At 63.5% G+C, this 56,260-nt stretch carries 55 protein-coding genes (2 of these 55 running past the window's edge); 41 read left to right on the forward strand and 14 right to left on the reverse strand.

Annotated features, from left to right (window positions below; genetic code table 11):
• A protein-coding gene (locus tag ABHM97_RS17870) for a hypothetical protein (protein WP_349471718.1) crosses the window boundary here: on the forward strand, positions 1-97 show its 3' portion. It extends 392 nt beyond the left edge of the window; only the last 97 of its 489 coding nucleotides appear in the window; the start codon falls outside the window, past its left edge; the stop codon is at positions 95-97.
• Here ABHM97_RS17870 and ABHM97_RS17875 read toward each other — a convergent pair.
• Positions 73-1,308 (reverse strand): heparan-alpha-glucosaminide N-acetyltransferase domain-containing protein, encoded by a 1,236-nt coding sequence (locus ABHM97_RS17875; protein WP_349471719.1) that lies wholly within the window; start codon positions 1,306-1,308, stop codon positions 73-75. The two genes, ABHM97_RS17870 and ABHM97_RS17875, sit on opposite strands and share 25 nt — an antisense overlap.
• Before the next feature lie 100 nt (positions 1,309-1,408).
• On the opposite strand from ABHM97_RS17875, the gene ABHM97_RS17880 reads away from it, so the two are divergent.
• The 8 genes from ABHM97_RS17880 (at position 1,409) to ABHM97_RS17915 (ending at position 9,865) form a co-directional block, all read left to right on the forward strand.
• On the forward strand, positions 1,409-1,744 hold the full coding sequence (locus ABHM97_RS17880) for a hypothetical protein (RefSeq protein WP_235521822.1): 336 nt from the start codon (positions 1,409-1,411) through the stop codon (positions 1,742-1,744).
• A gap of 95 nt (positions 1,745-1,839) precedes the next feature.
• Entirely contained in the window at positions 1,840-2,547 is a 708-nt protein-coding gene (locus ABHM97_RS17885; protein ID WP_349471720.1) for a carbon-nitrogen hydrolase family protein, read from the forward strand.
• An 18-nt stretch (positions 2,548-2,565) separates the two neighbouring features.
• Complete coding sequence (gene dapA, locus ABHM97_RS17890; protein ID WP_235521825.1) at positions 2,566-3,498, forward strand: 4-hydroxy-tetrahydrodipicolinate synthase; 933 nt, start codon at positions 2,566-2,568, stop codon at positions 3,496-3,498.
• A gap of 6 nt (positions 3,499-3,504) precedes the next feature.
• Positions 3,505-5,196 (forward strand): ribonuclease J, encoded by a 1,692-nt coding sequence (locus ABHM97_RS17895; RefSeq protein WP_235521826.1) that lies wholly within the window; start codon positions 3,505-3,507, stop codon positions 5,194-5,196.
• Positions 5,197-5,277: 81 nt separating this feature from the next.
• Positions 5,278-8,142 (forward strand): FtsK/SpoIIIE family DNA translocase, encoded by a 2,865-nt coding sequence (locus ABHM97_RS17900; RefSeq protein ID WP_235521827.1) that lies wholly within the window; start codon positions 5,278-5,280, stop codon positions 8,140-8,142.
• Between the two features lie 39 nt (positions 8,143-8,181).
• A complete protein-coding gene (gene pgsA, locus ABHM97_RS17905; protein WP_235521828.1) occupies positions 8,182-8,784 on the forward strand; it encodes a CDP-diacylglycerol--glycerol-3-phosphate 3-phosphatidyltransferase in 603 nt (200 codons plus the stop codon).
• Positions 8,781-9,293 (forward strand): CinA family protein, encoded by a 513-nt coding sequence (locus tag ABHM97_RS17910; protein WP_284987787.1) that lies wholly within the window; start codon positions 8,781-8,783, stop codon positions 9,291-9,293. The genes pgsA and ABHM97_RS17910 overlap by 4 nt, the downstream gene beginning before the upstream one ends.
• 137 nt (positions 9,294-9,430) lie before the next feature.
• Positions 9,431-9,865, forward strand: a complete 435-nt coding sequence (locus tag ABHM97_RS17915) for a helix-turn-helix domain-containing protein (RefSeq protein WP_211711854.1) — start codon at positions 9,431-9,433, stop codon at positions 9,863-9,865.
• A 115-nt stretch (positions 9,866-9,980) separates the two neighbouring features.
• Here the strand turns inward: ABHM97_RS17915 and ABHM97_RS17920 are convergent, their stop codons facing one another.
• On the reverse strand, positions 9,981-10,514 hold the full coding sequence (locus ABHM97_RS17920) for a MarR family winged helix-turn-helix transcriptional regulator (RefSeq protein WP_235521830.1): 534 nt from the start codon (positions 10,512-10,514) through the stop codon (positions 9,981-9,983).
• A 41-nt stretch (positions 10,515-10,555) separates the two neighbouring features.
• On the opposite strand from ABHM97_RS17920, the gene ABHM97_RS17925 reads away from it, so the two are divergent.
• The 6 genes from ABHM97_RS17925 (at position 10,556) to dapF (ending at position 16,065) form a co-directional block, all read left to right on the forward strand.
• Positions 10,556-10,780: a DUF3046 domain-containing protein gene (locus ABHM97_RS17925; RefSeq protein ID WP_502921308.1), complete on the forward strand. Its 225-nt coding sequence runs from the start codon at positions 10,556-10,558 to the stop codon at positions 10,778-10,780.
• A 246-nt stretch (positions 10,781-11,026) separates the two neighbouring features.
• Positions 11,027-12,067: a recombinase RecA gene (gene recA / locus ABHM97_RS17930; protein WP_235521831.1), complete on the forward strand. Its 1,041-nt coding sequence runs from the start codon at positions 11,027-11,029 to the stop codon at positions 12,065-12,067.
• Positions 12,068-12,125: 58 nt separating this feature from the next.
• A complete protein-coding gene (locus ABHM97_RS17935) occupies positions 12,126-12,599 on the forward strand; it encodes a regulatory protein RecX (RefSeq protein ID WP_374111551.1) in 474 nt (157 codons plus the stop codon).
• Entirely contained in the window at positions 12,599-14,128 is a 1,530-nt protein-coding gene (gene miaB / locus ABHM97_RS17940) for a tRNA (N6-isopentenyl adenosine(37)-C2)-methylthiotransferase MiaB (RefSeq protein ID WP_349471721.1), read from the forward strand. The genes ABHM97_RS17935 and miaB overlap by 1 nt, the downstream gene beginning before the upstream one ends.
• Before the next feature lie 15 nt (positions 14,129-14,143).
• On the forward strand, positions 14,144-15,055 hold the full coding sequence (miaA, locus tag ABHM97_RS17945; RefSeq protein ID WP_349471722.1) for a tRNA (adenosine(37)-N6)-dimethylallyltransferase MiaA: 912 nt from the start codon (positions 14,144-14,146) through the stop codon (positions 15,053-15,055).
• Between the two features lie 41 nt (positions 15,056-15,096).
• A complete protein-coding gene (dapF, locus tag ABHM97_RS17950; protein ID WP_235521835.1) occupies positions 15,097-16,065 on the forward strand; it encodes a diaminopimelate epimerase in 969 nt (322 codons plus the stop codon).
• Here dapF and ABHM97_RS17955 read toward each other — a convergent pair.
• Entirely contained in the window at positions 16,046-16,660 is a 615-nt protein-coding gene (locus ABHM97_RS17955) for a class I SAM-dependent methyltransferase (RefSeq protein WP_349471723.1), read from the reverse strand. The two genes, dapF and ABHM97_RS17955, sit on opposite strands and share 20 nt — an antisense overlap.
• A gap of 495 nt (positions 16,661-17,155) precedes the next feature.
• On the opposite strand from ABHM97_RS17955, the gene hflX reads away from it, so the two are divergent.
• A complete protein-coding gene (hflX, locus tag ABHM97_RS17960) occupies positions 17,156-18,718 on the forward strand; it encodes a GTPase HflX (RefSeq protein ID WP_349471724.1) in 1,563 nt (520 codons plus the stop codon).
• Positions 18,711-20,801, forward strand: coding sequence for an ATP-dependent DNA helicase (locus tag ABHM97_RS17965; protein ID WP_349471725.1), 2,091 nt, complete (start codon positions 18,711-18,713; stop codon positions 20,799-20,801). The genes hflX and ABHM97_RS17965 overlap by 8 nt, the downstream gene beginning before the upstream one ends.
• A 3-nt stretch (positions 20,802-20,804) precedes the next feature.
• On the opposite strand, the gene lexA is transcribed toward ABHM97_RS17965, so the two are convergent.
• Positions 20,805-21,548 carry a transcriptional repressor LexA gene (lexA, locus tag ABHM97_RS17970; protein WP_257371102.1) on the reverse strand — a complete coding sequence of 248 codons (744 nt, stop codon included), beginning with the start codon at positions 21,546-21,548 and terminating at the stop codon, positions 20,805-20,807.
• A 349-nt stretch (positions 21,549-21,897) separates the two neighbouring features.
• Between lexA and ABHM97_RS17975 the strand changes: the two genes are divergently transcribed.
• From ABHM97_RS17975 to ABHM97_RS18010, 8 genes are all read left to right on the forward strand, one after another.
• Positions 21,898-22,257, forward strand: coding sequence for a LysM peptidoglycan-binding domain-containing protein (locus ABHM97_RS17975; RefSeq protein WP_284987795.1), 360 nt, complete (start codon positions 21,898-21,900; stop codon positions 22,255-22,257).
• Between the two features lie 79 nt (positions 22,258-22,336).
• A complete protein-coding gene (locus ABHM97_RS17980; RefSeq protein WP_235521841.1) occupies positions 22,337-23,455 on the forward strand; it encodes a histidinol-phosphate transaminase in 1,119 nt (372 codons plus the stop codon).
• Between the two features lie 46 nt (positions 23,456-23,501).
• Positions 23,502-24,128: an imidazoleglycerol-phosphate dehydratase HisB gene (gene hisB / locus ABHM97_RS17985; RefSeq protein WP_235521842.1), complete on the forward strand. Its 627-nt coding sequence runs from the start codon at positions 23,502-23,504 to the stop codon at positions 24,126-24,128.
• Complete coding sequence (gene hisH / locus ABHM97_RS17990; protein WP_235521843.1) at positions 24,125-24,874, forward strand: imidazole glycerol phosphate synthase subunit HisH; 750 nt, start codon at positions 24,125-24,127, stop codon at positions 24,872-24,874. Before hisB ends, hisH begins: the two co-directional genes overlap by 4 nt.
• Positions 24,875-25,033, forward strand: a complete 159-nt coding sequence (locus tag ABHM97_RS17995; RefSeq protein WP_235521844.1) for a CG2302 family histidine operon protein — start codon at positions 24,875-24,877, stop codon at positions 25,031-25,033.
• Positions 25,034-25,062: 29 nt separating this feature from the next.
• Entirely contained in the window at positions 25,063-25,806 is a 744-nt protein-coding gene (gene priA, locus ABHM97_RS18000; RefSeq protein WP_235521845.1) for a bifunctional 1-(5-phosphoribosyl)-5-((5-phosphoribosylamino)methylideneamino)imidazole-4-carboxamide isomerase/phosphoribosylanthranilate isomerase PriA, read from the forward strand.
• Complete coding sequence (locus ABHM97_RS18005; protein WP_349471726.1) at positions 25,806-26,717, forward strand: SseB family protein; 912 nt, start codon at positions 25,806-25,808, stop codon at positions 26,715-26,717. The genes priA and ABHM97_RS18005 overlap by 1 nt, the downstream gene beginning before the upstream one ends.
• 51 nt (positions 26,718-26,768) lie before the next feature.
• Positions 26,769-28,073, forward strand: a complete 1,305-nt coding sequence (locus tag ABHM97_RS18010; protein WP_235521847.1) for an MFS transporter — start codon at positions 26,769-26,771, stop codon at positions 28,071-28,073.
• A gap of 73 nt (positions 28,074-28,146) precedes the next feature.
• Here the strand turns inward: ABHM97_RS18010 and ABHM97_RS18015 are convergent, their stop codons facing one another.
• Entirely contained in the window at positions 28,147-28,545 is a 399-nt protein-coding gene (locus tag ABHM97_RS18015) for a DUF1844 domain-containing protein (RefSeq protein WP_235521848.1), read from the reverse strand.
• 381 nt (positions 28,546-28,926) lie between these two features.
• On the opposite strand from ABHM97_RS18015, the gene infC reads away from it, so the two are divergent.
• The 5 genes from infC to ABHM97_RS18040 all read left to right on the forward strand — a co-directional run bounded on the left by infC (position 28,927) and on the right by ABHM97_RS18040 (position 33,000).
• A complete protein-coding gene (gene infC, locus ABHM97_RS18020) occupies positions 28,927-29,928 on the forward strand; it encodes a translation initiation factor IF-3 (protein WP_502921309.1) in 1,002 nt (333 codons plus the stop codon).
• Positions 29,929-30,046: 118 nt separating this feature from the next.
• A complete protein-coding gene (rpmI, locus tag ABHM97_RS18025; protein WP_059387794.1) occupies positions 30,047-30,241 on the forward strand; it encodes a 50S ribosomal protein L35 in 195 nt (64 codons plus the stop codon).
• 119 nt (positions 30,242-30,360) lie between these two features.
• Positions 30,361-31,035 (forward strand): 50S ribosomal protein L20, sunset domain variant, encoded by a 675-nt coding sequence (rplT, locus tag ABHM97_RS18030; protein ID WP_349471727.1) that lies wholly within the window; start codon positions 30,361-30,363, stop codon positions 31,033-31,035.
• Between the two features lie 25 nt (positions 31,036-31,060).
• On the forward strand, positions 31,061-31,972 hold the full coding sequence (locus ABHM97_RS18035; RefSeq protein WP_349471728.1) for a TrmH family RNA methyltransferase: 912 nt from the start codon (positions 31,061-31,063) through the stop codon (positions 31,970-31,972).
• A gap of 101 nt (positions 31,973-32,073) precedes the next feature.
• Positions 32,074-33,000: a cation diffusion facilitator family transporter gene (locus ABHM97_RS18040; RefSeq protein WP_235521851.1), complete on the forward strand. Its 927-nt coding sequence runs from the start codon at positions 32,074-32,076 to the stop codon at positions 32,998-33,000.
• A gap of 97 nt (positions 33,001-33,097) precedes the next feature.
• Here ABHM97_RS18040 and ABHM97_RS18045 read toward each other — a convergent pair whose 3' ends face one another.
• The gene (locus tag ABHM97_RS18045; protein WP_349471729.1) at positions 33,098-34,306 is read right to left on the reverse strand and encodes an MFS transporter; all 1,209 of its coding nucleotides are present in this window, start codon (positions 34,304-34,306) and stop codon (positions 33,098-33,100) included.
• 134 nt (positions 34,307-34,440) lie between these two features.
• Here ABHM97_RS18045 and ABHM97_RS18050 point away from each other — a divergent pair, with 134 nt between their 5' ends.
• The gene (locus tag ABHM97_RS18050) at positions 34,441-34,875 is read left to right on the forward strand and encodes a (deoxy)nucleoside triphosphate pyrophosphohydrolase (RefSeq protein ID WP_235521853.1); all 435 of its coding nucleotides are present in this window, start codon (positions 34,441-34,443) and stop codon (positions 34,873-34,875) included.
• A gap of 37 nt (positions 34,876-34,912) precedes the next feature.
• Here the strand turns inward: ABHM97_RS18050 and ABHM97_RS18055 are convergent, their stop codons facing one another.
• The gene (locus ABHM97_RS18055) at positions 34,913-36,007 is read right to left on the reverse strand and encodes an Rv2578c family radical SAM protein (RefSeq protein ID WP_349471730.1); all 1,095 of its coding nucleotides are present in this window, start codon (positions 36,005-36,007) and stop codon (positions 34,913-34,915) included.
• Positions 36,008-36,096: 89 nt separating this feature from the next.
• Here ABHM97_RS18055 and pcp point away from each other — a divergent pair, with 89 nt between their 5' ends.
• Positions 36,097-36,738, forward strand: a complete 642-nt coding sequence (gene pcp / locus ABHM97_RS18060) for a pyroglutamyl-peptidase I (protein ID WP_349471731.1) — start codon at positions 36,097-36,099, stop codon at positions 36,736-36,738.
• 14 nt (positions 36,739-36,752) lie between these two features.
• Here the strand turns inward: pcp and ABHM97_RS18065 are convergent, their stop codons facing one another.
• Both ABHM97_RS18065 and ABHM97_RS18070 read right to left on the reverse strand, forming a co-directional pair.
• Positions 36,753-37,382, reverse strand: a complete 630-nt coding sequence (locus ABHM97_RS18065; protein ID WP_349471732.1) for an SIMPL domain-containing protein — start codon at positions 37,380-37,382, stop codon at positions 36,753-36,755.
• 2 nt (positions 37,383-37,384) lie between these two features.
• Complete coding sequence (locus ABHM97_RS18070; RefSeq protein WP_257371086.1) at positions 37,385-37,831, reverse strand: hypothetical protein; 447 nt, start codon at positions 37,829-37,831, stop codon at positions 37,385-37,387.
• Between the two features lie 178 nt (positions 37,832-38,009).
• Between ABHM97_RS18070 and pheS the strand changes: the two genes are divergently transcribed.
• The 3 genes from pheS to ABHM97_RS18085 all read left to right on the forward strand — a co-directional run bounded on the left by pheS (position 38,010) and on the right by ABHM97_RS18085 (position 42,670).
• Positions 38,010-39,071 carry a phenylalanine--tRNA ligase subunit alpha gene (gene pheS, locus ABHM97_RS18075; protein WP_235521858.1) on the forward strand — a complete coding sequence of 354 codons (1,062 nt, stop codon included), beginning with the start codon at positions 38,010-38,012 and terminating at the stop codon, positions 39,069-39,071.
• A 2-nt stretch (positions 39,072-39,073) separates the two neighbouring features.
• On the forward strand, positions 39,074-41,617 hold the full coding sequence (gene pheT, locus ABHM97_RS18080; protein ID WP_349471733.1) for a phenylalanine--tRNA ligase subunit beta: 2,544 nt from the start codon (positions 39,074-39,076) through the stop codon (positions 41,615-41,617).
• Positions 41,618-41,803: 186 nt separating this feature from the next.
• The gene (locus tag ABHM97_RS18085; protein WP_349471734.1) at positions 41,804-42,670 is read left to right on the forward strand and encodes a trypsin-like serine peptidase; all 867 of its coding nucleotides are present in this window, start codon (positions 41,804-41,806) and stop codon (positions 42,668-42,670) included.
• Between the two features lie 4 nt (positions 42,671-42,674).
• Here the strand turns inward: ABHM97_RS18085 and ABHM97_RS18090 are convergent, their stop codons facing one another.
• A complete protein-coding gene (locus ABHM97_RS18090; RefSeq protein WP_349471735.1) occupies positions 42,675-43,661 on the reverse strand; it encodes a nitrilase family protein in 987 nt (328 codons plus the stop codon).
• A gap of 162 nt (positions 43,662-43,823) precedes the next feature.
• Between ABHM97_RS18090 and ABHM97_RS18095 the strand changes: the two genes are divergently transcribed.
• Entirely contained in the window at positions 43,824-44,705 is an 882-nt protein-coding gene (locus ABHM97_RS18095; protein ID WP_349471736.1) for a LysR family transcriptional regulator, read from the forward strand.
• Complete coding sequence (locus ABHM97_RS18100) at positions 44,702-45,352, forward strand: 4'-phosphopantetheinyl transferase family protein (protein WP_349471737.1); 651 nt, start codon at positions 44,702-44,704, stop codon at positions 45,350-45,352. Before ABHM97_RS18095 ends, ABHM97_RS18100 begins: the two co-directional genes overlap by 4 nt.
• On the opposite strand, the gene ABHM97_RS18105 is transcribed toward ABHM97_RS18100, so the two are convergent.
• From ABHM97_RS18105 to ABHM97_RS18120, 4 genes are all read right to left on the reverse strand, one after another.
• Positions 45,349-46,692 carry a M1 family metallopeptidase gene (locus ABHM97_RS18105; protein ID WP_349471738.1) on the reverse strand — a complete coding sequence of 448 codons (1,344 nt, stop codon included), beginning with the start codon at positions 46,690-46,692 and terminating at the stop codon, positions 45,349-45,351. The genes ABHM97_RS18100 and ABHM97_RS18105 overlap by 4 nt on opposite strands.
• 12 nt (positions 46,693-46,704) lie before the next feature.
• A complete protein-coding gene (locus ABHM97_RS18110; protein ID WP_349471739.1) occupies positions 46,705-50,661 on the reverse strand; it encodes a Pls/PosA family non-ribosomal peptide synthetase in 3,957 nt (1,318 codons plus the stop codon).
• A 118-nt stretch (positions 50,662-50,779) separates the two neighbouring features.
• Positions 50,780-51,745, reverse strand: a complete 966-nt coding sequence (locus tag ABHM97_RS18115) for a quinone oxidoreductase family protein (protein WP_257371078.1) — start codon at positions 51,743-51,745, stop codon at positions 50,780-50,782.
• Positions 51,746-51,830: 85 nt separating this feature from the next.
• Positions 51,831-52,919 carry a fatty acid desaturase family protein gene (locus ABHM97_RS18120; protein ID WP_235521867.1) on the reverse strand — a complete coding sequence of 363 codons (1,089 nt, stop codon included), beginning with the start codon at positions 52,917-52,919 and terminating at the stop codon, positions 51,831-51,833.
• A gap of 168 nt (positions 52,920-53,087) precedes the next feature.
• On the opposite strand from ABHM97_RS18120, the gene argC reads away from it, so the two are divergent.
• The 4 genes in view from argC to ABHM97_RS18140 are tightly spaced (at most 10 nt apart) and all read left to right on the forward strand, a layout consistent with a single transcriptional unit that may run on beyond the window.
• On the forward strand, positions 53,088-54,119 hold the full coding sequence (gene argC / locus ABHM97_RS18125) for an N-acetyl-gamma-glutamyl-phosphate reductase (RefSeq protein WP_235521868.1): 1,032 nt from the start codon (positions 53,088-53,090) through the stop codon (positions 54,117-54,119).
• The gene (gene argJ / locus ABHM97_RS18130; RefSeq protein ID WP_349471740.1) at positions 54,116-55,282 is read left to right on the forward strand and encodes a bifunctional glutamate N-acetyltransferase/amino-acid acetyltransferase ArgJ; all 1,167 of its coding nucleotides are present in this window, start codon (positions 54,116-54,118) and stop codon (positions 55,280-55,282) included. Before argC ends, argJ begins: the two co-directional genes overlap by 4 nt.
• A gap of 10 nt (positions 55,283-55,292) precedes the next feature.
• Positions 55,293-56,237 (forward strand): acetylglutamate kinase, encoded by a 945-nt coding sequence (argB, locus tag ABHM97_RS18135; protein ID WP_235521870.1) that lies wholly within the window; start codon positions 55,293-55,295, stop codon positions 56,235-56,237.
• On the forward strand, positions 56,234-56,260 hold the beginning of the coding sequence (locus ABHM97_RS18140) for an acetylornithine transaminase (protein ID WP_349471741.1). It continues 1,314 nt past the right edge of the window; 27 of the gene's 1,341 nt are visible here — the first part of the coding sequence; it begins with the start codon at positions 56,234-56,236; its stop codon lies beyond the right edge, outside the window. The genes argB and ABHM97_RS18140 overlap by 4 nt, the downstream gene beginning before the upstream one ends.

Here is a 56,260-nt window from a genome sequence, read left to right on the forward strand (position 1 = left end):
CGCCTACGACGCCTCCGGTGACCGCAAGCGGGCCCGCGCTTCCATGCGGGACGCGGTAAAACTCTTCCGTTCTCAGCCGACTGCCGCCGGACGGTAGCTGCCCAGCCTGGACGCTTGGTGGGCCACCCACTCAAGTGGCCCCCGCCGTCGGAGCAGGGCGAAACAGACGCCGATGATGATCGCGTTGATCGCCTGGGTCCAGTACATCCCTTCCGGGGTCCAGCCGGCCGGCAGTGGCCTGTCGGTGAACCCGGAGACCACCCATACATGCGCTGAGTAGAGGCTCAGTGTCATGGCTCCCGGACCGCTGAGCAGGACCAGGAAGTTGACCTTTGCCCGCTCAGCCACTGTGCCCAGCAGCAGGAACAATCCTACGACGGCGGCAGCCGTGCCCCCGGTGTGCAGCAGGTCCAAGGTGGTGCCCGCGTGCGGGGAGGCGGTGGCCAGCCACCACCATGAATCCACTTGCTGAAGGCCCGCCAGGTTGACCTGCAGCATGCTCTCCAAGGGGTACCCGCGGGTGCCGGGGAGCGCCTCCAAGGCGGACCTTCCACCCCACGATTCCATGGCCAGGAAGCCCACCGCTTTCGCAAGGACGGCTACAGCGCTTCCGCCGGCCAACAGCAGGACCTGTACCTTCGCCGTCGTGAGCGCCAGGCGGCCTATGGCAAGCCCCAGCAGCAGGTACGAAAGCCACTGGAACACGGGGTAGTAGCCGGTAAAGAAGAGATCGGCCAGAAGCCGTCCCGGTGTCTCCAGGTCCTCAACCTTTGGGTTGTGGCCCAACTGGAGGGGAGGGGTCGTGTCGAGCAGCAGGGGGCGGACCAGGTACGCCAGGACCGGCGAGGCCAGGATCCAGCCCAACGCCAGGAAGCAGAGGGCTTTCAGGCGCAGGCCCAGGAACGGCAGGACGCAGAGGAACAAGACAGCGTAGTGGACCAGGATCACCGCGATGTTGACATCAAGCCCACCCAGGACGAATCCGACGACGGCAATCACCAAGGCGCGCATGGCCACTCCGCCTCTCGCCGACCACACCCCAGCGCCGCTGGGCGGCTGCTGCTTGCCCGTGCTGAGGGCCAATCCGACGCCGGCCAGCACTGCGAAAAGGGCCGAGGACCGACCCGAAAAGACCAATCCCACGAAGGTCGGTTCCCACTGGGGGGAAGGACCGTACGTCGGGATCAGATGGGTGGACATCATTCCCAGCAATGCCGCACCCCGGGCGGCATCGATCCCCTGGAGCCGGGCGGACGCCGGGCTGGCCCCGTGGGCCTCCTGTCGTGGCGCCGTCCCGTGCGAAGTCATGCAGCGATCGTCTCATAGGCTGCTGGGCGGCAACCCGGCACGGAGCAGCTGGCGAAGAGCGGCCCTTGTCTTCGAATATATGTTCGAATAGCATTACGGCATGAACGATGTTCCAAAGCCGCAGGACCGCCTGTGTGGACCCATGAAGGCAATGAGCCCCGGTGTGGTCGACTTCCTGTTCAGGCAGCTTGTCACCGGCGAACCACCGGAGGACACCCAGTGGCGGAGCGAAGGGACGGTCCTGGCCGAGCAGATGCCGGGAGCTGAGCTCGCCCGCCGGCTGGCGGATACGGATCTTGATTCGCTCACGCCCATTGAACTCTTCGAGTACGTGCGGGCCTCCCAGAGGCTGGTGGCCTGGGCGGAGCAACTCAAGGAGCGGGCTGTGGCGCAGTATTGTTCGGAGCAGCCGGCCCGGACGCCCGGATCCGCCTGACGTTGCCGGTCCGCCTAGGCTGCCGGTGCGGCTGTTCGCCGGAATAGGATGGCCCGGTGACCCAAGCGCACCCCCAATCACCGTCCCCATCGACCATGCCGCGACCCGCCGGGCCTGCGCCAGCGTCAGCAACGCTGCTGGCCGCCGTCGTTCAGTACGAAGCGCTGGGAACGGGCAGTGGGGGAGCGGCTGTCGCCCGGAACGTCGCCGCCCACGTGGAGCTTATCGAAAAGGCCCACGCTGACGGCGCACGGCTGGTGCTGTTTCCAGAGCTCTCCTTGACGGGCTATGAGTTGGACTCATTCGATGCCCCGGAGCATGCGGGTGAGCCTTCGGCCTGGCTGACTGACGGCGATACAAGGCTCCAGCCGCTTCGGGACGCCTGTGCCCATACCGGGACCACGGCAGTGATCGGTGCAGGCTGGCGGGAAGCTGACGGCACTCCACGGTTGGCATCACTCATCATCGGGCCGGATGACTCCCTGCGACCGGCCTTCAAGACCCATCTGCATGGCGCGGAGCATGAGCTGTTCGTCGCCGGGAACGGCCCCGAAATCCTGGAAGTAGACGGGTGGCGGGTGGCTCTTGCCGTATGCGCCGACGCCGCCCAACCGTCCCACGCCGCGGTTGCCGCAGAGTCAGGGGCCGACGTCTACGCAGTGTCAGCCCTGTACGTATCCGGCGAGGAATTGCGCCTGGGACTGCACCTGGCCTCCCGGTCCGCTCCAGCTTGGATGGCTACAGGTCCGGCCCTGGTGCATGAGGACCATCACGCGGAACCCATTCTTGTAACAAGCCGCTGACAGGGTAACGTTTTTCTTATGTCTGACTTGCGCGCCCACAATCCCGCCCTTGGTACCCTGCTGACCGCCATGGTCACCCCGTTCACCGAGGACGGCAAGGTTGACTACGACCAAGCCGCAGCATTGGCAGAGAAGCTTGTCCAGGATGGTTGCGACGGCCTCGTCGTCACCGGCACCACTGGCGAGACCTCCACCCTCACCGACGATGAAAACCTTGGCATGTTCCGTGCCGTCAAAGAAGCCGTCGGTGGCAAGGCAGCCATTATTGCCGGGACCGGCACCAACGACACCGCCCACTCCGTGCACCTTTCACAGCGTGCAGCAGAGGTAGGCGTTGACGGCCTGCTGATCGTCACCCCCTACTACAACAAGCCCAGCCAGGCTGGCGTCCGCGCCCACTTCGAGACGATTGCCTCCTCCACGGACCTGCCCGTCATGCTCTATGACATCCCGGGCCGCTCCTCCATCGCGATCGCCCCGGAGACCATGATCGGCCTGGCGAAGCACCAGAACATCGTGGCCGTGAAGGACGCAAAGGCCGATTTTGCTGCCGCGACACGCGTCATGGCTGAAACCGACCTCGTCTTCTACTCCGGCGACGACGGCCTGACCCTTCAGTGGATGGCGCTCGGCGCCGTCGGGCTGGTGGGTGTCACCACGCATGTGGCCACGCGCCGCTTCCGCGAATTGATTGACGCCGTCAACGCCAACGACCTTGCCACGGCAAGGGCCATCAACTTTGAACTGGAACCCGTGGTTCGTGGAACCATGACGCGGGTCCAAGGCGCAGTAGCCGCCAAGCAGATTCTCAAGTGGCAGGGAGTCCTGCCCAACTCGGTTGTCCGTTTGCCCCTCGTGGAGCCGGACGCGGCCGAGATCGACATCATCCGCGGGGATTTGGCGGAAGCCGGAATGGACTTCGACGTCCAGGACGGTTCCGCCGGAAAGTAGCAAAATATGACCCAAACCGCCCTTCCCGGACTGGTTACTCCGCCGAAATTGCCCAAGGGCACGCTGCGGATTGTTCCGCTCGGTGGACTGGGAGAGATCGGCCGCAACATGGCCGTCTTCGAAATCGACGGCAAGCTGCTGGTCGTTGACTGCGGCGTGCTCTTCCCCGAGGAGACCCAGCCCGGCGTCGATTTGATCCTGCCCGATTTCTCCTACATTGAGGACCGGCTCCAGGACGTCGTGGGTGTCGTGCTGACCCACGGACACGAGGACCACATTGGTGCCGTTCCCTATCTGCTGCGCCTCAAAGCAGACATTCCGCTGATCGGTTCCCAGCTGACGCTTGCCCTGGTGGAAGCGAAGCTCCAGGAACACCGGATCAAGCCGTACACCCTCACCGTCACCGAGGGCCAGGTGGAGCAGTTCGGTCCCTTCGAGTGTGAATTCGTAGCCGTCAACCACTCCATCCCGGATGCCCTTGCAGTCTTCATCCGCACCGAGGGCGGCACCGTCCTCCACACGGGTGACTTCAAGATGGACCAGTTGCCGCTGGACGGCCGAATCACGGACCTCAGGCACTTCGCGCGCCTGGGCGAAGAAGGCGTGGACCTGTTCATGGCCGATTCCACCAACGCGGACGTTCCTGGGTTCACGACGGCCGAGAAGGAAATCGGCCCCACCCTTGACCGTCTGTTCGGTCAGGCCAAGAAGCGCATCATCGTGGCTTCTTTCTCTTCGCATGTCCACCGCGTCCAGCAGGTTCTCGACGCTGCGGCCAAACACGGCCGCAAGGTGGCTTTCGTGGGCCGGTCCATGGTCCGGAACATGGCGATTGCCGCCAAGCTTGGGTACCTCGATGTCCCGAACGACATCCTGGTGGACATCAAGAACATCGATAACATGCCCGATGACCGCGTGGTCCTGATGTCCACAGGTTCGCAGGGCGAGCCCATGGCAGCCCTTTCCCGCATGGCCAACGGTGACCACCGGGTGGTCGTCGGCAAGGGTGACACTGTCATTCTCGCGTCCAGCCTCATTCCGGGCAACGAGAATGCCGTCTTCCGCATCATCAACGGTCTCCTCAAGCTCGGGGCCGACGTCATCCATAAGGGCACGGCAAAGGTCCACGTCTCGGGGCACGCCGCCGCCGGCGAACTGCTGTACTGCTACAACATCCTCGAGCCGCTCAATGCCATGCCGGTGCACGGCGAGACCCGCCACTTGATCGCCAACGGCAACATTGCCCTGGAGTCGGGGGTGCCTTCAGAAGGCATCATCCTGAGCGATAACGGAACCGTCATCGACCTCAAGGACCACAAGGCTGACGTTGTTGGCCAGGTGGAGGTCGGGTTTGTCTACGTTGACGGCTCCAGCGTCGGCGAAATCACCGATGCCGATTTGAAGGACCGACGCATCCTGGGCGATGAGGGATTCATTTCCATCATCACGGTGATCAACCGCACCACGGGCAAGATTGTTTCGGGTCCGGAGATCCATGCCCGCGGCGTTGCCGAGGATGATTCCGTCTTTGACGAGATCATTCCCAAGATCAATGCCGCGCTGGAAGATGCCGTGTTGAACAACGCCGATCACACCAACCACCAGTTGCAGCAAGTGGTGCGGAGGATTATCGGCACCTGGGTCAACCGCAAGCTTCGCCGCCGGCCCATGATCATCCCGGTGGTCCTGGAAGCCTAAGCTGCCACAGCCAGCAACATGCATGCCCAAGGGGGCCTGAAATCCGCGGATTTCAGGCCCCCTTGGGGTAGCGTGGCACTTATGGCGACCCGTACTACCTCCACGCCACGAGGCAGCTCCAGCAGTAAATCCGGCGGCACAGGCCGAGGCGCGGCTGCCCCCAAAAGCGGTGCAACGGCGGCGAAAAGCGGCCGGGGCAGCACTGCGCGCACCAAGCAAGCTGCCGCCGTCGAGCCCCAGGCTCCGCTCCCGCTGCGCCTGCTGGCAGGCGCGTGGCAGGGCATTGGGCACGTGGTGGGTGCCGGTGTCCGGCGTATCGGCCACGACGTCAGCGACCTCGATCCCGAGGACCGTCGCGACGGTGCCGCGTTGTTCAATCTGGTGTTGGGCGTAGCGATTGCCACCTTCGCCTGGTGGGGCCTCACAGGCTGGCTGCCTGACATCGTCTACAGCGTTGTGAACGGAACGTTCGGCTGGATGTCCCTGGTCCTGCCGTTCATGCTGTTCATCTGCGCCTTCCGGCTGTTCCGGAAGCCGCAGGATGGCCGCGGCAACAACCGTGTAGGTATCGGCTTCATGATCATGACCGTCGCAGGATCGGCGCTGGCCCACGTCATTGGTGGCTTGCCTTCCGTGGCGGACGGCTTCGACGGCCTGCGCAGGGCGGGCGGCATGCTGGGCTTCCTGGCCGCCGCTCCCTTCGCCGCCATCCATCCAGCTATCCCTGTGCTCCTTTACAGCCTGCTGGCTTTCGTCTCGGTGCTGATCGTGACGGCGACGCCGTTCGGTGCCATCCCGTCCCGTATCCGCGGGGCCTACAACCACCTCATGGGCGTCGACCTGATGGACGGTTCCGGCAAGGACGACCACGACCGCAGCTATCTGTACGAGAATGAAGCACCCAAGCCGCGGAAGAAGAAGCGGGTGCGCCTCTTCGGCAAGGACGAGGAAACCGACGCCGGCCTGGAAGGTTACGTCGGGGACGAGGCCTTTGAGCACGCCATAGTGGACGACGACGAAACTCCGGGTCCGTCCGAACCTCGCGTACCGCCGGGCGTGCGGCGTCCGACCCAGGCCGAGATCGCTGTCGGGAAAATCAAGGCCGCCCAGGGACTCGCGGGCGCAACGCCGGGTATCGATAACCCCACCGAAGCCATTCCCGTCCTGACCCCGGAGATGACGGCGCCTGCACCTGCAATCGCCCAGGTGCCTGCGAAACCGGCAGGGGCGCCGCTTCCGCAAACACCCATTCCCCAGCGCACGGAGCAGTTGTCCTTGGCTGGCGATGTTACTTACACGCTTCCGGCTTCGGACTACTTGACCCCGGGTTCCATCCCGAAGGAGCGCACGGAAGCCAACGACGCCGTCGTCGCTGCCCTGACTGACACCCTCACTCAGTTCAACGTCGATGCGTCGGTGACAGGCTTCAGCCGCGGTCCGACCGTGACGCGCTATGAAATCGAGCTGTCTCCGGGAACCAAAGTGGAGCGGGTCACCGCCCTGTCAAAGAACATTTCCTATGCCGTGGCGTCCAGCGACGTGCGGATCCTGAGCCCGATTCCCGGCAAGTCGGCCATCGGCATCGAAATTCCCAACACGGACCGCGAAACCGTCTCCCTGGGTGATGTGCTGCGGAGCCAGAACGCGCGGCGCACGGACCACCCCATGGTCATGGGCGTCGGCAAGGACGTCGAAGGCGGCTACGTGGTGGCCAACCTGGCCAAGATGCCGCACTTGCTCGTTGCCGGTGCCACCGGTGCCGGTAAGTCCAGCTTCGTGAACTCGATGATCACCTCCATCCTCATGCGGGCCACACCGGATGAAGTGCGCATGGTCATGGTTGACCCCAAGCGCGTGGAACTCACGGCCTATGAGGGCGTCCCGCACCTGATCACGCCCATCATCACCAATCCCAAGAAGGCTGCCGAAGCGTTGCAGTGGGTCGTCCGGGAGATGGACGCACGCTACGACGACCTCGCCAACTACGGCTACAAGCACATTGACGATTTCAACAAGGCTGTGCGGGCCGGCAAAGTGGTGCCCCCGGTCGACTCCAAGCGGGTCATCAAGCCGTACCCGTACCTGTTGGTGATCGTCGATGAGCTCGCCGACCTCATGATGGTGGCCCCACGTGATGTTGAAGACTCTATCGTCAGGATCACCCAGCTGGCCCGTGCTGCCGGTATCCACCTCGTGTTGGCTACGCAGCGCCCGTCGGTGGATGTCGTCACGGGCCTGATCAAGGCAAACGTCCCATCCCGCATGGCGTTCGCAACGTCCTCCGTGACGGACTCCCGCGTGGTCCTGGACCAGCCGGGTGCGGAGAAGCTCATTGGCCAAGGTGATGCGCTGTTCCTGCCGATGGGTGCTTCCAAGGCGATGCGCGTCCAGGGTGCTTGGGTGACCGAATCCGAGATCCATAAGGTAGTGGAGCACGTCAAGGGCCAGTTGCAGGCCGTCTACCGTGACGACGTTGCCGCCGAGGCCCCGAAGAAGCAGATTGACGACGACATCGGAGACGACCTCGACGTGCTGCTGCAGGCCACAGAGCTTGTGGTCACTACGCAGTTCGGTTCAACTTCCATGCTGCAGCGCAAGCTTCGTGTGGGCTTCGCCAAGGCCGGTCGCCTGATGGACCTTTTGGAGTCCCGCGGCGTCGTAGGCCCTTCCGAGGGTTCAAAGGCCCGCGATGTCCTGGTCAAGCCCGACGACCTCGCCGCCGTCCTGGCAGCGATGAAGGGGCAGGAGTCACCGGCTGCGCCCGATGCCCACACTGCGGCCCTGAGCGACAACGCGAACTCGAACATCGCCGTCGGCGGTTATGCGGAAGACCTGGTCCAGGCGGACCTGGACAACCGGACGCAGGCCATTGAGTACTACGACGGGGCTGACGGTCCCGATGACGAAGAAGGCGGCGAAGACGCCTGGTCCCTCACGGGACGGTAACGCTCCGGACGACGGTGCCTGAGACGGTAGCCTAGAGGGGTGACTACAGCCGAGGGTGATAATGCAACGTCCAGCAGCTCCGACATCTGGAACCTGCCCAACATCCTCACGATGCTCCGCATTGTCCTGGTGCCGTTCTTCGTCTGGTTCCTTGTGGCCGACAACGGCAACAACGGGATTTGGCGCTGGGCCGCGGTGGTTGCTTTCGCAGTCGCCATCTACACGGACAAGCTCGACGGCGACATCGCCAGGGCGCGGGGCCTCATTACCAACTTCGGCAAGATTGCCGACCCCATAGCCGACAAGCTCCTCATCGGTTCCGCGCTGGTGCTGCTGTCCATACTGGGGGAGCTGCCCTGGTGGGTCACCATCCTGATCCTTGTCAGGGAATGGGGCATCACCGCCCTGCGATTCGTTGTGATCCGCTACGGAGTGATGCCGGCTTCCCGGGGTGGCAAACTCAAGACGGTCATCCAGACGGTGGCCATCTTCCTGTACGTCCTGCCGCTGAAGGCGATCGCGCCGTGGCTGGGAGACGTTGCTTTCTGGGTCATGATGGTGGCCCTGGCCATCACGCTGTGGACCGGCGTCGAATACGTTGTCCAGGCCATGCGGCTTCGGGCAGCCGGACGCCGCGCGTGAGTACTCACGCCTCAGGGTCCGGCGGCGCCCAAACCGCGACGGCGGCAGTTGCGGCGGCAATCGAACGGCACCTGACGGTGGCCACGGCCGAGTCGCTTACGGCCGGTTTGGTAGCTGCCACCCTCGCCAACACACCCGGAGCATCCGGGATGCTCCAGGGCGGCGTGGTGGCCTACCAGAATTCAGTCAAAGCAGATGTCCTGGGGGTACCGGCCCACTTGCTTGCTGCCGTTGGGTCCGTCGACGGCGGTGTCGCCGAGGCAATGGCCGACGGCGCGCGGCGCGCCTGCGGGTCGGACGTCGGGATTTCCACCACCGGAGTAGCCGGACCGGAGCCCCATGACGGCAAAGCAGTGGGAACAGTCTTTATCGGTGTGGCAACGCCAACATCGGTTTCCGCGTTCGAGTACCGGTTTTCGGGGGATCGGCAGGCCATCCGGGAGCAGGCCTGCGAGGCCGCAATGGTGCGTCTCCTTGCCGCGCTAAGTGACGTTGGTTACCGTTCGTAAAGTAGCCGGGAACAAAAACAGATTGCCAATAGTTGTGTCATTGTGTCGCTTCGGAAGAGCCGGGGCGCCTAGGATGTAGAAACCAACCCGGTCCGCCAGCCAGCGAACCGGATGAACGAGGGAGCAAGGCGATACAGATGGTAAAGCAGCCCGTATCCGTGAACGGCGTTGTCCGCTGGAAGGATGTGGGCTTGGCTGATCAGACACAGAGCGAACAGAAGGAGCGCAAAATGGTTGTACTACGCCACGAGATCGGTGATGTACTGCGCGATGTCCGCCAGCGTCAGGGCCGTACCCTCCGCGAGGTTTCGCACAGCGCCCGTGTCTCACTCGGTTACTTGAGTGAAGTTGAACGCGGCCAGAAGGAGGCTTCCTCCGAGCTCCTGTCCTCAATCTGCACAGCCCTGGATGTTCCGTTGTCCCACATGCTCCGCGAAGTCAGCGACCGCGTAGCCGTTGCTGAAGGCGTGTCCGTGCCGGACACCGTTCCGCAGGAATTTTCACAGCGTTACGGTCGCGACCTGGACCTCACGGACGACTTCCCGCAGGGAATGCTCTCCGGAGCCCGGTAACCGTTACACAGGAATGAAGGAAGGGCCCCAGCCGTCGGCTGGGGCCCTTCCTTGCTGTATTCGGTGATTGTGGGCACTTTGTTCCTTGATGGGGGGGCGCCGGCCCGTGCGCAACCTAGGCTGGGTCGGCCGGAGTGTTTTCCTTAAGAGTGACATCCCTCAATACGCCATCGCCGTAGATGGCGTTGAGTCGGCCCATGTAGTCCGCCAGCGTCTGGACGTCCTCCAGCGGCCACTCACCGAGCCGTTCCCGGAACACCTGCCGGCGGGCGTCCTGGACCTGGTGCATCTTCTCTTCGCCCTTCTCCGTCAGTCGGATGGACTGGGCGCGGCCGTCCTGCGGATCGGCTTCCTTGTACACGAGGCCAATGCTTTCCAGGAAGGCGATTTGGCGGCTGACAGAGGGCTTGCCCACCCCGATGCACGTAGCGAGCTCGGTGAGCCGGATGGGACCTTCCCTCCGTATGACGGTAAGGAGTCCGTAGGCAGCCGGCTCCATGTCCGGATGGACCTGTCGGGACAATTGGTGGGAGATTGAACGGGCGCGGCGCCAGAGCAGGCTCAGCTGGTGTTCCACCTGCTGGAGGGCGTCGTCCACGGCGTCGCCTGCAGGGACCGTGTCGGGCGCGCTCTGGAGAGGATTGCTCATGGCAACCATTCTAGAGTCCGGCGGCATGAGAGACTCTATCCGTGAGGGCAAGTGACTTTTGGCGATTGATGGACGACGAATTCGGGGCCGGCTACTCCCGGGTTCTGGCCACCTCCCTGGTGCTTGCCGGCGTCGGTGGACGCACTGCGGTGGAGGCCCTGGCGGCCGGGTACCAGCCCCGCGAAGTGTGGTTGGCCCTGTGCGACGTCCAGGATGTCCCCCTCGAACGCAGGTTGGGCAAGGACATCAAGCCGGCCTCCAGCTAAGTACGTTGAGGTCTCCGCGGCGTGACACGCCGACCCATTGTTCGAATATCTGTTCGGATGGGGATATGCTCACGGAAGAGGAAAATTGATCCTGAAAGACGCATTCCACGGCATCCAGCGGTCCCGTTTATCCACATAGCAGGGGTCGGCTTGTAAAAATGTCCGGGCACCGTAATAGCGTCGGTCATGACAGGAAAGCGGCCCTTCGGGCCACTCCACAGCGAGAAAGCATCAGAGGTGTGAACCATGGCGGCAGCCCCGGATCGTGAGAAGGCGCTCGAAGCAGCGCTTGCCCAGATCGACAAGCAGTTCGGCAAAGGCTCTATCATGCGCCTGGGTGACGACACCCGTGCGCCCATCGAGGTCATTCCTACCGGGTCTATTGCCTTGGACGTAGCCCTGGGCATTGGCGGACTGCCGCGCGGGCGTGTCGTGGAGATCTATGGCCCGGAATCCTCGGGTAAGACCACCGTTGCCCTCCACGCGGTAGCCAACGCGCAGCGCGCCGGCGGTATTGCGGCCTTCATCGATGCCGAGCACGCGCTCGACCCAGACTACGCAGCAAAGCTGGGCGTGGACACCGACGCGCTCCTGGTCTCGCAGCCGGACACCGGCGAGCAGGCCCTGGAAATCATGGACATGCTGGTGGGCTCCGGCTCGCTGGACATCATCGTCATCGACTCCGTTGCAGCTTTGGTTCCGCGCGCCGAAATTGAAGGCGAAATGGGTGACTCCCACGTTGGCCTCCAGGCTCGCCTCATGAGCCAGGCCCTGCGTAAGATCACCGGCCGCTTGAGCCAGACCAAGACCACCGCCATTTTCATCAACCAGTTGCGTGAAAAGATCGGTGTCTTCTTCGGCTCCCCGGAAACCACCACCGGTGGTAAGGCGTTGAAGTTCTACGCTTCCGTGCGCATCGATGTCCGGCGCATCCAAACCCTGAAGGAAGGTGCGGATTCCGTGGGTAACCGCACCAAGGCAAAGATCGTCAAGAACAAGATGGCTCCGCCGTTCAAGATAGCCGAGTTCGACATCATCTACGGGCAGGGCATTTCCCGCGAGGGCGGGATCATCGACATGGGTGTCGAGCACGGCATCATCAAGAAGTCCGGCTCGTGGTTCACCTATGACGGTGACCAGCTTGGCCAGGGCATGGAGAACTCGCGTCGATTCCTGCGCGATAACCCTGAGCTGGCTCAGGAGTTGGAGCGCCTGATCAAGGAAAAGCTCGGCGTAGGTGTCAAGCCGGAGGAAGACTCGCCGAAGCTGAAGGCCGTTGACGGCTAGGAGAGGTCCGGACCCGGACTCTTCAGTTGCGGCTGACCCTGAACCAGATCCCGAGTCCGTGGCGCGCGCCATCGTCCTGAGGCAATTGACGATGGCGCCGCGGAGCCGGCTGCAGCTGTCCCGGAAACTGGCCGAGCGGAATGTCCCTGAAGACGTGGCCGAGGCTGTCCTGGACCGGTTCGAAGAGGTTCAGCTGATCGACGACGCCGAGTTCGCCAGGATGTGGGTCCGTAGCCGGTCGCAAAGCAAGAAGCTCGCCAAGGGCGCACTTCGCCGCGAACTTTCAGACAAAGGCATTGAGCTGGAAGACGCAGAAGAGGCGCTCTCCCAGCTCAGCGATCAGGACGAGGAACTGGCAGCGCGTGAGCTCGTTCAACGCAAGCTGCGGCCTGGCATTGACTTGGCCGATCGCGCGGAGCGGGACAAGTACACACGTCGTCTTGCCTCGATGCTCGCACGCAAGGGCTACGCGCCCTCCTTGGCCTTCAGGATCGTCGGTGAGGTGCTGGCAGAAGCCGGTACTCTTGAGTAGTGAGTTTGACCATTCCTTCCCCAGCAGCTTCCGCCAATCCTTCGGCCGCGCCCCGGACTTACCAGGTCCGGACCTTTGGCTGCCAGATGAATGTCCACGATTCCGAGCGGATGGCCGGACTCCTCGAGGACGCGGGCTACGTACCGGCTGACGGTGACATCGCCGACGTCGTGGTTTTCAACACCTGCGCTGTTCGGGAAAATGCGGATAACAAGCTCTACGGCAACCTGGGCCAGCTGCGGCAGGTCAAGGAAGCGCACCCCGGAATGCAGATTGCCGTTGGTGGCTGCCTGGCCCAGAAGGACCGCGAGACCATCGTGAAGAAGGCGCCATGGGTGGACGCCGTTTTCGGCACCCACAACGTTGGTGCCCTTCCGGCCCTCCTGAACCGTGCTCGTCACAACAACGAGGCACAGCTTGAGATCCTCGAATCGCTGGATGTGTTCCCGTCAACGCTCCCCACCAAGAGGGACTCGGTGTACTCCGGCTGGGTGTCCATTTCTGTCGGCTGCAACAACACCTGTACGTTCTGCATCGTTCCCTCGCTGAGGGGCAAGGAAAGGGACCGCCGTCCCGGGGAGATCCTGGCAGAGATCCAGGCCCTGGTGGATGATGGCGCAGTCGAGGTGACGTTGCTTGGGCAGAACGTGAACTCATACGGGGTGGAGTTCGGGGACCGGCAGGCGTTCTCCAAATTGCTCAGGGCCTGCGGGGACATCGAAGGACTGGAGCGCGTGCGTTTCACGAGTCCGCACCCGGCTGCGTTCACCGACGACGTCATTGACGCCATGGCCGAGACGCACAATGTCATGCCCCAGCTGCACATGCCGCTGCAGTCGGGCTCGGACAAGGTCCTTAAGGACATGCGCCGTTCCTACCGCTCCAGCAAGTTCCTGGGAATCCTGGACAAGGTCCGGGAGCGCATCCCCAACGCCGCGATCACCACCGACATTATTGTTGGCTTCCCCGGTGAGACTGAAGAAGACTTCCAGGCAACGCTTGATGTCGTGGAAAAGTCACGCTTTTCCTCGGCCTTCACCTTCCAATACTCCAAGCGTCCCGGCACACCTGCTGCCGATTTGCCGGACCAGCTCCCCAAGGCCGTTGTCCAGGAACGGTTCGAGCGCCTCACCGCCCTGCAGGACCGCATCGCCGCCGAGGAGAATGCAAACCAACGTGGCCGGCAGGTGGAAGTTCTGGTGACCGCCCAGTCCGGTCGCAAGGCCGAGGAAACGCATCGGCTGTCTGGCCGATCCAAGGACCAGCGGTTGGTTCACTTCTCCGTCCCAGCGGGGGCTGAAACGCCTCGTCCGGGTGATTTTGTCACGGTGACCATCACCGAAGCCGCGGCATTCCACCTTGTGGCGGATCCTGCCACCACGGAGGACTACGTGCTGCGGAGATCCCGTGCGGGCGACGCATGGGACCGGGCGCAGGCAGATTCCTGCGGTGTTCCTGCACCCGGCTCACTCTCCGCAAAGGGTGGCGTGTCCCTGGGCATGCCATCGCTGCCCGTACGCCGCTCCTAGGGCGGGCAGCGCGACGTGTCGTTCTCCCACCCTGAACCGCAGCCTCCCGTCATTGCCGTGGTTGGACCGACCGGATCCGGCAAATCGGATCTCGGGGTCGATCTTGCCCTGGCTTTGGACGGTGAAGTGATCAACGCGGATGCCCTGCAGTTCTACCGCGGTATGGACATCGGAACGGCCAAGATCACCGTGGAAGAACGCAAAGGCGTTCCCCATCACCTTCTTGACACCATGGATGTCACCGAGGAGGCCAGTGTCGCGGACTTCCAGGCGGAGTGTCGCGCCGCCATCCAGGAGATCCATTCCCGTGGCAAGCGTGCCATCCTCGTGGGAGGTTCCGGGCTCTACGTCCGGGCGGCGCTGGACGTACTGGAGTTCCCGGGGACCGATCCATCGGTTCGGCAGGAACTCGAGCAGGAATGCGAAGCACATGGGTTGGCGCCGCTGAGGACCAGGCTGGAAGCGGTCGATCCCGTGTCTGCAGCGCGGTTAGGGGATGCCCGCCGCGTGATCCGGGCACTTGAGGTCCACCGGATAACGGGCCGTCCGTTCAGCTCCTTCATGCCTCAGCGTGAGTATTTCCAGCCCGCTGTACAAATTGGCCTGTCGGTGGACCGTGAGGTCCTCCGGGAAAGACTCGCCCAAAGGGTGCATCGGATGGTTGCAGCCGGGCTTCAGGATGAAGTGGAGCGCCTCGATGCCGCCGGTTTGAGGAACGGCAAGACAGCCTCCCGGGCCTTGGGATACGCCCAATTCCTCAAAGTGCTCGACGGCGGGGCTGACGTCCCCGCTGCCGCTGAAGAGACCATCGTTGCTACGCGGCAGTTCGCCCGGCGTCAGTTGACGTGGTTCCGGGCGGATCCGCGGATCACGTGGTTGGACTGGCAAGACCCCGGGCTCGTGGCCAAGGCAGCAGCTGCGGCCTGACGAATTTCGGACCGGCGAGCCGTGGCAGGTAGCCTAGTGCCATGGACGAAACCGCTTCCCTTTCCGCCGAGCAGCCCGCTGCTGCCGGCGCTTCCGTAACCGCTGCCAATCTGTCCGGGCTGGCGTTTTCCAAGGGCCACGGAACGGGTAATGACTTCGTCCTCATTGCGGACCCAGGCGACGCCCACGAGATCACCCCGGAGCAGGTCGCCCAGCTATGCGACCGGCACCTCGGCGTTGGGGGAGATGGCCTGATCCGTGCGGTGCCCTCGAGGTTCCTTCCCGAAGGCCGCGCCCTGCTTGAACAGGACCCTGCCGCCGAGTGGTTCATGGACTACCGCAACGGTGACGGTTCCCTGTCGGAGATGTGCGGCAACGGAGTTCGGGTCTTCGTCCATTTCCTCATCGCCGAAAAGCTGGTGGAACTGGGCCCAGGCGAGACTTTGACCATTGGCACCCGTGGCGGCGTCAAGAAGATCGTGCGCACCGCCACGGGTTATGCCGTGGACATGGGGCCTTGGGAGTTCATTTTCCCCAAGGAAGCCACCAGCAAGGCCATGGATGCTCTGGTCAGCGCGGACGGCCTCGAAGTCGCCCGGCCGGGCCTCTCAGTCAGTATGGGAAACCCCCACACAGTGGTCGCACTGGCGGAGCTCAGCGAGCTGACGGCCACGCAGCTGTTCAAGCCTCCTGTCGTGGATCCCAAGCCTGCCAATGGCACCAATGTCGAATTCGTCGTTCCCGCCGAACCGCTGGTTGAAGACGGTGTGGGAACCATCACCATGCGTGTCCACGAACGTGGCGTGGGGGAGACGCAGTCGTGCGGCACGGGAGCCTGCGCCGCAGCGGTGGCGATCCGTCACTGGGCCGGCAGTACGGCCCCGAACGACTGGCACGTCAAGGTACCGGGCGGCGTCGTGGGTGTGAAGTTCTTCCCGGGTGCCGGCGGCCGTGAGCACGTTGAGCTCAGCGGTCCCGCCGTGATCGTAGCTACTGGGACGCTTTCCTGACCCTGATGATCCTGAAGGACTTGGACGTGCTTTCACGGGACACCGTGAAGGTGCTGTCCAGTTCTTCGGCTAGCCAGCGTTGGAGCGAGTCCGACCCCAGGTTTTTCTGGACCACCAGCCAGGCGTTGCCCCCCGGTGCCAGGCGCGGGAGCCAGGTCAAGAGCAGCGTGTGAAGTTCCGCCTTGCCGATCCGGATGGGCGGGTTCGACCAAATGGTGTCGAACTCCAGGTCGGGATCCACTTGGTCGGGAAGGCTGGCCGTTACGTTGTCCAGGCCAAGCGCCGCAGCATTCTCGTTGGTCAGGGTCACGCATCGCTCATTGACGTCCACGGCGTAAACCCGTGCATGGGGAGCCTTCAATCCGAGGGTCAGGGCTATGGGGCCCCATCCGCAACCGACATCCAGAAGGTTGCCCTGCGGTGCCGGGGGCGGAACTTCCGAGAAGAGGATCGCAGTGCCCTTGTCCACGCCGTCGGGGCTGAAGATACCCGAGGAGGTCTGCAGGTGGCGGGTAGCGCCGGCTAGCTCCACCGTGAGTGGTTTGCGGGTGAAGGGTCCAGCTGGCTGGGCAGTGAAATAGTGTGCAGACTCCATAATTTGCCAGATTAGTGGGCCGACGGCGACATGGGAAACTGCCGCATCCCGCTGATGGGTTGACAGCGGCTGCTAAAGTGGAAGTCATGTTCTTGATCTTTGAGTAGTCTGCCGAAACACGGCACCGCCCGCGATGCAGGTCCGCTTGGCCCCGAGCCAAGCGCACGGCCTTTCCGCCCGGCAGGTCCCACCTGGCAAAGTCAGCCAATGCACGGCGCAGCTGACTGACACTGAAGAAGATCACACCATCCAGTGCCTTGGCGTAACCGTTGACGACGGCTGCCAGGAAGAACGGATGTCAAATTCCTTGGTTGCCCCGGACCTCCGCGCGGACCCTATTTCGTTTGAATCGCAGCGGCCTTCCCTGCCTTGGAGGCACGGCCGCGCAGCACACAGGAGGCCCCTTTGGCCCAAGCCCGTCAGCCCAGCGCGAATAGCGCCCCATCAGCAAGCAAACAGCACTATTCTGGAATAGCCGAACAGTCTAAGGAGACCATGACCACCCAGAAGCACTCCGGATCCGATTCCGACGCCCAGGACATGAGTCCTGAACAAATCCAGGCCGTCATCGACCGGATTCTTTCCAAGGATGTACCTGCGCAGGCATCCAATGACAACGAGGCCGGCAGTGTGTTCGGCAAGGCGCAGGCGATCTCGACGCTGGACCAGGAACACAGCATTTACGACGGCGACCAGGAAGATCTGGCTGAACGCCGGGCCCTGCGTCGCACGGCCGGGCTTTCCACGGAACTCGAAGACGTCACCGAGGTCGAATACCGGCAGTTGCGCCTTGAGCGCGTCGTCCTTGCCGGCCTGTGGACTGAGGGAACGCTCGCAGACGCAGAGAACTCGCTGCGCGAGCTGGCTGCTTTGGCCGAGACCGCCGGATCGGAGGTTCTGGATGGCTTGGTCCAGCGCCGTACCAAGCCGGACCCCGGGACTTTCCTGGGATCAGGTAAGGCCCAGGAGCTGAAGGACATCGTGGCAGCCACGGGTGCCGACACCGTGGTGGTCGACACCGAACTGGCACCTTCGCAGCGACGTGGACTCGAAGACATCGTCAAGGTCAAGGTGGTGGACCGCACCACACTGATCCTCGACATCTTCGCCCAGCACGCCAAGAGCCGCGAGGGCAAGGCCCAGGTTGAGCTGGCCCAGCTTGAATACCTCCTGCCGCGTCTTCGTGGTTGGGGCGACTCCATGTCCCGCCAGGCAGGTGGCCAGGTGGGTGGAGCCGGAGCCGGTATGGGTTCGCGTGGTCCTGGTGAAACCAAGATCGAACTGGACCGCCGTCGAATCCGCACGCGCATGGCCAAGCTGCGGCGTGAAATCGCCGCGATGAAGCCGGCGCGCGAGACCAAACGTGCCAACCGCCGTCGCAATGCCGTTCCGTCCGTCGCTATTGCCGGGTACACCAACGCAGGCAAGTCCTCGCTGCTCAACCGCCTGACGGACGCGGGTGTCCTAGTGGAGAACGCTTTGTTCGCCACCTTGGATCCCACAGTCCGCAAGGCCCAGACCCCGGACGGCATCGGGTACACGCTTGCCGATACCGTGGGGTTTGTCCGTTCGCTGCCCACCCAGCTGATCGAAGCCTTCAGGTCCACGCTGGAGGAAGTGGCGGATGCGGACTTGATCCTTCATGTCGTCGACGCTTCGCACCCGGATCCCGAGGGACAGATCGCCGCAGTGCGGTCCGTGTTCACGGAAGTCGATGCCCGGAAGGTCCCGGAAATCATTGTCCTGAACAAGGTCGATGTCGCCGATCCCTTCGTCGTTGAGCGACTGAAGCAAAAGGAGCCCCGCCATGCGGTGGTTTCAACCCGCACGGGCCAGGGCATCGCGGAACTGCTGGAGGATATCAGCCGGTCCATTCCACGGCCGGGTGTACGCCTTGAGCTGCTGATTCCCTACGACCGCGGAGACATGATCAGCAAGCTGCACAGCTCCGACTCGGAAATCCTGAGCCTTGACCACGAGGAATCCGGGACGCACGTGGTTGTCATGGTCCGCGAAGGACTGGCAGCCGAGCTGGAGTCATTCGTCAGCAATGGTTGAGAAGGTGGCGGCGGACGCCGTCGAGTCGGTGGGCGAACAGGCCACCCTCGAATTGTTGGACCGGGCTGTTGCCGGCATGGGCGGACAAAGCCGTGCCGGCCAGCACGAGATGGCCAAACACGTTGCCCGGGCAATCGAGACCGGGGAGCATCTGCTGGTCCAGGCGGGGACCGGAACAGGTAAGTCGTTGGCGTACCTGATTCCGTTGATCGCGCATTCGATGGACAGCAATAAACCAACTCTCGTGTCCACCGCCACCTTGGCACTGCAGACCCAGATCGTAGGCCGGGACCTTCCCCGGCTGCTGGAAAGCATCAACCCCGCTCTTAAGCGCCCCGTCAATGTGGCGTTGGTGAAGGGGCGGGCAAACTACGTCTGCCTGCAGAAACTTGAGGGGGGTTTCCCCAGCGAGGAGCCCTCCGAGGGACAACTGTTCTCACTGGGCGAGGACACCAGCGTTCCGCACTTTGCTGCGTCCATGGGCGGGCCGCAATCGCAGCTCGGCAAGGAAGTGGTCCGGCTTCGTGAGTGGGCCGGGAAGACGTCCACCGGCGATCGCGACGAACTCATGCCGGGGGTCACCGACCGTGCATGGCGGCAGGTTTCGGTCACATCCATGGAGTGCCTCGGGGCGCAAAAATGCCCCATGGCCGAGGAATGCTTCAGTGAACTCGCAAGGTCCCGCGCAGCGGAAGCGGATGTCGTCGTCACGAATCACGCGATGTTGGCCGTGAGTGCGTTTGAGGGCCTGGCCGTGCTCCCCGAGTACGACGTCGTGGTGGTCGATGAGGCCCACGAACTTCAGGATCGCGTGACCGGAGCCGTGTCCGGTCAGTTGTCCGTGGCCATGGTCCATGCTGCAGCGTCCAGTGCGCGCAAGCACACGGCCATTACTGTGGATGCCCTCAACGCTGCGGCTGACCGGCTGGATATGGCCATCGCAGGCGCGCCCAATGGCTTGTTGCCCAACGGACTCAACGAAGAACAGCTCGACTGCCTTGACCAGTTGCGCGACGCCACACGCGCGGCACTCTCGGATTCGAAGACGGACTCTTCAAACGCGGTCGACGGCGGTCGGCAACTGGCGCGCTCACGGCTCATGCTCATCCTGGAATTGTGCGAACGCCTGCTCGCCGCCAAGGAGAACAGGGAAGTGGTGTGGTTCTCGCGAAACAGCAACTTCGACCCCCAGCAGGGCTACTCCCAGCCTGATGAAACAGCACCCGCCCTCATTAACATTGCGCCGTTGAGCGTCGCAGGCCGCTTGCGTGAAGGGCTTTTTGCCGGCCACACGGTGGTCCTTACCTCCGCCACGCTAGCCATAGGCGCGGCTTTTGAACCTGCCGCCGGTGGCTTGGGCCTGATCGGTGACGGCGCCCCGAGCTGGACGGGCATCGATGTGGGGTCGCCTTTCGACTACCCCAAGCAGGGTGTGCTCTATGTGGCCAAGCACCTGCCCAAGCCTGGTCGGGGTACATCGCCGGAAGCCCTTGACGAGTTGGAAGACCTCATCAGGGCCTCGGGTGGGGGAGCGCTCTGCTTGTTCTCTTCACGGAGGGCAGCCGAGGAAGCGGCGGATGCCATGCGGCTCCGCCTTGACGTCGACATCCTTTGCCAGGGCGAGTCCACCATGGCTGCGCTGGTCAAGCAGTTCGCTGATGAGCCGGACACTTGCCTGTTCGGCACCATGTCCCTGTGGCAGGGGGTGGACGTTCCGGGCGGCTCCTGCCGACTGGTGGTCATAGACCGCATTCCGTTCCCACGTCCGGACGACCCCCTGATGACCGCCCGTTCACGGGCGGTCGCGCAGTCCGGCGGAAACGGCTTCATGGCCGTGTCGGCCACCCACGCGGCCATTCGGTTGGCCCAGGGAGCTGGGCGCCTGATCCGATCAACCGGTGACAAGGGTGTGGTGGCGGTACTTGACTCCAGGCTCTCCACAGAACGCTACGGCGGGTTCCTTCGGGCTGCCCTGCCGCCATTTTGGGCCACAACCGACCGCAAAGTAGTCCGTGGTGTCCTGGAGCGGCTGGGGTCGGCAAAGGCCACCTACCTCCCAGAGGGGTTCTCAGGACCCGCGTGAGGGCTAGAGGGAGCGCAGTACCGAGACGACTTTGCCCATGATGGTGGCCTGGTCGCCAAGGATGGGCTCGTACTGGGTGTTCTGGGGGAGCAGCCACGTATGTCCGTCGCGCTGCCGGAAGGTTTTCACGGTTGCTTCGTCGTCCAGGAGGGCGGCAACGATGTCTCCGTTGATGGCGTCGTTCTGGCGGCGCACCACTACCCAGTCTCCGTCGCAGATGGCCGCGTCAATCATGGAATCTCCGGCGACCTTGAGCATGAACAGTTCGCCATGCCCCACGAGTTGCCGCGGGAGGGGGAGAACGTCCTCCACGGTCTGGTCGGCCAGGATGGGACCACCGGCGGCGATGCGGCCCACCAGCGGAACCATCGCTGTATCGCTGGCGCTGGCCAGTTCCGTCACAGCGAGTCCGCCCGTGCTGCGAAGCGCCGTGGGTGCTTCGACGCCGGGGATAGGACCGCCGTCCAGGGTCAAGGGCATCAGGACTTCCATGGCCCGGGGCCGCTTCGGATCGCGGCGGAGGTACCCGAGCTTTTCCAATTGGGACAACTGGTGGGTGACGCTCGAGAGGCTGGCAAGGCCGACGGTGTCGCCGATCTCACGCATGCTGGGCGGGTATCCGTTGTCATTCACGGACCTCTGGATGGTTTCCAGGATCTTCTTCTGACGGACGGTCAGGCTCTTGGGGCTCTTTTGAGGCTGTTGGCTCCGCAGGGGTACCGCGCCGCCCGTGGCTTTCGCTGCCATGTTCGCCAATGCCTTTCCATTCCGTCCCCGGAGTGCGTCCGGGGAAGTGGGGCCCGCAAAATGTCAGACCCTCCTGTTCCACTGAAACAGTGCTGTTTCTTCACTCAAACGTAGGGCAGCCACAGGCGTTTATCAAACATTTGTTCTAGCGAGTCTCGACACCGTTCGTTGATAAGTGCTAAAAATGTCATAGCAAGGTTCGAATATGTGTTCTATAAACCTGATGCTGAGTCCCGATGTTCGAAGAAAGTGTTCGAACATCCAAGGGCCGGCACAGGAGAACACCAAGAATTGGCAGCCAGGCGCCGGGCATCCGGCACATTGGCAATAGCTCAGAAGGGCTCAGCTCATGTCCGCAATCACTACGTTCGCTGATTTCCGCACCACCCAGGCTCCCGCTCGCCTGCGCCTGACCCGGCGGGGGCGGATTGTGTTCTTCGGCATCCCCGCCATGTTGCTGGTGGCTGCGCTGCTGAGCCTTGCCGGTTTCATCACCGCGCCCGCAAAGGCCTCCGACTCGCAGTCACAGCTTCGACCCCCAGTCGCCGTTACAGTCACTGTCCAGCCCGGCCAGTCCCTGTGGGGTATTGCAGGAGCGGCAGCCCCTGAGCGGGACCCCCGCGATGTCATCTCGGAAATCATCCAGCTCAATGACCTTCGTGGCGGCCGCATCCAGCCCGGTCAGCAGCTCTTCGTACCCGCCAACTAAGTGTCGGACCCTGCGCGAAACAGGGGTGGCCCGGCGTCACAGTTAGTTGGCAGTCGCAGCGGCCCCTTAAACTGACTGGGTGAGTGAGCAGCTTGAGCGACTTGACCGACTTCCCCTCCGGACCAACCTGCGTGGACTGAGCCCCTACGGCGCACCGCAGCTTGATGTCCCCATTTTGCTGAACGTCAACGAGAACACCCATGGGGTCCCGGCGGATGTGCAGGCCGCCATTACGAAGGCCGTCGCCGCTGCTGCCACCGGTCTGAACCGCTATCCCGACCGCGAGTTCACCGAGCTTCGCGAATCCCTGGCCGAGTACTTGGGTCACGGTCTCTCCCGTGACAACATCTGGGCTGCCAATGGATCGAACGAAGTCCTCCAGCAGATACTCCAGGCATTTGGTGGGCCTGGTCGCAAGGCGTTGGGTTTTCCTCCCACGTATTCCATGTACCCGCTGCTCGCCAGCGGCACGGACACGGAATATGTCCGGGGAGTCCGGGCTGACGACTACGGATTGGATGCCCAGTCGGCTGCCGCCCAGGTTCGGGAGACCGGGGCCAACATTGTTTTCCTGTGCTCACCGAACAACCCCACCGGGACAGGGCTCGGGCTGGATGTTGTCGAGGCTGTCTATGAAGCCGGGGAAGCGAGCCGGGCGATCGTGATCGTCGACGAGGCGTACCACGAGTTTGCCCACGACAACACGCCCAGCGCGCTGACCTTGCTGCCCGGCAGGGAACGGCTGATCGTCTCGCGGACCATGAGCAAAGCCTTTGCCTTGGCCGGCGCGCGCCTGGGTTACATGGCCGCTGCGCCGGAGGTTACGGATGCGATCAGGCTGGTCCGGCTTCCGTACCACCTCTCGGCCATTACGCAGGCAACCGCACTCGCGGCGCTGAGCCACAGGGAAGCGCTGATGGCCGATGTTGAGGACATCAAAGTGCAACGCGACCGCATCGTCACCGAGTTGCTGCGGATGGGCCTCAAGCCTGCTGCATCGGACTCCAATTACGTCTTTTTTGGCGGGCTGGAGGATCCGCAGACCATTTGGCAGGGCTTGCTCGATGCCGGAGTGCTGATCCGTGACGTAGGAATTCCGGGCCACTTGCGGGTGACTGCCGGGACTGAGCCGGAAACCACGGCCTTCCTTGTCGCCTTGGAAGGCCTTTTGGACAGCCAAGCATCACGGCCCGCCTAAACTTGTCAATAGACCCCATCCAACTTCCGTGTAGAAGGACGTCCCAATGAGCGAAACCGGCGCCACGCCGTCCGCTGCCCGCACCGCGCGCATGGAGCGCACCACCAGCGAATCCTCCGTCCTGGTGGAGATCAACCTGGACGGCTCCGGTGTCTCGGACATCAGCACCTCGGTTCCCTTCTATGACCACATGTTGACGGCGCTGTGCAAGCACTCCCTGATTGATATGACTGTCAAGGCCACGGGCGATACCCACATCGACGCCCACCACACCGTGGAGGACGTAGCCATTACCTTCGGCGAGGTCCTGCGGACTGCGCTGGGAAACAAGGCCGGGATCCGTCGCTTCGGTGAGGCAACCGTTCCGTTGGACGAAGCCCTCGCCCACGCGGTGGTTGATGTTTCGGGACGCCCCTACCTGGTGCATGGCGGTGAGCCTGCGGGCCAGGAATACCACCTCATTGGCGGACACTTCACGGGCTCGCTGACCCGTCACGTTTTTGAAGCCATTACCCTGCACGCGGGTATCTGCCTGCATATGCGGGTGCTCGCGGGGCGAGACCCGCACCACATCGTGGAAGCCCAGTTCAAGGCGTTCGCACGGGCACTTCGCGCTGCAGTTGAATCAGACCCGAGGGTCGAGGGAATCCCCTCAACGAAGGGAGCGCTATGAGCAGCCAGGTCCTCAAGGACGGCGCGGTTACCGATACCGTGGCCGCCATCAAGCCGTCCTCACCTGAAGGTAAGCCCACCGTGACGGTGCTGGACTACGGCTCGGGCAACGTCCGTTCGGCGGTCCGCGCACTGGAACGTGCCGGTGCCCACGTGTTGTTGAGCGCCAAGCCCGAGGATGTTCTCAACGCCGACGGCCTGGTCGTTCCCGGCGTCGGTGCTTACGAGACTGTCATGAAGGAACTTAAGGCCGTCGACGCCATCCGCATGATCGGCCGCCGGGTGGCCGGTGGCCGGCCCGTGCTCGCTATCTGCGTTGGACTGCAGGTCCTCTTCGAGGCAGGTGTCGAACACGGTACGGAGTCCGAAGGCATGGCCGAATGGCCCGGCAAGGTGGAGTTGCTCCCCGCAGCCGTTGTGCCGCACATGGGGTGGAACACCGTGGACGTCCCGGAGGGCTCCAAGCTCTTCGCCGGAGTCGAGCAGGAGCGCTTCTACTTCGTGCACTCCTACGGCGTCCAGGAATGGAACTTTGACGTCGTCCAGCCTCGCATGGCGCCTCCCATGGTGACGTGGTCTGAGCACGGCGCGCGCTTCATCGCCGCCGTTGAGAACGGGCCCCTCTGCGCTACCCAATTCCACCCCGAAAAGTCCGGTGATGCCGGAGCCCGGCTCCTCCGCAACTGGGTGGACGGCCTGCGCAAGCCTGCGTCAACAGCGGAAACCCCTGAAAGCGGTGCCGCCTAGATGTGGTCGGTTGTCCTCATGGGCCTCGCCGGCGTGCTGGTGGGAGGCGGAATTTCCTTCCATCAGCAAAAGAAGCCCACTTGGGTTTCAGTTTCTTTCTACGTGCTGGCAGGGATGTCCCTGCTGGCCGCATACCTCCTGACGCTGCCCGGTAACTAATCCGCGCCCCCACGATTTCAAGGACACTCATGACCACCTCCACCCAGTCCGTTCTGGAACTCCTTCCCGCCGTCGATATTGTCGATGGCCAGGCGGTTCGCCTCCTGCAGGGTGAAGCGGGTTCGGAAACCAGCTATGGAACGCCGCTCGAAGCTGCCTTGAACTGGCAGGACGCAGGTGCCGAGTGGGTGCACATGGTGGACCTGGACGCGGCCTTCGGCCGGGGGAACAACGCCGCGCTCATCAGTGAGGTCGTCTCGCAGCTCAACGTCAAAGTGGAGTTGTCCGGCGGCCTGCGGGACGACGAGTCGTTGGAGCGGGCGCTGGAACTGGGCGTGGCACGGGTAAACCTTGGCACCGCCGCGCTGGAGAACCCGGACTGGACCCGCCGGGCCATTGAGCGCTTCGGCGACCAAATCGCCGTCGGACTTGATGTCCGGGGCACCACCCTGGCTGGTCGTGGCTGGACCAAGGAAGGCGGCGACCTTTGGGAGGTACTTGCACGCCTCGAGGACGCCGGGTGCGCCCGTTACGTGGTCACGGATGTCACCAAGGACGGAACGCTGCAGGGTCCCAATGTGGAGTTGCTGCGCCAGATGGTTGAGAAGACGGGCAAGCCCGTGGTGGCCTCGGGCGGCATCTCAAGCCTCGAAGATCTCCGCGTCCTGCGCGAACTCGTGCCGTTGGGCGTCGAAGGGGCAATCGTGGGCAAAGCCCTGTATGCCGGTGCCTTTACGTTGCCTGAGGCCCTGGACGTCGCCGGTCGACGCTGATGCCGCACGAGGCTGGACACCAGCACGAAGAACAAGGCCACGGAGGGCGTCAGCTCCCAGGACACATCGCCGCTGCTTTGAAGGGTGCCGGGGGAGCAACTGATTCGGCGGGACGCCCTTGGGCAGGTCGGAGCCTCAGCGGGGACGACGCCAAGATCCACAACTTCGAGGACGACGACGGTACGGCTGATCCCGGCTACACCGCGGCCATCGCTGCACTCATCGCTGGCACCGGGACTGAGGCCGGCGTGGTGGAAGCTCTTGCCACCGCGAGGGTTTTCGTTCCGGTTGTCGCGCAACTCGCTGAAGAAGCCGACGGCGTCGACGGCCTGCATGCGGACAAGCAGGCCGATATGGCGTTGATCACACTCAAGGCCCCCGATGGCCGCACGGCGATGCCCGTCTTCACGTCCGCGGCGGCTTTGGAGGCGTGGCATTCTGAAGCCCGTCCGGTGGCTGTCTATGCCGCGCGGGCGGCCCTGTCCGCAGTTTCGGAAGATGCCCAACTGTTGGTGCTGGACCCCGGTTCCCAGTACACGTTCGTTGTGCGGCGGCCGGCTATGTGGGCTTTGGCCCAGCAGCGGGACTGGACGCCGTCATACCTTGATGATCAACTGGAGTCTGCTCTCGCTTCAGCGGCCCTGGAATTTCCGGCCGTGCGCCGACTTGAAACACGGCCCGGCGGCGGTGTGTCCACGCTGACGGCGGATGGCAGCACGGTTGCCGGCGGAGGTCCTGGCCCGGAACTCCAGGTGGTGCTCTACCTCGAGGACGGACTCGGTGCCGCGGATGTCCAGGCGCTTGTTGGTGGCCTGCATGAAGCGTGGGCGCGGATGGAAACCTTTGCCGAAAGTGTTGACTCCATTGAAGTGAAATTGCAGCGTGCAGCACAGGAGCCTGGGCGGCACTAACGGCAGTACCGGTCCCTCCGGGCTGCCCCGGGGGAACAAGAGGATTTGCCAGTGAATTTCGCTCTCTACAAAGAGATGCTGTCCATCCGTCCTGTCCGGCGTCTGTTGGTGGTGGGCATGATTGCCCGTATCCCGCATTCGGCGGCCGGCGTGCTCCTGACGTTGCATATTGTCCTGACTCTGGGGCAGGGATATGCCGCGGCGGGTGCTGCTGCCGCTGTCATGACGATCGGCATTGCCGTTGGCGCTCCATGGCGTGGCCGTCGAGTGGATACCGTGGGCCTGCGGCGGGCTTTGATCCCTTCCGTTGTTTCCGAAACGGTCATCTGGACGATCGTTCCGCACGTGTCCTATGAGTGGCTGCTGCCCTTGGTTTTTGTTGGTGGCCTCTTCACGCTGCCCATCTTCAGCGTGGTCCGACAGTCGTTGGGTGTCATGGTGGACGGTGAGCAGCGCCGTTCGGCCTTCGCCCTCGATTCCATCGCGACGGAACTGGTCTTCATGATCGGCCCGGCTGTCGGCGCCGTCGTGGCCACTGCCGGATTCTCGGCGGTGGGCCTGACCGCGGTGGGGATCTCGGTTTCGGTCGCGGGGCTTTTCCTCATGTGGTTCAACCCGCCAACACGCAGCGATGTCGCCTGTACGCCGAAAGAGTCCGCCGACCGGGCTGCAGCAGACCTGGCAGCCGCCGAGGCTGCCATGGTGGCGTCCGCCCCGGCCCACGTCCAGGAGGCTGCCTCGGAGATGGCGCCCGCCACGTCCCGTACGGCGGCGATCCGCAGCAAGGTGGCGCGGAACTTCAGCTGGTTTACCGTTTCGGTTGCAGCGCTCTTTGCGGTGGCGGCCGGATCGGGCATGGTCCTTAGCGGTTCAGATGTGAGCATCGTGGGCCTGCTCGAAAGGGGTGGCCACCAGAACCAGATCGGCATCGTGTTCTTCTTCTGGTGCGCAGCGTCCGTTATTGGCGGGCTCATCTACGGTTCCATGAAGCGGCAGATTTCGCCGATGCTTTTGCTGCTGGGCATGGCCGCGTTGACCATTCCGATGGGTTTCGCCCACGACACGTGGACCCTCGCCTTCCTGTCGATTCTTCCGGGACTGCTCTGCGCTCCTGTGTTGTCGGCATCGTCGGAGAAGGTGGCCGACCTCGTGGATGAGGAACGCCGTGGCGAGGCCATGGGCTGGTACGGTTCTGCGCTCACTGCCGGTGTTGCCCTCGGCGCGCCGCTGGCAGGCATCTTCATCGATAACGTCGGCCCGTCGGCCGGTTTCGCGGCCATCGGTGCTGCGGGAGTCGTCCTGTGCCTTGCCGGCCTGGCCCTGATGTCGATGCGTCGGAGATCCGCCCGCGTGTAAAGATTTCAAACGACGACGGCGACCCCACCGGATGTGGTGGGGTCGCCGTCGTCGGTTCTTGAGGCTGTTGGGGCTAGTTCACTGGTCCGGTGAACTTCTCACCCGGGCCCTTGCCAGGGGCGTCGGGGATAAGTGAAGCCTCGCGGAAGGCCAGTTGCAGCGAGCGAAGGCCGTCGCGCAAAGGTCCTGCGTGCTGGGAGCCGATTTCCGGGGCGGCGGCCGATACCAGTCCGGCGAGGGCCGTGATCAGCTTGCGGGCCTCATCCAGGTCCTTGAGGTCCTCGGCGTTGGGGTCGTCGGCCAGGCCGACTTTTACGGCCGCCGCACTCATCAGGTGGACGGCGCCGGTGGTGATGACCTCCACGGCAGGTACTTCCGCGATGTCGCGGATCTGCTGGGAGACGCCGGCGTCAGCGGCCGGGGCGGCGTCTCCGCCAAAGGAGTTGCGGGAATTGCTGTCTTCAGTGCTCATACTGGTAAGCTTGTCACAGACCGACTGGAAGTCGTTATTTGCAGTCAAACGATCCCGCCGCCCGCAATGTGCGCTTGGCGGGTTGTTTCTGTAGAATTGTCTTTCAGTTAGCAAGCGGAGTTCTCTCCCACCCGCGTCAGCCGTTTCCCCCAGGGGACAGGATTCCGTAAAAGGACAAGAGGTTGCCGGGTACCTGGTCGGACACTTTGAGGGTGTGAACCCTGAAGTGCGTACTTCCCTTAGGGGAGTGCCCCCGATCTTCGAGGCCTTCGATTGCGCCAGCAATTGGGGGCCTTCTCTATTTGCCGGTGACATCACCACAACCACAGGAGCTTTAACATTAGCGAGCCAAGAATCAATGAGCGTATCCGCGTCCCCGAGGTGCGGTTGGTCGGCCCTGCCGGCGAACAGGTAGGAATTGTCCGCATTGAGGACGCCCTGCGTCTTGCTGCCGAATCCGATCTCGATCTCGTTGAAGTTGCGCCGCAGGCCAAGCCCCCTGTTTGCAAGCTGATGGACTTCGGCAAGTACAAGTACGAGGCCGCCGTCAAGGCACGTGAAGCGCGCAAGAACCAGACCAACACGGTTCTGAAGGAAATCCGCTTCCGACTCAAGATCGACAAGCACGACTACGAGACCAAGCGCGGACACGCACTTCGCTTCCTCGGCGCTGGCGACAAGGTCAAGGCCATGATCCAGTTCCGTGGCCGTGAGCAGCAGCGTCCCGAAATGGGCATCCGCCTGCTGCAGCGCTTCGCAGAAGATGTTGCTGAGGTTGGCATCATTGAGTCCAGCCCGCGCATCGATGGCCGCAACATGGTCATGGTGATCGGACCGCTGAAGAACAAGGCAGAAGCCAAGGCTGAAGCCCGCCGTGCTTCGCAGCGTGCAGAAGCCAAGGCCCAGAACGAGGCCAAGGCTGCAGGCCGTGTGGACACCACGGGGGAGCAGGCGCCGCTCACGCAGAGCCTGGCTGACCTTCTTCCCGAGGGCTTTCAGGTAAGCGAAGCAGAGCCCACGCAGGAAACTGTTGAAGCTCCCGAGGTCGAGGCTCCCGCAGCTGAAGAAGCCCCGGCAGCCAGCGAGCCCGCGGTTGTTGAAGAAGCTCCCGTTGTTGAGGAAGCTCCTGTAGCCCAGGAAGCTCCCGCGCCGGCAGCCAAGGAAGCTGTGGCCGAAAAGGCTCCGGCAGCCAAGGCCGCACCGGCCAAGACGGAATCGGCACCTGCTCCGGCAGCTCCGAAGCCGGCTGTACCCGCAGCAGCTCCGAAGCCGGCAGTTCCTGCGGCTCCGAAGCCTGTCGCCAAGCCGGCAGCTCCCAAGCCGGCAGCTCGGCCCGCGGCCCCCAAGGCCACGCCGAAGCCTGCTGCACGCAAGACCAACTAGTTCAACGCCGCGGAGGCCTGTCCTCCATCGGCAAGCAACCAGCACGCTGGCCCCCTGTAGGCCGGCTGCGCGAAAGAATCGCGGACTCGTCCGTGGATACGTAAGGAGATCGGTTCCCATGCCGAAGATGAAGACCCACAGCGGTGCTAAGAAGCGCTTCAAGCTGACCGGTACCGGCAAGCTGAAGCGTCAGCAGGCCAACCGCCGCCACTACCTGGAGCACAAGTCCTCCACGTTGACCCGTCGCCTTGCCGGCGACAAGATCGTCTTCAAGGGCGATGCCAAGGTCATCAAGAAGATGCTCGGCGTCTAAGTTCCAAGTTCTCTGGGTCCCGCCAACCGGCAGGAACCGACTACACCAAAAGCCTTCTCAGGCCCGCCGGATTTCCGGCAGTAGCAGCTTGGGATAAAGATTTCTGAAGGAGTACGCACGTGGCACGTGTGAAGCGGGCGGTAAACGCCCACAAGAAGCGCCGGGTTGTCCTCGAACGCGCCAAGGGTTACCGCGGTCAGCGTTCGCGCTTGTACCGTAAGGCAAAAGAGCAGCTGCTGCACTCGTTTGTGTACAGCTACGGTGACCGCCGCAAGAAGAAGGGTGACTTCCGTCGCCTCTGGATCCAGCGCATCAACGCTGCATCCCGCGCCAACGGCCTCACCTACACCCGTCTGATCCAGGGCCTGAAGGCCGCTGAGGTTGAGGTTGACCGCCGCATGCTGGCCGACCTGGCCGTTTCCGACGCCAACGCTTTCGCTGCACTGGTGAACGTTGCCAAGGCTGCCCTGCCGGCTGACACGTCTGCTCCGGCTGCAAAGGCTGAAGCTGCCCCCAAGGCTGCAAAGGTTGCTCCGGCTGCCGCTACGGCTACGGCTGTCAAGGCTGTTGTCTCCGAGAAGCCGGCCATCGACGGCGCAGTTGCTGCTGATGGCGACGAAGCTCCGGAAGGCTACGCCATCAAGGGCAACGCCGAGTCCAAGAAGTACCACGTGCCGGGTTCCACCTGGTACAACACCACTGCTGCCGAATACTGGTTCTCCACGGTTGAGGCTGCAAAGGCTGCTGGCTTTGAGCCGGCCGGCGGCGAAGCCCGCCAGCAGATCAAGAACTAGTCGCAACAGCCACTAAAGTTCTTATATGAACGAAACCGGGCGCCCGCAAGACTTTTCGATGACCAACCCCCGAGCTGATCGGGTGAGGGATGTCGCCAAGCTTGCCGGGCGCCCGGCGCGTTTAAAGCGCGGGCGCTTCCTGGCTGAGGGGCCGCAGGCCGTACGGGAGGCGCTAAGCCTGCACCGTGACCGGACAGCGGCAGGTGGCGCCGCCGTCGTGCATGAAGTTTTCGCCAGTGAAGCGTGCCTGGAGCGGCTTCCCGAACTTGCCGACCTCGCACAGGGCACCCAGCTCCGGCTCGCCAGTGATGAAGTCCTGGCAGCGATGGCGGACACCGTCAACCCGCAGGGGATTGTGGCCGTCTGCAGTTTTCTCGACGTCAGCCTGGAGTCAGTTCTCGACGCCGGTCCCCGCCTCATTGCCGTGATGTGCCAGGTACGTGACCCCGGAAATGCCGGCACGGTCCTGCGTGCCGCTGATGCTGCCGGCGCGGACGCCGTGGTCCTGACCGAATCCAGCGTGGACATCTACAATCCCAAAGCAGTCCGTTCAACCGCAGGTTCCTTGTTCCATCTGCCCGTGGTCCTGGGGGTGGAGGTTGAGGAGCTGGTTGCACGGTGCCGCGAGTTGGGCATCGGTGTCCTGGCCGCAGACGGCTATGGGACGGTCAATCTGGATAAACTCCAGGACGAAAACGCGGCGCGGAGGCTCGGTAACGATACAGTGGCGTCCGAGTACGCCCTTGAGGGGCCGACGGCCTGGTTATTCGGGAACGAAGCCCAGGGCTTGTCCGACGCGGAACTGGCCCTTGCCGATCATCGCGTCGCTGTGCCCGTCTATGGGGCCGCGGAGAGCCTCAATCTTGGTACGGCGGCCACCGTCTGCCTTTACGCCAGCGCACGCTCCCAGCAGGGCGTCAGGGTGGGGAATGCATAATTAGCCCGTCGCCGGGTACGGTAATGCTTGCAGGGGCAGGCAATGACGATTCTTCTTGACCCTTTCCAACCATTTCCCGAACCCGAAGAGGTGAAGCTTTCGTGGCTGCAGGTGGCGGTACCAAAGCGATCGTGGCGGCTCTCGCCGCCAATCTGACTATCGCTGTATTGAAGTTCATTGCGTTCTTCCTGACGGCGTCATCGTCAATGCTCGCGGAGGCAATACACTCCGTTGCCGACTCCGGCAACCAGCTCCTGCTCCTGGTGGGCGGCAAGCGTGCCAAACGTGCTGCGAGCCCGGAACACCCGTTCGGCTACGGACGTGAGCGGTACATCTACGCCTTCATCGTCTCGATCGTTCTCTTCAGTGTCGGTGGCCTGTTTGCCCTCTACGAGGCCTTTGAGAAGTTCCAGCACCCGCACGGCATCGAAGGCGACTTCTGGTGGGTTCCGCTGGCCGTCCTCGTAGGTGCCATCATCGCCGAGGGGTTCTCCTTCCGGACCGCCATCATCGAGTCGAACCACATCCGCGGCAAGCAGACCTGGGTAAAGTTCGTCCGAAACGCCAAACAGCCTGAATTGCCTGTGATCCTCCTGGAGGACTTCGGCGCCCTGCTCGGCTTGGTGTTCGCCCTCTTTGGCGTGAGCATGACCCTGGTTACCGGTGACGGTATCTGGGACGCCTTCGGCACGGCCATGATTGGTTTGCTGCTGGTAGCCATCGCCATCGTGCTGGCCATGGAGACCAAGTCTCTTCTTCTGGGCGAGTCTGCAACCAAGGAGGACGTGCAGCGGATCACCGAAGCCCTGGAGGCGGGCGGAACCCACATCATCCACCTTAAGACCATGCACCTGGGACCGGAGGAGTTGCTGGTGGCCGCCAAGATTTCCATGGGTGCCTCCGAGACTGGCCAGGAGATCGCCAAGGGCATCGACGACGCCGAGCAGCGGATCCGGGCCGCTGTTCCGATTGCGCGGGTCATCTACCTTGAACCGGACATTGAGCGGGTCCAGGCGCAGCAGGCCTAGGACTTAAACGAAGAATGGCTCCGCACCGGCGGAGCCATTCGTCGTTTAGGGGTCCTTTGTTGGCTGGCTGCGCGCTGTACGCGCCGGCCAGCGGCTGTCAGCTTGCCAGCGGCTTCCTGCGTTCCAGCAGGCCGCTCACAACGGCAACGCCGAGGCCCAGGATGGCCAGGACCGCACCCACGAGTGCCGGAGCCACATAACCCCAACCCCACGCGATGACTGTGCCCCCGAGGAAAGCGCCCAGTGCGTTGGCAATGTTCAGGGCCGAGTGGTTCAAGGAGGAGGCAAGGGAAGCTGCGCCCGGAGCGGCATCCAGCAGGCGTGTCTGCAGTGCGGGGGTCAGCATGGATCCCACGCCGCCAACGACGAAGGCCATGATGAAGGCTGCCCATGCCCAGTGCGCCGCGATAGCGTAAACCACCAGGGCCACGGCGATTCCGGGCATGACCCAGTAGATGGTCCCCATGACGGACTTGTCCGCGATTCTTCCGCCAATGATGTTGCCGGCCACCATGCCGAGGCCATAAAGGGCCACGACGGCGGGGATAAGGCTCTCGGGCATACCGGCCACGGACGTCATCGTGTGGGCGATGTAGGTGTAGACGGCAAAGAAGCCGCCGAAGCCGATGATGCCGATCAACAGCGCCAGCCACACCTGGAGGCGTTTGAGGGCTCCCAGCTCACGCCGGATGCTGGCGTCCGGGTGGGCGGCTTCGAACGGGACGAACTTCCACACCATGACAACGGTGAGAAGTCCGATGGCGCCGACAATGATGAACAGCAGCCGCCAACCGAAAGTTTGTCCCACCCAGGTGGCTAAAGGCACGCCGATGACATTGGACACCGTCAGGCCGGCCATCACCATGGAAATCGCCCAGCCGCGCTTTGTGGGAGCCACCAGGCCCGCCGCGATAACAGCTGCCACTCCGAAGAAGGCGCCGTGGGGGAGCCCGGAGGCGAAGCGGGAGAGCAGCATGGAACCGTAGTCCGGGGCGATGAAGGACGTCAGGTTTGCCACGGACAGGAAAAGCATGAGACCCAAGGCAAGGTGCTTCTTGGGAAGTTTTGCGCCGAAGGCTGCAAAGATCGGCGCGCCGATGACGACGCCCAGAGCGTAGGCGGAGATGAGGCCGCCTGCCTCAGGGGTGCTGATATGCAGCCCTTCCTCGATTTCCTTCAGGAGGCCCATCATGGCGAACTCGGTGGTACCGATGGCAAACCCGCCCATTGCCAGGGCCAGGATGGCCATGCCAAGGTGGCGCTTGGTAGCTTTCGCTGTGGCGGACGGGGACACGGTGGTAGTCATAAGCCTGCTTCTTGAGGGGTGCCTGATCGGCCGGGAAACGCGGAGAAAATCCGATAACAAGTTTAGTCGCGCTCAGGCGAGGTGACGTCAGCATGTGACGATGCCCATGGACGAGCCGGCCATAGACTGTTCGGGTGACTGGACTCATTAACGTTGTTGGCGCCGCCGTCGTGGACTCCCTGGAAGCACCCACCCGTCTTCTCGCTGCACGCCGCACAGCCCCTCCCCAGTTCGCAGGGATGTGGGAGTTCCCCGGTGGCAAGGTGGAAACGGGCGAAACGGCAGAGGCCGCACTGCACCGGGAACTCGCCGAAGAGCTGGGGGTTGAGGTCCGTTTGGGCCAGGAGCTTGAATCCGGAAAGAGCGCCGGGTGGACTCTAAACGAGCGTGCATCCATGCGGGTATGGTTCGCGGAGCTGACCGCAGGGGAGCCCCGCCCACTGGAAGATCACGACGAACTGCGCTGGATGTCGTTGGACGGCCTTGACGACGTTCTCGGACTTGCATGGATTCCGGCGGACCTGCCGATTGTCCAGGCCCTGCTTGATCGGGTGGCTGCCGGCGAGTAAGCTCCCCAGCGACTTGTTCACAGCCCCGCAGGGCGCCTCAGAACAGCGGCTCTTGTCCCGGCAAGGGTGCTGCAGCTGTGGCCTCCGAAGGGGCTCCTGAACCGTCGGTGCGGCGGGCATTGCGGTGGCTGAAACCGGAGCTTCCAGTGAAGCCGTGCTTGGCCTTAAAGAAACTGATCCTGCCTGCCAACCAGCTCCGGTATTCCTTCGAGGCATAGGAACCCTGGCCGTACAGTCGGCGGTACTTGCCCACCAATTCCGGATGCTGGGCAGCGAGCCAACTCATATACCATTCCCTGGTCCCGGGCTTGAGGTACAGGGCCCCGGCGGTGACTCCCGTGGCACCCGCCTTGGCCAGTTCGGTGAACAAGGCGTCGAGGGCTTCATCGGAATCCGTGAGCCACGGCAGGATGGGCATTGCCATGACCCCGCATCCCAGGCCGGCGTCACGGAGTCGGGCTATGAGCTTCAACCTCGCACGGGGGGATGGGGTCCCGGGCTCAATGAGCTCTGCGAGGTCTTCGTTGGTCATGGCAAGCGAGATGCCGAGGTCCACGGGAACCTGGGTTGCCGCATGCTTGAGCAAGGGGATGTCCCGGGCCAGCAATGTGCCTTTGGTCAGGATGGAGAAGGGTGTTCCTGAGTCCGCCAGTGCCCGGATGATTCCCGGCATGAGCGCATACCGGCCTTCGGCCCTCTGGTAAGGGTCCGTATTGGTGCCGAGGGCAACCTGGTGTCGCTGCCAGGAGGGCTTGGCCAACTCCTTGCGCAGGACCTCCGCAGCGTTGATCTTGACCACCACCTGCGAATCGAAGTCCCGGCCGGCGTCGAATTCCAGGTAGGTGTGGCTCTTGCGGGCAAAGCAGTAGACGCAGGCGTGGCTGCAGCCCCGATAGGGATTCACCGTCCATTCAAAGGGCATGGCCGAACCGGAAGGCACCTTGTTGAGCACTGACTTTGCGGTGACCTCATGGAAGGTGACTCCGGAGAATTCGGGTGTCGAGGCGGAACGCACAAGCCCGGCAAGCGGCAGCAGGGCCTCCATGGCCGGGGCAGGGCCGGAAGGCGTGTTGCCACTGTTATCGGACGCCAACCCACGTGCCGGTGAAAGTGCTTGTGCGTCCCATCTCATGGTCTCTATTCGAAGTTATGTTCGAATAAATGTCAAGGCTTCGGCGGGCAGTCCGAACACGCGGATGGCGGTGTTGCTAGGGTTGGCCCATGATTCTCCTGACTGGCTTCGAACCCTTTGGCGAGGATGCGGTCAATCCGTCGTGGCTAGCCGTGCAACGTGCCAGGGACATCCTCCGGAACGAGGGCCACGCGGTGGAAGCACTCGAACTGCCGTGCGTTTTTGGCAGGTCGGCTGCCGCCCTGAACGCGGCCATGGATCGGCTGGTTCCTGACGTGGTGGTTTGCGTGGGCCTGGCAGGCGGGCGTGAGCGCGTATCGCTGGAACGTGTCGCCATCAATTGCGATGACGCCAGGATTCCGGACAACGCCGGCCAACGGCCCATCGACCAGGAAGTTATCAAGGGCGGACCAGCTGCCTACTTCTCCAGCCTGCCGATCAAAGCAGCACTCCGGAACCTCCAGATCGCCGGCATCAAGGGCGAAGTCTCACAATCAGCCGGCACGTACGTCTGCAACCACGTCTTCTATGCGCTCATGCACGCGCTGGCGTCCAGGCCCGGGGTCCGCGGGGGCTTCATCCACGTCCCCTACCTTCCCGAGCAATTGCCACCGGCCGCTGCCACTCCGTCCATGCCCCTTGAAGTGATGGCCGAAGGCGTTGCCTCGGTTGTCCGCACGGCGCTTGGAACCACAACGGACATACAGCTGCCCGCAGGAGCAATCCACTAAACAGGAGCAGTCCACTAAAGGAGTTCCCACTCCACCGTGACAGAAGCGGAGACTGACGATTCGCCGGCCTCCACCGGGAGCGCTTCCGCGGAAAAGGAGGCCCTGACCAGCCCGCCCATGGGAATGGGGGAGCCTGGAACTGGTTGTTGGGAAATGGATCGAACGGCTCCAAGCCGCGCGCCTGCCAGACCGGCGTACTGCTCCGCCCTGGCCAAGGCGTCCTGCCACGCCGCCTCCTGTGCCTGTGCATTGATGGGAGCCGTATCCGCGAAGCCTTGCTCGATACCGTTGATTCTGATGTCGTCCCCACCGGCGGCAATCGCGGCAGCGATGGCAGCCGGAGCATCTGCCTGGGTGCGGATGCCCACCTGCAATGTGGTGGATGCGACGTAGGCGGTCACCTTTTGGCCCTGCCCTTCCACCCATGCGACGTCGGCACGGAGGTTCAAGCCACTCGTTCGCATGTCAACGCCGGCCACGCCGGCTTCATGCAAAGCCGTAGCGACAGCGGAAGCCGCCTTTCCGGCGTCGTCATATGCCTTTCCCGCAGTCTCGCGGCGGGTTTCCACGCCGAGAGTCAGAGTGGCCAGGTCGGGGGCGGCCTTGGCGCTGCCGGTGCCGGTGACGGTGATGGTTCGCTTCATTCTTAAGCCTCGATTCGTTGGTCGGCTGGTCCGCCCTGCCGACGCTTGTGGTTGTCAACGTAGCCGCCGGCGGCGAGGCCGGCCTGGCGCTCAAAGAAGTTCATCGACGCCGGGTCTCCGCTGCGCAGCAGTGACCACCCGGCGGCGATCCCGTAGAAGGCGAAAAAGGGCAGGCCAAGGCAATACGCATACTGGGTGCTGTGCCGCTCCTCGTGCCCCAGGAGGGTGGCGTTGCTGCCTGCCAGGCCATGGGGTGCCCGGTAAAGAATCACATTCCCCACGGTGAACGCTCCCGCATGGGGCAATTTCCAGCGGTACCCGGCAGCGATCACCAGGCCGCGGGGACCGTGCGACAGGCGGGAGCGCGACGCCACCGCCACCCCAAGTCCCAACGGCGTGGACAGGTTGATGACATTTGCGATCTGCCTCAGGCGCTGCGCGGGAGTCATGAAGCCATGCTAGACCCGTGGGTCCTGCGGAGGCCGGACGGGAGACAGGCGTTAAATCAGGTCCATGACGTTCAACTAGACTGGACGTTAGTGCCAGCCGTCCGCGGCGAGCACTGCCCTTTTTCGTTTTCCAGGCCAGCATTGCCGGCCGCTCCCTACTCGTAGCTAAGAACAGTAGATGACTGACACTTTGCCAGGCGCTGCCAGCCCGAATCCGCTGGATGAAGCCGCCATCACCGCCGCCGTCGAGGACGCGCTCGCAGCCATCGCGGCAGCTTCCTCCCTCGAAGAACTCAAGGCTGTCCGCCTCGCCCACACCGGCGAGAAGTCGCCCCTGAGCCTAGCCAACCGTGAAATTGGCGGCTTGGCCAAGGAACACAAAGCTGCTGCAGGCAAGCTCATGGGGTCCTCCCGCGGCCGGGTCAATCAGGCGCTCGCAGCCCGGACCGAGGTGTTGGAGGCAGAGAACGATGCCCGGATCCTCGTCGAGGAAACTGTGGATGTCACTGCCGCTCCGCGACGTCGCCGTGCCGGTGCACGCCACCCGTTGTCCACGCTTCAGGATCGCGTGTCGGACATCTTCGTGGGCATGGGTTGGGAAATCGCCGAAGGCCCCGAGGTCGAGTCGGAATGGTTCAACTTCGATGCCCTGAACTTCAAGCCGGACCACCCCGCCCGCGAAATGCAGGACACGTTCTTCGTGGAACCCCCCGAGGCGCACCTGCTCATGCGTACCCACACCTCGCCGGTGCAGGTCCGCTCCATGCTGGAACGCGAAGTGCCCATCTACGTGCTGTGCCCCGGCAAGGTATTCCGCACCGATGAACTCGATGCTACCCACACCCCTGTCTTCCACCAGTTCGAGGGCCTTGCGATCGACAAGGACCTCAGCATGGCGGACCTTCGCGGCACGTTGGAGCACTTCGCCCGGCAGATGTTCGGCGACGAAGCGTCCATCCGCCTGCGCCCCAACTACTTCCCGTTCACGGAACCGTCCGCGGAGTTGGACATCTGGCACCCCGGAGCAAAGGGCGGCCCACGTTGGATCGAATGGGGTGGCTGCGGCATGGTCAATCCCAACGTCCTCCGGGCAGCCGGCATCGATCCGGACATCTATTCAGGTTTTGCCTTCGGCATGGGCATTGAGCGCACGCTCATGTTCCGCAACGAGGTCGGCGATATGCGCGACATGATCGAAGGCGACGTACGTTTCAGCGAGCACTTCGGGATGGAGATCTAACAGTGCGTATCCCACTTTCCTGGCTGCGTGAATTCGCGCAGGTCCCGGCCGATGCAACGGCCGAAGACGTCATGGCTGACCTGGTCAAGGTCGGCTTTGAAGAAGAAGCAGTCCACCGTCCCACGGATGAACTCAGCGGCCCGATCGTCGTAGGCCAGGTCCTGAGCCTGGTCAAGGAGCCGCAATCCAACGGCAAGACCATCAACTGGTGCCAGGTCCGCGTCGTTCCCGAAGGACAAGAGCAGACACTCACCGGCAAGGGCATTGATCCTTCTGGCGTGCAGGGCATCATCTGCGGTGCGCACAACTTTGTTGAGGGCGACAAAGTAGTTGTCACCCTGCCCGGTGCTGTGCTGCCGGGAAACTTCCAGATTTCCGCGCGCAAGACCTACGGCCACTTGTCCGCAGGCATGATCGCTTCCGTCCGTGAACTGGGCATTGGCGATGACCACGATGGCATCCTGGTGCTGTCCAGCATTGGCTTGGATCCCGAAATCGGCACCGACGCGATGGAACTCCTGGGCCTTTATGACCAGGCAGCGGAAATCAACGTCACCCCGGACCGCGGATATGCGTTCTCCATCCGCGGTGTTGCGCGGGAGTATGCCCACGCAACGGGAACATCGTTCGTAGATCCGGCGTCGAGGGTCAACGCGCCGGCCTCCCTCCAGGGCGGCTACGGAGTCAAGCTCAACGACGACGCACCCATCTACGGCAAGCCGGGCTGCGATCGCTTCGTGGCCAGGACAGTCCGCGGCGTGGATGCTTCGCGTCCCACCCCGCCGTGGATGTCCTCGCGCCTTCGCCTGGCCGGAGTACGCTCCATCTCCTTGCCCGTGGATATCTCCAACTACGTGATGCTGGAGCTCGGCCAGCCGAACCACTGCTACGACCTCGATAAGCTCTCAGGCGACATCGTGGTCCGGCGTGCCGTCACGGGGGAGAAGATCACCACCCTCGATGGCAAGGAGCGTACGCTCGACGTCGAGGACCTGCTGATCACTGATGGCTCCGGCGCCATTGGCATCGCCGGTGTCATGGGTGGCGCCCACACTGAGGTGTCGGATTCCACGACCAACATCCTGGTTGAAGCCGCGCACTTCGACGAGGTATCCATTGCCCGGTCGCGTCGCCGCCACAAGCTGCCGTCCGAAGCGTCCAAGCGCTTCGAGCGCGGCGTCGACTGGCACGTGGCCAACATTGCCGCCCAGCGCGTCGTGGACCTTTTGGTAGAGCTGGCCGGCGGTACGGCAGACGAGGCGGGGACCGACGTCGGAACCGCCCCTGATCCCGTCACCATCGAGCTGCCCGCTGAGTTCGCTGCTGCCCGGATCGGTATCGACTTCACCGACGAGCAGATTACTACCTCACTTGAGGATCTGGGTGCCGTGGTGGAGAAGACTGCCGCCGGCTACCGGGTGACTGCTCCGAGTTGGCGCAATGACCTCGAAACCAAGGAGGACCTCTCTGAGGAAATCGCGCGGTTGGTCGGCTACGACAACATCCCCTCAACCCTCCCGGTAGCGCCTCCGGGCCGTGGCTTGACCCGCAGCCAGCAGCAGAAGCGTCGTGTTGTCCAGGCCTTGGCTGATGCAGGGCTCACCGAGGTGCTGTCATACCCGTTCGTTTCCAAAGCCGCCAACGACACCTTCGGTGTTGCGGAGGAAGGCGCGGAACGTCCGGCATTGAAGCTGGCTAACCCGATCAGCGAGGAGAACGGCTACCTCCGTACGTCCATCCTCCCTGGCCTCATTGAGGTAGCACGCCGCAACCACTCACGCGGTTTCCGCGACCTGGCACTGTACGAAGTGGGTTCGGTCTTCCTTCCGGGCGACAAGCTTGGTACGGAGTCCATCCCGCCGTTGGGCGTCAGGCCTTCAGATGAGGTGCTTGATGCGTTGTACGACGGCGTCCCGCACCAGCCGCTGCACGTCGGCGCTGTCCTGACCGGCCACGACTCGCCGGCTGCCGCGACGCACCAGCCCCGCGCCTGGGATTGGGCAGACGCCCTGGACGTTGCCCGCCTCATTTCCGACGTTCTTGGGGTTGAACTGGTTGTCAGCCAGGGTAGCCACCAGGCGTTCCACCCAGGGCGTGCCGCTGAGCTTTCCCTGCGGAACGGCGATGTTGTCGGTTACGCGGGAGAGCTCCACCCGAAGCTCCTGGCAGCACACGACATGCCTGCCCGATCTGTGGCTTTCGAGGTCAATGTTGAAGCACTGTTCGAAGCTGCTGCTGATGTGATTGTTGCCAAGCACATCTCCGGGTTCCCTGTTGCGACGCAGGACGTTGCGCTGGTGGTTCCGCAGGATGTACCAGCAGACCAGGTTTTGGCTGCCCTGCGCGAAGGTGCAGGTGAACTCCTTGAGGATGTCGCCTTGTTCGACGTTTACGTGGGTCCGGGCATCGAAGAGGGGAAGAAGTCGCTGGCCTTCGGACTGCGTTTCCGTGCCAACGACCGCACACTGACTGCCGACGAAGCGTCAGAAGCTCGGGCCTCGGCTGTCGCAGTCGCCGCTGAACGCTTCGGTGCTGTCCAGCGCTGATCCCGCATTTGCACGCTAAATCCCCGGAACCTCCTCGGTTCCGGGGATTTTCGTTTTATCGAGATTCCACTCCCAGCATATTGACAGACTATTCACACATGTATGACAGTTTTGTCATACACATGTGAAACATGTGTATCACATCCCTCGCACGGCTCTCCAAGGGCCGTCCCTTGAAAGGTACCCATGAAAAAGCAGAATGTTGCTGTGCTTGTCGGGGCTGCGGTAATGGCTTTGACGTCCTCGCTTGGAGGAGCTGCCATGGCGTCAGAGCCGACGCCGCAACCAGCGTCCGCCGAGGTCCAGCCCGTGTCCCACACCGTGGATAAATCCCAGACGTCCGGCTCCGCCGCGTCCCCGTTGGCCGACCGTTATTCCATCGCCGCACCCACCAAGAAGGGGGGCGCCTCCACGGATTCAGTCATCGGCGCTGACGGCCGGGTCCGTATCACCAACACCACGGCTGCACCCAACCGCTCCATCGTGCAGATTGAATTCAATGGCGGTTACATCTGTTCCGGTTCCCTCATCTCCGACGACACCGTGCTGACGGCCGGGCACTGTGTCCACACGGGCGGCACGGGTTCGACGGCGGATTACTCCTGGGGCGTCAAAGTGGCCCCTGGCCGGAATGGATCGACGGATCCTTACGGTACCTGCGGTGCTACCCAACTCCTCACGGACCAGCGTTGGATCGACTCAGCCAACACCAACGCCGACTGGGGCGTCATTAAACTCGACTGCACCATTGGCAACACCACCGGGTGGCTCAATTACACCGGTGCGACGGCCAGCCTGAACGGAACCACCGCAACAGTGCGCGGCTACCCGGGCGACAAGGCATTTGGAACCATGTGGTCCATGACGGGCACCATCGACAGTTCCGCAACCGAAAAGGTCTACTACAAGATGGACACCTTCGGCGGCCAGAGTGGAGCACCCGTATACAACAGCTCCAACACCATTGTCGCCATCCACACCAACGGTGGCAGCACCAACTCCGGTACCCGCATCACGCCCACCCTGGCGAATTACCTGACCTCGGTGAAGTGAGAAGCTACGGGAGCTCGACCGGGTGGGGCGAGAAGCGCGCGGCTCGGGCGTCGAGCTCATTGCCCTGTGGCTGGCTGAGGGAGGCGTAGAGTTCCGGTCGGCGGCCCCGTATCCACCGCCGGCCGGTTGAGAGAGGCACCAGGCCGAGGTCCAGCTCGGACGTAACGATTGCTTCGCCTGCACTCCAGGTTTCTGCGATGATCGCCCCATAGGGGTCGATGATCATGGCGTTACCCGTGCGGATCTCGTCATCGTCAGGGCCGACACCGTTGCTGAAGATGATGAAAAGGCCGTTGTCGTGGGCGCGGGAAGGCAGCCAGCGCATGAGCCACCCGCGCCCGTGGGGTCCACGGAAGGCCGCTTCAATGGCTGCAGGATCTGCTGCACGGTTTTCCCACAAGGTGCTGGGAATGGGCTTCATTCCCCTGGGACTCCGGGAGTTGGTGCCACCGGTTTGATGAGGGGCCAAGAGCACTGTCGCGCCCAGTAGTGCTGTCGCCCGGACGTTTTCGACCAAGTTGTTGTCCCAGCAGATCAGGATTCCGGCTTTGACGCCCCAGGGGGTGTCAAAGACCGTGAACCGGGATCCGCTGTCGATCGCCTCGTGTTCAAAGGCATGGATCTTCCGGTGGGTGTGCCGTGCTCCGTCGGGGAGGCATACCGCGTATGAGTTGTAGAGTCTTCCGTCGCTGTCTGCCTCGAGATATCCGACGCCGATGCCTACGCCCAGCTCTTGGGCGAGGTTCTGGACGGCGAGGATGCTGGGGCCGCCCTCCGTCTCGGCAAGTTGATGCAAACGTTGGGGCGTGTGCCTTCGAAGGTGCCAGTAGCCGAGCAAGCACATTTCCGGGAACACGACCAGTTGCGAACCATCCATGGCTGCAGCGGTGGCGAGCCGGCGAATGGTCTCGAGGTTGAGGTCCGGACGGTCCGGGATTGCTTCGAACTGGACTGTCGAGGCGCGAAGTATGGTCTGTGGATTATCGGGCATGGGTTCTCCTTGGGTTTGTCTCTCCCATGCTTCTTGCGATGACCCATTCTGTCTAATGAAAAATTTGGCCTTATTCATTCTGTTTTGGAATGGAATTGTTGGGTGTCTGCGTGCCGCACCGCAGTATGTGAGCGGGACTGGTCCTGTCGATAGTGTTATGAAATGGAACTACGCCTTTTGCGGTCGTTTATCGCGGTTGCCGCGAACCAAAACTTCGGGGCTGCTGCCAAAGCGCTGTCCACAACCCAGCCCGCCCTGACCAAGCAGATCCAGGTCCTGGAACGGCAGGCAGGGACCACGCTGTTCACCCGGGGGCGCCACGGTGCAGCGCTGACGCCTGGCGGCGAGGCGTTGCTCGTCGACGCGGTCGACCTGGTGCGCAGGGCGGATGCCTTGGCCCGCCGCATGGAGCGGGTAGCAGCGGGGGCTGAGGGTATTCTCAACGTGGGATTCGGGATGTCGACGATCGATGTAGCGCCCCAGACTGTCGCGGCTTTCCGTGCGCGGCACCCCGGAATCGACATCAAGCTCGAAGACATGTCCTCCTCCCGGCAGTTCGACGCACTCCGTGACGGCACGCTCAGCGTGGGGTTTGTTCGCATGCCTGCTCCGCAGGACATTGCCGCCCGGGTGATTCGGCGGGATCATCTGGCACTCGCCATCCCTGCGGGTGAGCCTGTTCCCGGGACCGGTCGAAAGAGTCTGCGGGCTTGGCTCCAGGACCAGGCCTTGGTACGCCTCGTCCCCGCCCGTGGGCCGGGATTGGCCGCTCAAACAAGCGAGTTGTTTATGGATTTGGGGTGCAGTCCCACCACGGTGTACGAAACGTCCGACCTGCTGACGGTGGTGGCACTCGTAGCCGCCGGAGCGGGCCCGGCAGTAGTTCCCGCAAGCGCCTCGGCCATCATCCCCGACGGTGTGCACCTGGTAAAGATCGATCTGAATTCCGCGAGCTGGGACATTGGCGTTGCCTGGCTTCGGGGGAGCACCAACCCGTTGCTTCCCTTGTTTGTGGAATCAATCAGGGTCGTGGAAAAGGCATGATCGACAAGCTTTTGCTTGAGGTGCACCGGCTCGATGGCATGCTGGCTTCTGCTGAGCACCCACCGGACCTGGGACAACCCGCAAGGCGTCGGGCCTCCAGGTTTGCCAGCGCCAAGGACCGGGACGAATTCGTTGCGGCCCGGATTTCGCTGCAGCTGTTCGCTGCAACGCTCCTCAACGTGGAACCCCAGCAGCTCGTGGCGAACTATCACTGCCCGCAGTGCGGGCAAGGCCAGGACCACGGCCGTCCCGGGTTCCTGCTCGACGGCGGCCCCGCACCTCTCGCGCTCAGCGCGTCCCGGGCGTCGGGCTGGCTACTACTGGCCGGCGTCGCCCATGCTCCCGAAGAACTACGGTTGGGAGTGGATCTTGAATCGACTGGCACAGCAACCTTCGAAGGCTTCGACGACGTCGCGCTGACCGCAACCGAGAAACGCTTCCTGTCCACCATCCCGGATAAGGAACGAGATAGTCAGCGCGCCCGCCTGTGGGCGCGCAAAGAGGCTTGGCTAAAGATGACTGGGGAAGGCCTGCGGCACAACCCGGCGGAGTTGGATGTGCTGGAGCGCCGCGGTGTGCAGGACCTGCACACCGTCGGCGGCCGGGCGCTGCCGGACGGCCTGGTGGCCGCCTTGGCGATCGGCTAGCGTGGTGACGGCAGCGCGGGAAGTGCTGCCTCGTACAGCCACGGCCGGAGAACGGCAGCGGCATCCAATCCCGGAATGAATGCGTTCGCGGCTACGATGAACGCTTCCGTGGACACTGACCCGTGCCGGTTCCTGGCTGTCCAATGGTGGAGGAAACCGAAGAATGCCTCGTCGCCGGCCGCCATTCGCATGGCGTGAACCGCCAAAGCCCCACGTTTGTAGACCCGGTCATCGAACATCAGCTCCGGGCCGGGGTCGCCAACCAGCAGGTCCTGCGGCCCGGCGTCGAGCCTCTTCCACGCGGCCGTAGCCCGCGCTGCGACAGTCATGGTCCCGGATTCCTCGGACCACAACCACTCGGCGTAACAAGCGAAGCCTTCGTGCAGCCAGATATCTTTCCAGCTGTTGACGGTCAGGGAGTTCCCGAACCACTGGTGGGAAAGTTCGTGGGCGATCAGCCGCTGGGATTCCCAGGCGTCGCGCATATGGTTGCGACCGAAAATGGAGACCGTTTGGGCTTCCAAGGGGATTTCCAGCTCGTCTTCGGTGACCACGGACGTGTAATCGGTGAATGGGTACGGTCCGAAGCAATCCTCGAAAGTACGCATCATGTCCGGCTGGCGTTCCAGACCCCGCAGGGCGTCGGCTGCCATTTCGGGGGTAACGGCAACGAACTGGGGCACCCGGTGGTGGGTATCGTCGGCCTGCAAGGGAACCTTGGTGTAGCGGCCGATCTGCACGGTAGCCAGGTACGTCGCCATCGGCTCGGGTTGCTCGTAGACCCAGGTTTCCCTGCTGGACTTCCGGGAGTGCGATACGAGCCGTCCGTTGCATACCGGACGGTAGTTGTCATCGGTGGTCACCGAGATGAGGAAGCTCGACTTGTAGCGGGGGTGGTCATTGCAAGGGAACCAGGACGCTGCGCCGTTCGGCTGGCCGGCCACCAGTACGCCGTCGTTCAATTCCTCCCAGCCAACATCTCCCCACAATCCGCGGCGGGGTTGCGGATTGCCGTCGTAGCGGATCTCCAGTGAGAACTGTTGGCCGGGCTTGAGCGCGGACGGGGGAGCCAGGACCAGGTGCTGGGCCCTGTGGCTGAGTTTCTGGAGCTTCTTGCCATCCAGCTGGACCTTGGTGGCCCGCAATCCCACCAGGTCCAGGACTATCTGCGCTGTCCGTTCCAATGCCGTGCACCGCAGGACCGCCTTGCCGATCAGCTTGTTGCTGCCCAGCCTGACGTCGAGGTCCAACTCATACCGGTCCACACGGTAGCTGGTGCTGCCGTGGTCCAGGGTGTACGGGTCGGCTTCGGTCATGGGGGTGGTGATGGGTGCGGTCATGATCTGCCCAATCTACTTGAGACGGGGCGCTTGTGCAGACGGACCCACCCATGGGCTCACCGGGTTGCCCATCCAGTACGTCCCGGCTGGGACAGTTTCGCCACGCATGACCAACGACGCCGGGCCCACGGTTCCACCGTCGCCGATGCTGGCCGCAGGGAGGATGACGCCGTGGGGGCCCATGGTGGCTCCGTTCCCGAGCGTCACGGTGTCCAGGCTCATGACGCGGTCGTGGAACAGATGTGTCTGGACCACGCAGCCGCGGTTGACGGTGGAGTTCTCGCCGAGTGTCACGAGGTCGACTTCGGGGAGCCAGTAGCTTTCACACCAGGTACCGCGGCCGATCCTGGCGCCGAGCCCGCGCAGCCACCACACCAGGGCGGGCGTGCCCGCAGCGGACCTGGCGAACCACGGCGCACTGACCATTTCGATAAACGTATCCACAACCTCGTTGCGCCAAATAAACGAACTCCACAGGGGGTGCTCGCCGGCGCGAATGGTTCCCACCAGGACCCACTTGGCGACGATGGCGCTGAGTGCTGCGACGCCTCCGGCTGCCAACATCACGACGCCGCCGAGGATCGCCGCGATCCAGTAGCCCCATCCACGGGCCAGCCAATCGAGGACCAGCATGACGCCGACGGCGATGGTAACCGTCAGGATGACAGGAACCAAACGGCACAATTCCCACAGTGCACGCGCGATTTTGAGCTTAAGGGGCGGTTGGAATGTCCGTGTCTGGTCCGCGTCGACGGCGGTGCGTCGCAACCTGACCGGGGGACTGCCCAGCCACGACGTGCCCGACTTCGCCTTGGCAGGAGTGGCCGACAGGACGGCCACGAGGGAATTCTTTGGTACATTCCGCCCGGCGGCCGTCATGCCGGAGTTACCGAGGAATGACCGTTTTCCGATCTTGGCCGGAGCGATTTTCATCCAGCCACCGCCGAGTTCGTAGGATGCCACCATGGTGTCGTCAGCCAGGAACGCGCCGTCGCCGATGGTCGTCATCCTGGGCACCAGCAGCACTGTGGAGGCTTCCACGTTCTTGCCCACCTTGGCTCCGAGCAAGCGCAGCCAAACAGGCGTGAACAGGCTGGCATAGACGGGGAAGAGGAGGTCACGTGCCATGTCCAGCAGGCGTTCCGTGGCCCACACCTGCCAGCCGATCCGGCTGCGGACACGGTAATACCCCTCTTTGAGTCCGAGGCCAAGGAGCCGGGCAACAACGAGGATGAGCACCAGGTTTCCGAAGAACCACGTCAACGCCGCGAGTGGCAGGGCCATGGATATCTGGGGGAACGCGCTCTCCAATGAATCGTGGCCTTGGATGAACGCCATAAAAAGCATCGCAGCAGCGAAAGCGGAGATGTACGGTATCAGGGCCAGAAGCGCAGAAGCGCCGGCAAAAGCGGTGAACCACAGCCGGTCCACAGCGGAAGGTCGGGCGGGGGACTCAGGCCAGTCGTGTTTTGCCTTGCCGCGTCGTTCGGCCGGGGATCCAGCCACGAAGTGCCCGGCCTTCACTTTGCCCAGGACCGCGGATCCGGCGTCTACGTGTGCGCCTGCACCAATGGTGGCACCGGGCATGAGGGTGCTTCGCGCACCGACCACGGCACCGGCTCCCACGTGTATCTGGCCGATATGGACCGAGTCGCCGTCCACCCACCAGCCGGAGAGATCGACTTCCGGCTCGATGTTGGCACCATTGCCCAATGACAGCAGACCGGTGACAGGCGGCAGGGAATGCAGGTGCACATCCCGGCCGATCCTGGCACCGAGGGCGCGCGCGTAGTAGGGCACGAACGGGGCGCTGGCGAGGCCGATGGCCCCGGAGAGGTCTTGTATTTGTTCGGCGAGCCACAAGCGAAGGTGGGTTTTGCCGGACCTGGGGTAGGTGCCAGGCTCGATCTTGCCGAGCAGCACGCGTGCCGCTATTACCGAAATGGTCATACGGCCCAGCGGGCTGACGAAGACCAGCCAGGATGCCGCGATCCACCACCAGGACACCACAGGAGCTGCGGCGAATCCGGCAAAGTCTGCCAGTAACCTGTTCGCGGCCATCAGGTAGGTGAGCCAACGCATTCCCACCAGGATGTGAAGGGGCACGCCCATGAGGACCTGGAAGATCTGCGACTTCAAGGCTGTGGGACGCACGGTGCGCTCGACAGGCGGACCTGCCGCACCGCCGTCGGGCAGTGATTGCCGGGCGGCATCGATCAGGGCTCCGACACGCGGGGTCGCGTAGATGTCAGCGACAGTGATGGTGGGGTACCGGACCCGGAGGGCAGAGACGAGCTGGGCTGCGGCCAGGGACCCGCCGCCGTAGGCGAAGAAATCCGCGTCGAGGGAGCTCACGGGACTGCCCAGCACCGACTCCCACTGGTCCACCACCCAACGGGCGTCGTCGGGTAGGTTCAGGGGCGCGTTGTTGGCCTCAGCAGCGCTGGTTCCCGCAAGCGGCCAGGGGAGGGCATGCCGGTCCACCTTCCCGCTGGTCTTGGTGGGCAGCGAATCCACCACGGTGAGCAGGGGGATCAATGCTGCCGGAAGGCTTTCGCCCAGCAGGCGGCGGGCCTGCTCCAGATTTAGCTCGTGGCCGTCAACGGGGGCGAGATAGCCCACCAGGATCTGGTTGCCGGCAGCAGTGGTCTGAACTGCGGCGGCAGCGCCGGCAACTCCCGGGAGTGCCTGCAGCGCCGCGTCCACCTCGCCCAGTTCGATGCGCCGTCCACCCAGCTTGACCTGTTCGTCGGCGCGACCCATGAAGATCAGGCCCTCCGGTTCGAAGCGGACGAGGTCCCCGGAACGGTAGGCACGGTCCCAAGCCAGCGTGGCCATGGGTGCATACTTCTCGGCATCCTTGGCGGGATCGAGATAGCGGGCCAGCCCGACGCCGCCGATGATCAGTTCACCGATCCCGCCTTCCGCGACCGGGACACCATCAGAATCGACGACGGCGAGGTCCCAGCCGTCCAACGGCAGCCCGATCCGAACCGGGCCGGGTCGGCCCAACGGTGCGGCGCAGGCGACGACGGTGGCCTCGGTGGGTCCGTAAGTGTTCCAGACTTCGCGGCCATCGACGGCGAGCCGTTCGGCCAGCTCCGGCGGGCATGCCTCGCCGCCGAAGATGAGGAGGCGGACGTTTTCGAGGGACTCTGTCGGCCACAACGCAGCAAGGGTGGGCACCGTGGAAACCACGGTGATGCCGTGGTTGATCAGCCAGGGACCCAGGTCCATGCCGGTCCGCACCAACGCCCGCGGAGCCGGGACGAGGCAGGCACCGTGGCGCCAGGCGAGCCACATCTCTTCGCAGGAAGCATCGAAGGCTACCGACAGGCCCGCCAGCACTCTGTCCTGGGGACCGATGGGATCGGCTTGGAGGAAAATCCGTGCTTCAGCGTCAACGAAGGCGGCGGAAGATCGATGTTTAACTGCAACACCCTTGGGCGTACCAGTGGATCCCGAGGTGAAGATGATCCAGGAGTCGTCATCCAGCCCCGGTTTTGAAGGTTCCGATACAGGCTCCCGTGCGGCACCGGCGGCTCGGATATCAAGTCCCGCCCCTACCACCGCGGCAACCTTGGCTTCCCCGAACACGAGGCGTGCCCGTTCCTCGGGATCGTCGGCATCAACCGGAACGTACGCGGCGCCGGCCATGAGGATTCCCAGGATGGCGATATACAACTCGTTCGTGCCGGAAGGGATGCGGATGCCGAGCTTGTCACCACGACCCAGGCCCGCAGCGTTCAATCGTGCGGCGAAGGCCCTGACCGCCCTGAGGAGTTCGGTGTAGCTGAGTGATTTTTGCCCGTCATCCAGAGCCGAAGCCTCGGGGAAGGACGCTGCGGTCTCTTCCAGAATGTCCACCAGCGTGCGCTCGGCTGGTGCAGCGGTGCCGCCCGGCAACTGGGGGCGGTAGGTGGTCAGGGCGGGTGCCGGCCCGGCCCCCACGGGATGTTCTGTGCTCACAGGCCTAGCTTTGCGCAGAAAGGTGAACAAAAGGTGTCTGTCGTTTCCTGTTCGTCACATTTTCTTGCACCACTGTTTGCCTGTAGGTCGCCAGTTGTTCGGGAGCCGGGCTTTGGAGTTACGGCAGAAGCAGGACTTTGCCGGTGGTCCGGCGGCCTTCCAGGTCACGGTGGGCCTGGGCAGCTTCGGCCAAGGGGTAGGTTGCGCCGACCCTGACCGAGAGCGTTCCGTTGGCGGCGGCGTCGAAAATCTCGGCCGAGCGCCACCGGCGCTCGTGTGTATTCTGCACGAAGTGGGCCATGGTTGGCCTGGTCAAGGTCAAGGAGCCTCCGGCGTTCAGGCGCTGGGGATCGAATGGCGGCACCGGCCCGGACGCGGCACCAAAGAGCACCATGGCTCCCCGGATGCGCAGGCTCTTGAGGGATTCGTCAAAGGTGTCTTTACCGACGCCGTCGTACACCACGTTGACGCCTTCGCCGTCGGTCAGTTCACGGACCTTGTGGGCGAAACCGTCGTAGCGGAGGACCTCGTCAGCTCCGGCCAGCCTGGACAGCTCGGCCTTTTCGTCGGAGGAGACGGTGGTAAGCACGCGTGCCCCGCGGGCCTTCAACAGCTGGGTCAGCAGGAGGCCAACGCCTCCGGCCCCCGCGTGCAGCAGGACGGTGTGTCCCGGCTCCACCCGGAAGGAGGAGTTCATCAGGTAATGCGCTGTGATCCCTTGCAGCGGAAGGGCAGCTGCAGTGTGGTCGTCGACGCCGTCCGGAACCGGAAGCGCTTTCGCAGCATCCACGAGAGTGTAGTCGGCGTAGGTGCGGGACCCTTCAGCCGTGGCAATACGGTCGCCAACGGCAATGTCCTCCACGCCCTCACCCACCGCCTCCACCGTGCCGGCGGCTTCTGCGCCGGGGGTGAAGGGGTAGTCAACCTTGTAGGTTCCGTTGCGCTGGTAGGTTTCGATGAAGTTCACCCCGGCAGCTGCGACCTTGATCAGCAACTGGCCGGGACCGGGGGCTGGTGCTTCCACAGAGGCGTATTCGAGGACTTCAGGTCCTCCGGGCTGCTTTGCGACAATGGCGTGCGTCATGGTGGCTCCTCACTCCGGGGCGGTCCTTCCGGTGCCCGGTTTCAGAATCCATCCTAGGGAGGTTGGGGCCTTCCATGTCGAACGGCTAGCGGCGTCCGTGCGTCGAAGCCACGGGACAGTCGAAGCCGCGGCCTGCTGCGAGGCCCACCTCGTTGAGGTAGCTGACCACGATCCCGTACGACTGCATGAGCGTGGTTTCGGTGTATGGGATCGAGTGCTTGGCGCAGAATTCCTTCACGATGCCGGCGGCCTTGTGAAGGTGCGGACGTGCCATGTCCGGGAACAAGTGGTGCTCTACCTGCCGGTTGAGTCCGCCCAAGAGGAAGTCCATGAAGCGACCGCCGGAGATGTTGCGGGAGGTCAGGATCTGGCGGTTAAGGAAGTCCACGCGGCTGTCCTTGGGAAGCACGGGCATGCCCTTATGGTTGGGGGCGAAGGATGCGCCCATGTAGAAGCCGTAAACCATGATCTGGACGCCGAGGAAAGCGAACGCCATTCCGATGGGCAGGAAGGTGAAAGCCAGCACCGGCAACGCCGTCAGGCGTGCCACGAGGATGGGGGTTTCCACCCAGCGGTGCCGGACCTTCTGCTTGCCGAAGACAAAGCGGATGGAATCGAACTGCAGGCTCAGGCCAAGCAAGGTCAACAGCGGGAAGAAGAACCAGCCCTGCCGGCGCGTGAGGAATGCCAGGCGGCCCTTGCGCTCGGCCGCGGCGTCCTCGTAGAACACCAATGCGTTGTTCCGGATGTCGGGGTCCTTGGAAATGACGTTGGGGTGATTGTGGTGGGCGCCGTGTTTCTGTTCCCACCATGAGTAGCTGATGCCCGCAACGCCTGTGGCCAGGAGACGCGCCGACCAATCGTTGGCGCGGCGGGAGGCAAAGATCTGCTTGTGTCCGGCTTCGTGGGCCAGGAAGCTCAACTGCGTGCAGAGAATGCCGACGGCCGCGGCAATGAGGAGCTGGTACCAGGATTCGCCAATGAGGGCGAAGCCGAGCCAGGTGCCGGCCATGAGCAGTATCAGGGCTACGAAAACCCAGATATAGAAGCCGCTGCGGCGCTCGAGGAGTCCTGCGGACTTGACGCTCTTGAGGAGCTCTGAGTAGCTCTGAACGACGGGATTTGGCTGAATTGCGCGTGCTTTGGGGCGCTCAGCGGTGGACGTGGGTGCCATTTATATGCCCCGTATCACTAACGGGCAACGCTGCAGCCGACGTTCGGACTGCACGGTCTGGATCACCCTCCACTAAGCATACGCGCAATGTCCTAACAAATGTGACAGCTCACATTAGGCATGCATAAATATCGGACAGCGTGAATATTCTTGCTGTATAGTGGAGTCATGACTATTTCTGTTGCCGTCTCCGGTGCCAGCGGCTACGCCGGGGGAGAAGTGCTGCGCTTGCTCGCGGGCCATCCGAACGTCACCATCGGTGCGATCACGGCGCACAGCAACGCCGGTTCCAGACTAGGGGAGTTGCAGCCGCATCTCCATGGTTTGGCCAGCCGGATCCTTGAAGACACCACGGTGGAAAACCTGTCCGGCCACGATGTGGTGTTCCTGGCCCTTCCCCATGGCGCTTCCGCAGAGATCGCCGCCCAGCTGCCTGAAGGCACCGTAGTGATCGACGCCGGCGCGGACCACCGCCTCCAGGACGCCGCGGCGTGGGAAAAGTTCTACGGCTCGGACCACGCGGGCACCTGGCCTTACGGCCTGCCGGAACTGCCGGGGCAGCGTGAGGCGCTCAAGGGCGCCACCCGCATCGCAGTCCCGGGCTGCTACCCGACGTCGGCCCTGCTCGCCTTGACGCCCGGGTTCGCCAAAAATCTCCTCCTGACGGACGACGTCGTCATTGTCGCCGCCTCAGGCACCTCGGGCGCCGGCAAGGCAGCCAAAGTCAACCTCATTGGCAGTGAAGTCATGGGTTCCATGAGCCCGTATGGCGTGGGTGGCGGTCATCGCCACACGCCGGAAATCGAACAGGGCCTGTCCAATGCCGCGGGCGAGCCGGTCACGGTGTCCTTCACGCCCACCCTCGCCCCGATGAGCAGGGGCATCCTCACGACGGCGACCGCAAAGGCCGGGCACGGCGTGACGTACGCCGAACTCCGGCAGGCCTGGGCAGATGCCTACGACGACGAGCCGTTCGTCCACCTGCTGCCAGAGGGCCAGTGGCCCACCACCAAATCGGTGCAGGGTTCCAACCATGCCGTCATGCAACTGGCGTTTGACCAGCACACAGGCCGCGTGATCGTGACCTGCGCTATCGACAACCTCACCAAGGGGACCGCTGGCGGCGCCGTGCAGTCCATGAACATTGCCCTCGGCCTGGATGAAACGGCCGGCCTGAACCTGCAGGGAGTAGCACCGTGACCATTACCGCCCCCAAGGGATTCCGCGCCGCTGGCGTCACAGCCGGCATCAAGGCATCAGGCAACCCGGACCTCGCCCTGGTCGTCAACGACGGACCGTCGAAGGCAGCCGCTGCTGTGTTCACCTCCAACCGCGTAGCGGCCGCTCCCGTGCACTGGTCCCGCCAGGTGGTCAGCGACGGCCGTGTGGACGCCGTCGTTCTGAACTCCGGGGGTGCCAACGCCTGCACCGGACCGCAGGGTTTCCAGAACACCCACGCAACCGCGGAGAAAGTGGCTGACGTGCTGGGAGTCTCAGCTTCCGACGTCGTGGTTTGCTCTACTGGCCTGATCGGCGAGCAACTGCCCATGGACAAAATCCTCCCGGGCGTCGAAGCGGCCGCCAAAGAGCTCAGCGAGGACGGCGGTCCCGCTGCGGCCACGGCCATCATGACCACGGACAGCGTTTCCAAGGAAGCGGTTTTCACGGGAACCGATGCTGAAGGCAAGCAGTTCACCGTGGGTGGCATTGCCAAAGGTGCCGGCATGTTGGCACCAGGCTTGGCAACCATGCTGGTGGTCCTGACTACGGACGCCGAGGTGCCTGCTGACGAGCTCGACGTCGTCCTCCGCGACGCAACGCGCGTCACCTTTGACCGTGCCGACTCGGACGGCTGTATGTCCACGAACGACACTGTGGTGCTGCTGGCATCCGGGGCCTCCGAAGCCCTGCCTTCCACCGAGCAGTTGAGCGAAGCCGTGACTCGGGTCTGCGCCGAGCTGGCCCGCAAGCTCATCGGCGACGCCGAGGGCGCCAGCCACGACATCGCCATCCGCACCTTCAACGCTGCCAGCGAACGGGACGCCGAAACCGTCAGCCGGTCCGTCGCCCGGTCCAACCTTTTCAAGGCCGCCATCTTCGGCAAGGACCCCAACTGGGGCCGTGTCCTCTCCGCTGTGGGAACAACGGACGCCGTGTTCGAAGCCGATCAACTCAACGTCGCCATGAACGGCGTCCAGATCTGCCGGAACGGCAGCATTGGCGAGGACCGCAACCTGGTGGACCTTGAGCCGCGCGAAGTTCTGGTCGAAATCGACCTGCAGGCCGGCGAGGCCGAGGCGACAATCTGGACCAATGACCTCACGCACGATTACGTGCATGAGAACAGCGCCTACTCAAGCTGAGCGGAAAACGATGACTGCGCACACTCGGGAGACCACGTCAATGAGCGACGCCCAGGACAAGGCCGGGACACTGATCGAAGCGTTGCCGTGGATCCAACGCTTCGCCGGGACCACCATGGTGATCAAGTATGGCGGAAACGCCATGGTCAATGACGAGCTGCGCCGTGCCTTCGCTGAGGACATCGTGTTCCTCCACCACGTGGGCATCCACCCCGTGGTGGTTCACGGCGGCGGCCCCCAAATCAACTCCATGCTCAGCCGGCTTGGCATTGAATCCGAGTTCAAGGGAGGCCTCCGGGTCACCACGCCCGAGGCCATGGACGTAGTCCGCATGGTCCTCACCGGCCAGGTAGGCCGCGAACTCGTCGGCCTCATCAACTCCCACGGACCGTACGCCGTCGGCATGTCCGGCGAGGATGGCGGCTTGTTGCGCGCCGTACGCACCGGCACCGTTGTTGATGGCGAGGAAGTGGACCTTGGCCTGGTAGGAGAGGTTGTAGGGGTTGACCCCGCAGGTATCAAGGACATCCTCGACGCCGGGCGCATCCCCGTGATTTCGACCGTCGCTCCCGAAATCCTGGACACGGGAGACGGTACCGGCTCCACCACCGGCCAGGTGCTCAACGTCAACGCGGACACCGCCGCCGCAGCCGTTGCTTCCGCACTGGGCGCCACCAAGCTCGTCATCCTGACCGACGTCGAGGGCCTCTACGCCAACTGGCCGGACAAGTCCTCGCTGATCTCCTCGCTGACGGCCACCGAGCTCCGTGAAATGCTGCCTCGCCTGGAGTCCGGAATGATCCCTAAAATGGCCGCCTGCCTCAAAGCAATCGACGAAGGCGTGCAGCGCGCCCACATCGTGGACGGGCGCCTCGCGCACTCGATGCTGCTGGAAACCTTTACGACCGCGGGTATCGGCACCCAGGTTGTCCCCGACGAGGAAGTGAACGCATGAGTACCGAACTGAGCCATTCCGCC

This window comes from Paenarthrobacter sp. CAP02 (assembly GCF_040137855.1).
Lineage (GTDB): Bacteria > Actinomycetota > Actinomycetes > Actinomycetales > Micrococcaceae > Arthrobacter.

What these genes read in the sequence shown, in the direction of transcription:
- ABHM97_RS17875 (WP_349471719.1), bottom strand. Translation starts at nt 1,308, where the DNA reads ATGACTTCGCACGGGACGGCGCCACGACAGGAGGCCCACGGGGCCAGC.
- ABHM97_RS17880 (WP_235521822.1), top strand. Translation starts at nt 1,409, where the DNA reads ATGAACGATGTTCCAAAGCCGCAGGACCGCCTGTGTGGACCCATGAAG.
- ABHM97_RS17885 (WP_349471720.1), top strand. Translation starts at nt 1,840, where the DNA reads ATGCCGCGACCCGCCGGGCCTGCGCCAGCGTCAGCAACGCTGCTGGCC.
- dapA (WP_235521825.1), top strand. Translation starts at nt 2,566, where the DNA reads ATGTCTGACTTGCGCGCCCACAATCCCGCCCTTGGTACCCTGCTGACC.
- ABHM97_RS17895 (WP_235521826.1), top strand. Translation starts at nt 3,505, where the DNA reads ATGACCCAAACCGCCCTTCCCGGACTGGTTACTCCGCCGAAATTGCCC.
- ABHM97_RS17900 (WP_235521827.1), top strand. Translation starts at nt 5,278, where the DNA reads ATGGCGACCCGTACTACCTCCACGCCACGAGGCAGCTCCAGCAGTAAA.
- ABHM97_RS17915 (WP_211711854.1), top strand. Translation starts at nt 9,431, where the DNA reads ATGGTAAAGCAGCCCGTATCCGTGAACGGCGTTGTCCGCTGGAAGGAT.
- ABHM97_RS17920 (WP_235521830.1), bottom strand. Translation starts at nt 10,514, where the DNA reads ATGAGCAATCCTCTCCAGAGCGCGCCCGACACGGTCCCTGCAGGCGAC.
- recA (WP_235521831.1), top strand. Translation starts at nt 11,027, where the DNA reads ATGGCGGCAGCCCCGGATCGTGAGAAGGCGCTCGAAGCAGCGCTTGCC.
- dapF (WP_235521835.1), top strand. Translation starts at nt 15,097, where the DNA reads ATGGACGAAACCGCTTCCCTTTCCGCCGAGCAGCCCGCTGCTGCCGGC.
- ABHM97_RS17955 (WP_349471723.1), bottom strand. Translation starts at nt 16,660, where the DNA reads ATGGAGTCTGCACACTATTTCACTGCCCAGCCAGCTGGACCCTTCACC.
- hflX (WP_349471724.1), top strand. Translation starts at nt 17,156, where the DNA reads ATGACCACCCAGAAGCACTCCGGATCCGATTCCGACGCCCAGGACATG.
- ABHM97_RS17965 (WP_349471725.1), top strand. Translation starts at nt 18,711, where the DNA reads ATGGTTGAGAAGGTGGCGGCGGACGCCGTCGAGTCGGTGGGCGAACAG.
- lexA (WP_257371102.1), bottom strand. Translation starts at nt 21,548, where the DNA reads ATGGCAGCGAAAGCCACGGGCGGCGCGGTACCCCTGCGGAGCCAACAG.
- ABHM97_RS17975 (WP_284987795.1), top strand. Translation starts at nt 21,898, where the DNA reads ATGTCCGCAATCACTACGTTCGCTGATTTCCGCACCACCCAGGCTCCC.
- hisB (WP_235521842.1), top strand. Translation starts at nt 23,502, where the DNA reads ATGAGCGAAACCGGCGCCACGCCGTCCGCTGCCCGCACCGCGCGCATG.
- hisH (WP_235521843.1), top strand. Translation starts at nt 24,125, where the DNA reads ATGAGCAGCCAGGTCCTCAAGGACGGCGCGGTTACCGATACCGTGGCC.
- ABHM97_RS17995 (WP_235521844.1), top strand. Translation starts at nt 24,875, where the DNA reads ATGTGGTCGGTTGTCCTCATGGGCCTCGCCGGCGTGCTGGTGGGAGGC.
- priA (WP_235521845.1), top strand. Translation starts at nt 25,063, where the DNA reads ATGACCACCTCCACCCAGTCCGTTCTGGAACTCCTTCCCGCCGTCGAT.
- ABHM97_RS18005 (WP_349471726.1), top strand. Translation starts at nt 25,806, where the DNA reads ATGCCGCACGAGGCTGGACACCAGCACGAAGAACAAGGCCACGGAGGG.
- ABHM97_RS18015 (WP_235521848.1), bottom strand. Translation starts at nt 28,545, where the DNA reads ATGAGCACTGAAGACAGCAATTCCCGCAACTCCTTTGGCGGAGACGCC.
- rpmI (WP_059387794.1), top strand. Translation starts at nt 30,047, where the DNA reads ATGCCGAAGATGAAGACCCACAGCGGTGCTAAGAAGCGCTTCAAGCTG.
- ABHM97_RS18035 (WP_349471728.1), top strand. Translation starts at nt 31,061, where the DNA reads ATGAACGAAACCGGGCGCCCGCAAGACTTTTCGATGACCAACCCCCGA.
- ABHM97_RS18045 (WP_349471729.1), bottom strand. Translation starts at nt 34,306, where the DNA reads ATGACTACCACCGTGTCCCCGTCCGCCACAGCGAAAGCTACCAAGCGC.
- ABHM97_RS18055 (WP_349471730.1), bottom strand. Translation starts at nt 36,007, where the DNA reads ATGAGATGGGACGCACAAGCACTTTCACCGGCACGTGGGTTGGCGTCC.
- pcp (WP_349471731.1), top strand. Translation starts at nt 36,097, where the DNA reads ATGATTCTCCTGACTGGCTTCGAACCCTTTGGCGAGGATGCGGTCAAT.
- ABHM97_RS18065 (WP_349471732.1), bottom strand. Translation starts at nt 37,382, where the DNA reads ATGAAGCGAACCATCACCGTCACCGGCACCGGCAGCGCCAAGGCCGCC.
- ABHM97_RS18070 (WP_257371086.1), bottom strand. Translation starts at nt 37,831, where the DNA reads ATGACTCCCGCGCAGCGCCTGAGGCAGATCGCAAATGTCATCAACCTG.
- pheS (WP_235521858.1), top strand. Translation starts at nt 38,010, where the DNA reads ATGACTGACACTTTGCCAGGCGCTGCCAGCCCGAATCCGCTGGATGAA.
- ABHM97_RS18085 (WP_349471734.1), top strand. Translation starts at nt 41,804, where the DNA reads ATGAAAAAGCAGAATGTTGCTGTGCTTGTCGGGGCTGCGGTAATGGCT.
- ABHM97_RS18090 (WP_349471735.1), bottom strand. Translation starts at nt 43,661, where the DNA reads ATGCCCGATAATCCACAGACCATACTTCGCGCCTCGACAGTCCAGTTC.
- ABHM97_RS18095 (WP_349471736.1), top strand. Translation starts at nt 43,824, where the DNA reads ATGGAACTACGCCTTTTGCGGTCGTTTATCGCGGTTGCCGCGAACCAA.
- ABHM97_RS18100 (WP_349471737.1), top strand. Translation starts at nt 44,702, where the DNA reads ATGATCGACAAGCTTTTGCTTGAGGTGCACCGGCTCGATGGCATGCTG.
- ABHM97_RS18105 (WP_349471738.1), bottom strand. Translation starts at nt 46,692, where the DNA reads ATGACCGCACCCATCACCACCCCCATGACCGAAGCCGACCCGTACACC.
- ABHM97_RS18115 (WP_257371078.1), bottom strand. Translation starts at nt 51,745, where the DNA reads ATGACGCACGCCATTGTCGCAAAGCAGCCCGGAGGACCTGAAGTCCTC.
- ABHM97_RS18120 (WP_235521867.1), bottom strand. Translation starts at nt 52,919, where the DNA reads ATGGCACCCACGTCCACCGCTGAGCGCCCCAAAGCACGCGCAATTCAG.
- argC (WP_235521868.1), top strand. Translation starts at nt 53,088, where the DNA reads ATGACTATTTCTGTTGCCGTCTCCGGTGCCAGCGGCTACGCCGGGGGA.
- argB (WP_235521870.1), top strand. Translation starts at nt 55,293, where the DNA reads ATGACTGCGCACACTCGGGAGACCACGTCAATGAGCGACGCCCAGGAC.